This window comes from Anaerosalibacter massiliensis, assembly GCF_024623155.1.
GTDB classification, from domain to species: Bacteria; Bacillota; Clostridia; order Tissierellales; family Sporanaerobacteraceae; genus Anaerosalibacter; species Anaerosalibacter massiliensis.
This window is the reverse complement of record NZ_JANJZL010000010.1, coordinates 57672-102097: the sequence shown is the minus strand read 5'-3', so window position 1 is coordinate 102097 and position 44426 is coordinate 57672. Positions and strand designations below refer to the sequence as shown.

50 protein-coding genes and 3 tRNA genes (1 of these 53 only partly in view) are annotated in these 44426 nt (G+C 29.5%); 48 read left to right on the top strand and 5 right to left on the bottom strand.

Annotated features, from left to right (window positions below; genetic code table 11):
* Positions 1 to 115: 115 nt before the first annotated feature.
* Positions 116 to 204: transfer RNA gene (locus NSA23_RS13005), tRNA-Leu, on the bottom strand.
* A 137-nt stretch (positions 205 to 341) separates the two neighbouring features.
* Between NSA23_RS13005 and polA the strand changes: the two genes are divergently transcribed.
* From polA to NSA23_RS12815, 38 genes are all read left to right on the top strand, one after another.
* Positions 342 to 3020 carry a DNA polymerase I gene (gene polA, locus NSA23_RS13000; RefSeq protein WP_338080911.1) on the top strand — a complete coding sequence of 893 codons (2679 nt, stop codon included), beginning with the start codon at positions 342 to 344 and terminating at the stop codon, positions 3018 to 3020.
* Positions 3007 to 3624: a dephospho-CoA kinase gene (gene coaE, locus NSA23_RS12995; protein ID WP_257490596.1), complete on the top strand. Its 618-nt coding sequence runs from the start codon at positions 3007 to 3009 to the stop codon at positions 3622 to 3624. The genes polA and coaE overlap by 14 nt, the downstream gene beginning before the upstream one ends.
* Positions 3625 to 3640: 16 nt before the next feature.
* Complete coding sequence (locus NSA23_RS12990; RefSeq protein WP_075052116.1) at positions 3641 to 4297, top strand: lytic transglycosylase domain-containing protein; 657 nt, start codon at positions 3641 to 3643, stop codon at positions 4295 to 4297.
* 220 nt (positions 4298 to 4517) lie between these two features.
* A tRNA-Leu gene (locus NSA23_RS12985) sits at positions 4518 to 4604 on the top strand.
* A gap of 70 nt (positions 4605 to 4674) precedes the next feature.
* Positions 4675 to 5733, top strand: a complete 1059-nt coding sequence (gene dinB / locus NSA23_RS12980) for a DNA polymerase IV (RefSeq protein WP_042681092.1) — start codon at positions 4675 to 4677, stop codon at positions 5731 to 5733.
* A 350-nt stretch (positions 5734 to 6083) separates the two neighbouring features.
* A complete protein-coding gene (rsxC, locus tag NSA23_RS12975) occupies positions 6084 to 7412 on the top strand; it encodes an electron transport complex subunit RsxC (protein WP_042681094.1) in 1329 nt (442 codons plus the stop codon).
* A 23-nt stretch (positions 7413 to 7435) separates the two neighbouring features.
* Entirely contained in the window at positions 7436 to 8407 is a 972-nt protein-coding gene (locus NSA23_RS12970; protein ID WP_042681096.1) for an RnfABCDGE type electron transport complex subunit D, read from the top strand.
* Positions 8408 to 8989, top strand: coding sequence for an RnfABCDGE type electron transport complex subunit G (locus tag NSA23_RS12965; RefSeq protein WP_042681098.1), 582 nt, complete (start codon positions 8408 to 8410; stop codon positions 8987 to 8989).
* Positions 8990 to 9016: 27 nt separating this feature from the next.
* Positions 9017 to 9652, top strand: coding sequence for an electron transport complex subunit RsxE (gene rsxE, locus NSA23_RS12960; protein WP_042681100.1), 636 nt, complete (start codon positions 9017 to 9019; stop codon positions 9650 to 9652).
* Between the two features lie 18 nt (positions 9653 to 9670).
* The gene (rsxA, locus tag NSA23_RS12955; protein WP_042681102.1) at positions 9671 to 10243 is read left to right on the top strand and encodes an electron transport complex subunit RsxA; all 573 of its coding nucleotides are present in this window, start codon (positions 9671 to 9673) and stop codon (positions 10241 to 10243) included.
* An 11-nt stretch (positions 10244 to 10254) separates the two neighbouring features.
* Positions 10255 to 11094, top strand: a complete 840-nt coding sequence (gene rnfB / locus NSA23_RS12950; protein ID WP_042681104.1) for an RnfABCDGE type electron transport complex subunit B — start codon at positions 10255 to 10257, stop codon at positions 11092 to 11094.
* A gap of 120 nt (positions 11095 to 11214) precedes the next feature.
* Positions 11215 to 11601, top strand: a complete 387-nt coding sequence (locus tag NSA23_RS12945; RefSeq protein ID WP_042681105.1) for a NusG domain II-containing protein — start codon at positions 11215 to 11217, stop codon at positions 11599 to 11601.
* Between the two features lie 15 nt (positions 11602 to 11616).
* Entirely contained in the window at positions 11617 to 12144 is a 528-nt protein-coding gene (locus tag NSA23_RS12940; protein ID WP_042681107.1) for a Gx transporter family protein, read from the top strand.
* Positions 12145 to 12152: 8 nt separating this feature from the next.
* A complete protein-coding gene (locus NSA23_RS12935; protein WP_042681109.1) occupies positions 12153 to 12734 on the top strand; it encodes a nucleoside triphosphate pyrophosphatase in 582 nt (193 codons plus the stop codon).
* A gap of 31 nt (positions 12735 to 12765) precedes the next feature.
* A complete protein-coding gene (radC, locus tag NSA23_RS12930) occupies positions 12766 to 13473 on the top strand; it encodes a RadC family protein (RefSeq protein WP_246119194.1) in 708 nt (235 codons plus the stop codon).
* Between the two features lie 28 nt (positions 13474 to 13501).
* Positions 13502 to 14533: a rod shape-determining protein gene (locus NSA23_RS12925; protein ID WP_042681111.1), complete on the top strand. Its 1032-nt coding sequence runs from the start codon at positions 13502 to 13504 to the stop codon at positions 14531 to 14533.
* 12 nt (positions 14534 to 14545) lie between these two features.
* A complete protein-coding gene (mreC, locus tag NSA23_RS12920) occupies positions 14546 to 15382 on the top strand; it encodes a rod shape-determining protein MreC (RefSeq protein WP_042681113.1) in 837 nt (278 codons plus the stop codon).
* A 19-nt stretch (positions 15383 to 15401) separates the two neighbouring features.
* Positions 15402 to 15902 carry a rod shape-determining protein MreD gene (gene mreD / locus NSA23_RS12915; protein WP_042681114.1) on the top strand — a complete coding sequence of 167 codons (501 nt, stop codon included), beginning with the start codon at positions 15402 to 15404 and terminating at the stop codon, positions 15900 to 15902.
* Positions 15903 to 15913: 11 nt separating this feature from the next.
* Positions 15914 to 19249 carry a penicillin-binding transpeptidase domain-containing protein gene (locus NSA23_RS12910; protein ID WP_042681116.1) on the top strand — a complete coding sequence of 1112 codons (3336 nt, stop codon included), beginning with the start codon at positions 15914 to 15916 and terminating at the stop codon, positions 19247 to 19249.
* Between the two features lie 87 nt (positions 19250 to 19336).
* Positions 19337 to 19948 (top strand): septum site-determining protein MinC, encoded by a 612-nt coding sequence (gene minC / locus NSA23_RS12905; protein ID WP_042681118.1) that lies wholly within the window; start codon positions 19337 to 19339, stop codon positions 19946 to 19948.
* 21 nt (positions 19949 to 19969) lie between these two features.
* On the top strand, positions 19970 to 20764 hold the full coding sequence (gene minD / locus NSA23_RS12900; RefSeq protein WP_042681120.1) for a septum site-determining protein MinD: 795 nt from the start codon (positions 19970 to 19972) through the stop codon (positions 20762 to 20764).
* A 13-nt stretch (positions 20765 to 20777) separates the two neighbouring features.
* The gene (gene minE, locus NSA23_RS12895) at positions 20778 to 21053 is read left to right on the top strand and encodes a cell division topological specificity factor MinE (protein ID WP_042681121.1); all 276 of its coding nucleotides are present in this window, start codon (positions 20778 to 20780) and stop codon (positions 21051 to 21053) included.
* 124 nt (positions 21054 to 21177) lie between these two features.
* Positions 21178 to 22062 carry a hypothetical protein gene (locus tag NSA23_RS12890; RefSeq protein WP_042681123.1) on the top strand — a complete coding sequence of 295 codons (885 nt, stop codon included), beginning with the start codon at positions 21178 to 21180 and terminating at the stop codon, positions 22060 to 22062.
* Between the two features lie 76 nt (positions 22063 to 22138).
* Positions 22139 to 23200 (top strand): FAD:protein FMN transferase, encoded by a 1062-nt coding sequence (locus NSA23_RS12885; RefSeq protein WP_042681125.1) that lies wholly within the window; start codon positions 22139 to 22141, stop codon positions 23198 to 23200.
* A 53-nt stretch (positions 23201 to 23253) separates the two neighbouring features.
* On the top strand, positions 23254 to 23901 hold the full coding sequence (locus NSA23_RS12880) for a M23 family metallopeptidase (RefSeq protein WP_042680977.1): 648 nt from the start codon (positions 23254 to 23256) through the stop codon (positions 23899 to 23901).
* Positions 23902 to 23947: 46 nt separating this feature from the next.
* Positions 23948 to 25183, top strand: coding sequence for an Rne/Rng family ribonuclease (locus tag NSA23_RS12875; RefSeq protein WP_042680979.1), 1236 nt, complete (start codon positions 23948 to 23950; stop codon positions 25181 to 25183).
* Positions 25184 to 25287: 104 nt separating this feature from the next.
* Positions 25288 to 25599: a 50S ribosomal protein L21 gene (gene rplU, locus NSA23_RS12870; protein ID WP_042680981.1), complete on the top strand. Its 312-nt coding sequence runs from the start codon at positions 25288 to 25290 to the stop codon at positions 25597 to 25599.
* Positions 25600 to 25604: 5 nt separating this feature from the next.
* A complete protein-coding gene (locus tag NSA23_RS12865; protein WP_042680983.1) occupies positions 25605 to 25955 on the top strand; it encodes a ribosomal-processing cysteine protease Prp in 351 nt (116 codons plus the stop codon).
* A gap of 1 nt (position 25956) precedes the next feature.
* On the top strand, positions 25957 to 26253 hold the full coding sequence (rpmA, locus tag NSA23_RS12860; protein ID WP_042680984.1) for a 50S ribosomal protein L27: 297 nt from the start codon (positions 25957 to 25959) through the stop codon (positions 26251 to 26253).
* A gap of 67 nt (positions 26254 to 26320) precedes the next feature.
* Positions 26321 to 26875, top strand: coding sequence for a Spo0B domain-containing protein (locus tag NSA23_RS12855; RefSeq protein ID WP_042680986.1), 555 nt, complete (start codon positions 26321 to 26323; stop codon positions 26873 to 26875).
* A 92-nt stretch (positions 26876 to 26967) separates the two neighbouring features.
* Positions 26968 to 28239 carry a GTPase ObgE gene (gene obgE / locus NSA23_RS12850; protein ID WP_042680988.1) on the top strand — a complete coding sequence of 424 codons (1272 nt, stop codon included), beginning with the start codon at positions 26968 to 26970 and terminating at the stop codon, positions 28237 to 28239.
* Between the two features lie 28 nt (positions 28240 to 28267).
* Entirely contained in the window at positions 28268 to 28450 is a 183-nt protein-coding gene (locus tag NSA23_RS12845) for a hypothetical protein (RefSeq protein WP_042680990.1), read from the top strand.
* A 25-nt stretch (positions 28451 to 28475) separates the two neighbouring features.
* On the top strand, positions 28476 to 28766 hold the full coding sequence (gene yhbY / locus NSA23_RS12840) for a ribosome assembly RNA-binding protein YhbY (RefSeq protein ID WP_042680992.1): 291 nt from the start codon (positions 28476 to 28478) through the stop codon (positions 28764 to 28766).
* Positions 28767 to 28842: 76 nt separating this feature from the next.
* On the top strand, positions 28843 to 29454 hold the full coding sequence (gene nadD / locus NSA23_RS12835; protein ID WP_042680994.1) for a nicotinate-nucleotide adenylyltransferase: 612 nt from the start codon (positions 28843 to 28845) through the stop codon (positions 29452 to 29454).
* A gap of 16 nt (positions 29455 to 29470) precedes the next feature.
* Positions 29471 to 30043 carry a bis(5'-nucleosyl)-tetraphosphatase (symmetrical) YqeK gene (gene yqeK / locus NSA23_RS12830; protein ID WP_042680996.1) on the top strand — a complete coding sequence of 191 codons (573 nt, stop codon included), beginning with the start codon at positions 29471 to 29473 and terminating at the stop codon, positions 30041 to 30043.
* Between the two features lie 6 nt (positions 30044 to 30049).
* The gene (locus tag NSA23_RS12825; RefSeq protein ID WP_042680998.1) at positions 30050 to 31012 is read left to right on the top strand and encodes an LCP family protein; all 963 of its coding nucleotides are present in this window, start codon (positions 30050 to 30052) and stop codon (positions 31010 to 31012) included.
* Positions 31013 to 31033: 21 nt separating this feature from the next.
* Positions 31034 to 31375 (top strand): ribosome silencing factor, encoded by a 342-nt coding sequence (rsfS, locus tag NSA23_RS12820; RefSeq protein WP_042681000.1) that lies wholly within the window; start codon positions 31034 to 31036, stop codon positions 31373 to 31375.
* A gap of 67 nt (positions 31376 to 31442) precedes the next feature.
* Positions 31443 to 31823 carry a RidA family protein gene (locus NSA23_RS12815; protein WP_042681002.1) on the top strand — a complete coding sequence of 127 codons (381 nt, stop codon included), beginning with the start codon at positions 31443 to 31445 and terminating at the stop codon, positions 31821 to 31823.
* Positions 31824 to 31849: 26 nt separating this feature from the next.
* Here the strand turns inward: NSA23_RS12815 and NSA23_RS12810 are convergent, their stop codons facing one another.
* Positions 31850 to 33124: a D-alanyl-D-alanine carboxypeptidase family protein gene (locus NSA23_RS12810; RefSeq protein ID WP_257490595.1), complete on the bottom strand. Its 1275-nt coding sequence runs from the start codon at positions 33122 to 33124 to the stop codon at positions 31850 to 31852.
* Positions 33125 to 33268: 144 nt separating this feature from the next.
* Here NSA23_RS12810 and NSA23_RS12805 point away from each other — a divergent pair, with 144 nt between their 5' ends.
* The 8 genes from NSA23_RS12805 to NSA23_RS12770 all read left to right on the top strand — a co-directional run bounded on the left by NSA23_RS12805 (position 33269) and on the right by NSA23_RS12770 (position 41630).
* Complete coding sequence (locus NSA23_RS12805; RefSeq protein WP_050069767.1) at positions 33269 to 33907, top strand: helix-hairpin-helix domain-containing protein; 639 nt, start codon at positions 33269 to 33271, stop codon at positions 33905 to 33907.
* Between the two features lie 15 nt (positions 33908 to 33922).
* Entirely contained in the window at positions 33923 to 34957 is a 1035-nt protein-coding gene (gene selD / locus NSA23_RS12800) for a selenide, water dikinase SelD (RefSeq protein ID WP_081915208.1), read from the top strand.
* Between the two features lie 20 nt (positions 34958 to 34977).
* Positions 34978 to 36402: an L-seryl-tRNA(Sec) selenium transferase gene (selA, locus tag NSA23_RS12795; RefSeq protein ID WP_042681008.1), complete on the top strand. Its 1425-nt coding sequence runs from the start codon at positions 34978 to 34980 to the stop codon at positions 36400 to 36402.
* On the top strand, positions 36403 to 38331 hold the full coding sequence (gene selB / locus NSA23_RS12790) for a selenocysteine-specific translation elongation factor (RefSeq protein WP_042681010.1): 1929 nt from the start codon (positions 36403 to 36405) through the stop codon (positions 38329 to 38331). It abuts the gene before it with no gap.
* Between the two features lie 61 nt (positions 38332 to 38392).
* On the top strand, positions 38393 to 39088 hold the full coding sequence (locus NSA23_RS12785; protein ID WP_042681012.1) for a response regulator transcription factor: 696 nt from the start codon (positions 38393 to 38395) through the stop codon (positions 39086 to 39088).
* Entirely contained in the window at positions 39057 to 40493 is a 1437-nt protein-coding gene (locus NSA23_RS12780) for an ATP-binding protein (RefSeq protein ID WP_222704769.1), read from the top strand. The genes NSA23_RS12785 and NSA23_RS12780 overlap by 32 nt, the downstream gene beginning before the upstream one ends.
* 16 nt (positions 40494 to 40509) lie before the next feature.
* A complete protein-coding gene (locus tag NSA23_RS12775) occupies positions 40510 to 41370 on the top strand; it encodes a GerMN domain-containing protein (RefSeq protein ID WP_050069768.1) in 861 nt (286 codons plus the stop codon).
* Between the two features lie 163 nt (positions 41371 to 41533).
* Positions 41534 to 41630 (top strand) — tRNA-Sec (locus NSA23_RS12770).
* A gap of 212 nt (positions 41631 to 41842) precedes the next feature.
* On the opposite strand, the gene NSA23_RS12765 is transcribed toward NSA23_RS12770, so the two are convergent.
* Together NSA23_RS12765 and NSA23_RS12760 are read right to left on the bottom strand one after the other, a co-directional pair.
* Positions 41843 to 41968, bottom strand: coding sequence for a hypothetical protein (locus NSA23_RS12765; RefSeq protein ID WP_257490594.1), 126 nt, complete (start codon positions 41966 to 41968; stop codon positions 41843 to 41845).
* A gap of 67 nt (positions 41969 to 42035) precedes the next feature.
* Complete coding sequence (locus NSA23_RS12760) at positions 42036 to 42158, bottom strand: hypothetical protein (protein ID WP_257490593.1); 123 nt, start codon at positions 42156 to 42158, stop codon at positions 42036 to 42038.
* Between the two features lie 610 nt (positions 42159 to 42768).
* On the opposite strand from NSA23_RS12760, the gene NSA23_RS12755 reads away from it, so the two are divergent.
* Positions 42769 to 43158, top strand: coding sequence for a universal stress protein (locus NSA23_RS12755; RefSeq protein WP_042681014.1), 390 nt, complete (start codon positions 42769 to 42771; stop codon positions 43156 to 43158).
* A 72-nt stretch (positions 43159 to 43230) separates the two neighbouring features.
* On the top strand, positions 43231 to 44274 hold the full coding sequence (locus NSA23_RS12750) for a hypothetical protein (RefSeq protein ID WP_042681015.1): 1044 nt from the start codon (positions 43231 to 43233) through the stop codon (positions 44272 to 44274).
* A gap of 15 nt (positions 44275 to 44289) precedes the next feature.
* On the opposite strand, the gene NSA23_RS12745 is transcribed toward NSA23_RS12750, so the two are convergent.
* On the bottom strand, positions 44290 to 44426 hold the 3' end of the coding sequence (locus NSA23_RS12745; RefSeq protein ID WP_050069769.1) for an alanyl-tRNA editing protein. Its footprint extends 1084 nt past the window's final position; the window shows 137 of its 1221 coding nt (coding positions 1085-1221); its start codon lies off the right edge, out of view; the stop codon is at positions 44290 to 44292.

Genomic DNA, 44426 nt, shown 5'->3' with positions numbered 1-44426 from the left:
AATAGTGGAAGAAGAAAATATAAAGAATTGATTATAACTAATTATTAAAAAAAGACTAGCTAATGTAATGCTAGTCTTTTAATCTCTTAAAAATATAAGTTTGTGCGAATAGTAATGGTGCCGAAGGCGGGAGTCGAACCCGCACGAGGATTAAGCCTCACAGGATTTTGAGTCCAGCGCGTCTGCCAATTCCACCACTTCGGCTGAATTTGTTACAAAAGATATAATATCATAGAATATAATAAAAAGCAAGTATTTTATTTAATTTATTTACTCTAATAAACTTTTCATATATACTAAGTATATATGAGATGATAGAAATACATAAGGAGTGGATATTTTTGAAAAAAAATCGTTTAATGATTATAGATGGAAGCAGTCTGTTGTATAGAGGATTTTATGCTCTTCCCTTATTGTCAACAAAAGAGGGAATCTATACAAATGGGGTTTATGGTTTTTTAACTATGTTTTATAGAATTACAGAAGAGTATGAACCAGATTATTTATGTGTAGCTTTTGATAAGGCTACTCCTACCTTTAGGCATTTAGAGTTTGATTCATATAAAGCTAATAGAGAAAAAGCTCCTAATGAACTTTCATTGCAATTTCCAATTTTAAAAGAAATACTATCAGCTATGAAGATAAAGCAAATAGAAATAGAAGGCTATGAAGCCGATGATATTGCTGGCACAATAGCTAAATTTGGAGAAGAAAAAGAAATGGAAGTAATATTAGTAACAGGGGATAAAGACTATTTGCAATTAGCTTCTGAAAATTCTAAAGTTTTGGTTACAAGAAAAGGGATTACTGAATTAGAAATTTTTGATGATAAAGCTATAATGGACAAATACGGTATTACTCCTAAACAGTTTGTAGATTTAAAAGGACTTATGGGAGATCAATCAGATAATATACCAGGAGTTCCAGGTATAGGAGAGAAAACTGGACTAAAGCTTTTAAAAGAATTTGGCTCAATGGAAAATATTTATGAAAATATAGAAGATGTTAGTGGCAAGAAAAGAAAAGAATCCCTCATGGAATATAAGCAGCAAGCTTTTATGAGTAGAAAATTAGCAGAAATAGTCATAAATGTTCCTATAGAAATCAACGTTGAAGAATTTAAAGTTGAAGAACCTCATTGGGAAGGTTTAAAAGACCTGTATGAGAAACTAGAATTTAAATCCTTACTAGAAAAGATACCTAAAGGCAAAATTCAAGATACTAGGGAAGAATTTGAGTCTAATTTTATTATTGTTAATGATGAAAAAGATTTTGATCAAATTAAAAAAGAAGTAGAGGAAAGTAAAAAAATTGGATTTAAGTTTATATATTCTGGTTCAAATCCAATTAAAGATGAAATATTAGGTATTTGTATAAAACCAAAAGGCTTTAATTCATATTATATTAACTGCGAAAATAACAATATATTAATTAGTTTTAAAGATAAATTTAAAGATACTTTTGAATTAGAGGATATAAAGAAAATAGGACATAGTTTGAAAAATGACATTATAGGTTTACTTAGATTAGATATAAATATTTCAGGTCTAACTTTTGACAGTATGATAGGTCAGTATTTAATAAACCCATCTCAAACAGATTATAGTATGCATGTATTAGGTAGGGAATATTTTGATATTGTAATAGAAAGTGAAGAGGAACTTTTAGGAAAGGGGAAAAACAAAAAGACTTTTAAATCTTTAGAGTTAGAAAAAAGAGGAGAATATTTTTCAAAACTTTTGGATTTAACATTTATGTTAGAGGATAAAATAAAAGGTATGATTAAAAGTCAAGGTATGGAGAAACTTTATTATGAAATAGAATTACCTTTGATAGAAGTTTTGGCAAGTATGGAATATTTAGGATTTAAAATAGACATAGATGTACTAGAAGAATTGGGAGGGGAATTTGATACTGAGATAAATAATCTCACTAATGAGATATATGATTTGGCAGGAAGAGAATTCAATGTTAATTCACCTAAACAATTAGGAGAAATACTTTTTGATGACTTAGATTTGCCAGTTATTAAAAAAACTAAAACAGGATATTCTACAAATGCAGAAGTTTTAGATAAATTAAAAGATAAGCATCCTATTATAGAAAAAATATTAAAGTATAGACAAATTGTAAAGCTTAAATCCACCTATATTGATGGACTCATGACTCTAGTAGATAATGAGACAAATAGAATACATTCAAGTTTTAATCAAACTGTAACACATACTGGCAGAATAAGTAGTACTGAACCAAATCTTCAAAATATACCTGTAAAAACTGAAGAGGGAAGAAAGATAAGAAAGGCATTTGTTCCTGAAGATGATAATTATACTTTAATAGATGGAGACTATTCTCAAATTGAACTAAGAGTTCTAGCCCATATTTCTGATGATCCTAAATTAAAAGATGCCTTTTATCATAATGAAGATATCCATACTAAAACCGCAAGTGAAGTATTTGAGGTAGCTAAAGAAGAAGTAACTCCTATTATGAGGAGTAGGGCAAAAGCAGTAAATTTTGGAATAGTATATGGAATTAGTGATTATGGTTTATCTAGGGATCTAGGTATAACTAGGAAAGAGGCTAAGAAATATATAGATAATTATTTAAAGAATTATAAAAATGTAAAAATATATATGGATGAAATAGTAGAACTAGGTAAAGAGAATGGCTATATAGAAACTATATTAAATAGAAGACGATACCTTCCAGAGTTAAAATCAAAAAATTATGCAGTAAGGTCTTTTGGGGAAAGAATAGCTATGAATACTCCTATTCAAGGTAGTGCTGCAGATATTATAAAGATTGCCATGGTTAGAGTTTATAATGAGCTTAAAAAACGTAATATGAAATCTAAGCTTATACTTCAAGTACACGATGAGCTAATAGTAGAGACCTATAAAGATGAAAAAGAAGAAGTAAAAAGGATATTGAAAGAGGTAATGGAAAGCTCTGCAGAGTTGAGTATACCATTGAAAGTAGATATACAAGTGGGGGAAAGCTGGTATGATGCAAAATAGTTGTAAAATCATAGGGCTAACTGGTGGTATTGCTACAGGTAAGAGTACAGTAACAAACTTTTTGGTTGAAAATGGTTTCAAAGTAATAGATGCAGATAAAATAGCGAGAGAGGTGGTTGAAGTAAATTGTCCCGCCTATAAGAATATTGTAGAAGAATTTGGAACAAAAGTATTAAATGAAGATTTTACTATTGATAGAAAAAAGCTAGGAGATATTATTTTCAATGACAAAGAAAAAAGAGAGAAACTAAATTCTATTGTTCATCCAAGAGTTTTTTATGAGATGAAAAATCGAATATCAAGTTATTGTGCAGATGAACAAGTTGTTTTTTTAGACATTCCTCTTTTAATTGAAGGATTAAATTTATTTAAAAAAAATGATATAAATATAGATGAAATATGGTTAGTTTATACAGATGAAGAAATACAAATAAAAAGGCTTATGCAAAGGGATAAGCTTAGCTATGAAGATGCTAAAAAGAGAATAGATTCTCAGTTGCCTATGGGAACTAAAATGAAATATGCAACTAGAATTATAAACAATAATAAAGATATAAAAGAACTAAAAAACACATTAGAAAATATGATAATTAGATTTAAATGAATTCGGAGGGATAATTTTGGTAAATATATTTGGTAGGATCATTAAAAAAGTTCTTTTGCTCCTTTTAATTGGAATAATTCTTTTTATAGGATTTAAATTAGTAATGAAAATGATGTATCCCATAGACTATAAAAATCATATATATTTATATTCTAAAAAGTATAATACCGATCCCTATTTAATAGCAGCTATAATTAATGTAGAGAGCAATTTTGATAAGGATGCCTGTTCTAAAAAGGAAGCTAGAGGTCTTATGCAAATAGCTCCTACTACAGGGAAATGGGCAGCTGAGAAATTAAATTTGAAAAATTTCACTTTAGACTCCCTTTATGAACCAGAGACTAATATAATGATTGGTTCTTGGTATTTAAATGTACTAAATGAAGAATTTGATGGTAATTTACCAATTATTTTAGCTGCATATAATGGAGGAAGTGGAAATGTAAATAAGTGGCTCTTAGATAGCAGATATAGTGATGATGGAAAAAGCTTAAAACATATTCCTTTTAAGGAGACTAGGGATTATGTAGATAAAGTTCTAGAGAACTATGAGAAATATAAAAAAATATATAGAGGAACTTTTGAAGAAGATAAATATTTAAAAGATGGATTCTTAGATAAAAATATTAATAGATTTAAGAGAACAATAAAAGAATATCTAAAGAATGCATAAAAATACATTGATGAATGGTATATAGAGGAAGAAAAGGTCTAAATAGTAGTTGATATATTTAAATAAATATGTATAATATAATATAGAAAACATATCATAAATGCAGGAGTGGTGGAATTGGCATACACGCTATCTTGTGATGATGATACTTTATGGATAAAAACATTTATTAAATTAGTAAATAACGTAATAATCATAAAATAATGTGCTTATTACCCTTGCAGAGGTGGTGGAACAGGCAGACACGTACGTTTGAGGGGCGTATGCTTATCCAAGCATGAGGGTTCGAATCCCTTCCTCTGCACCAAAATCATATACAATGTATATGATTTTTATTTTTTAAATGGAATATATTTTATTTACTAAGGTGTGAGCTTATGATTGTCAGTAGAAGTGTCATACATGTAGATATGGATGCTTTCTATGCATCTGTAGAAGAAAAATACAATCCTAGCCTTAAGGGAAAACCTATAATAGTAGGAGGAAGTGTTAAAAATAGAGGGGTAGTTACTACAGCTTCTTATGAAGCAAGAAAATATGGGGTTCATTCTGCTATGTCTGTATTTAAGGCAAAAAAATTATGCCCGAAAGGTATATTTCTCCCAGTAAATATGGCACGCTACAAAGAAGTTTCTAAAGAGGTCCATAATATATTTAAAAGATATAGCAAATTAATAGAGCCTATATCTATAGATGAGGCATTTATAGATACAACTGGAAGAGATCCCTTATTTATTGCTAAAAAAATAAAAGAAGATATAAAAAGAGAATTAAATCTTACTGCATCTATAGGAATATCTACAAATAAATTTTTAGCTAAGTTAGCTTCTGATATTGAAAAACCAAATGGATTGACTATTATAAGGGAAGAGGAAGCCATAGAATTTTTAAAACCTCTCCCAATAAGAAAGCTATGGGGAGTAGGGCCAAAGACTGAAAGACAATTACATAAGATTGGAATATATACTATAGGTGATTTGCAAGATTATGATATAAAAGTATTGGTAGATAGATTTGGTAAAAAGGGAAGGGAAATGTCTTACTTTTCTAAGGGAATAGATAATAGGCCAGTAGAAATAGATATAACTACTCAATCCATTGGAGAAGAAGAAACTTTTAGAGAAGATATATCTAGCGTAGAAATACTTATTCAAAAGTTGCAAGAGTATTCTTTGAATCTTTCACATAAGTTAGAAGCTAAAGGGTACATAGCTAGGACTATAACTGTAAAAATAAAGTATGAAGATTTTTCAGTAGAAACAAGAAGTAGCACATTATATATACCAACAAATGATTATTTAACTATTTATAGTACTAGTATCAATATATTAAATAATAAATTTAATTCATGTAAAAAAGTTAGATTATTAGGTCTAGCAGTATCTAATTTTATTTATCCTAATGACCCTGTACAATTGAGTTTCCCCACTAAATAAAAGTTATAGTATTTTAGTCTCATTTCAAATATAATCTAAATATTATCTAAGAAAAGTTTATATCTTAATAGACTTTTTTTAGTGTGATGTGTATAATAGTAGTGGATTTATCCATAATAAAAAATTCAGTTTGCAATTATGTGTTATTTTATGAACAAAGAACGACTTTTTAAGACATTTTATATGACAATTCATATACAACCTATAAGATAAATGTTATAATAATATTAATAAATTGTATTATGAAGTCAATTAAATATTTAGGACCCATATTAATTGGGTCTATTTATTTGACAAATAAGCAGGCTAAAAAATAAGTTTTAAACAATAAAGATAAAGAGGTGGAAAAGATGAATCTAGAGAATTTGACCTTTAAGGGAGGAGTTCATGTTCCTCATCACAAAGAATTGACAGAAAGAATTCCTATTAAAAGAGCAAAAGAGCCTGAAATCGCAATTATACCTTTACAACAACATATAGGTGCACCTTGTAAACCTTTAGTAAAGGTTGGTGAAACTGTAAAAGTAGGGCAAAAAATTGGACAGGCAGAAGCTTTTGTATCTGCACCGGTACATTCAAGTGTATCAGGAGTTGTTAAAAAAATAAGTCCAATGGCATCACCTACAGGAATGACTGTAGACTGTATTCATATTGAATCAGATGGGAAGAATGAATTGCATGAAAGTGTAAAACCTAACAAAGATTTAGAATCATTGAGCCAAAAAGAAGTTCTAGAAATCATAAAAGAAGCAGGTATTACTGGAATGGGAGGAGCTGGTTTTCCAACTCATGTTAAGCTTTCACCACCACCAGAGAAAAAAATAGATACAATAATACTCAATGGGGCAGAATGTGAACCTTATTTAACTGCAGATCATAGGCTTATGGTAGAAGAACCAGAAAAAGTAGTTCTAGGTCTTAAAGTTATAATGAAGGCTGTAGGAGTAGATAGAGGATTCATTGCAGTAGAAAACAATAAACCTGATGCGATTAAAGCATTAAAAGAAGTTGTAAAAAAAGAAGCTAATATAGAATTAGTTTCATTGAAAGCTAAATTTCCTCAAGGAGATGAAAAACGTATAATAAATGCAGTAACGGGAAGAGAAGTTCCTTCAGGTGGACTTCCAATGGATGTAGGAGTAGTTGTTGACAATGTAGGTACTGCTACTGCTATTGGGCAGGCGGTAGAGAAGGGAAAACCTTTATTTGAAAGGATAGTTACTGTTACTGGTAAAGGAGTTAAAGAACCTCAAAATTTAGTTGTGAAAATAGGTACTCCTTTTAAAGATGTCATAGAACAATGTGGAGGATTCAATGGCAAACCAGGAAAGATCATTATGGGTGGTCCTATGATGGGACTTGCTCAATATAGTATAGATGTTCCAGTGATTAAAGGTACTTCAGGAATTTTAGTTTTATCTGAAGAAGAGGCAAGACCAGAACCAGTACAACCTTGTATTAAATGTGGAAAATGTTTAGAAGTATGTCCAGTAAATCTTCAACCATTATATTTAAGTAAATTTGCATTAAATAGAAAATATGATAGAGCAGAAGAGTTTCACATTTTAGACTGTATTGAATGTGGTTCTTGTTCATTTATATGTCCTTCTAAAAGACCATTAGTAGAGTCTATTAGAGTTGCAAAAAGGGAAGTTATTGCAAAGAAGAAAAAAGCCTAGTAAAAGATAGGAGGAATTAGAAAATGGATAATATTTTGATTGGGTCTTCTTCTCCTCATATAAGGTCAGAAGAGACTGTCAAAAGAATAATGTTAGATGTAATTATTGCTTTAACACCTGCAATGATTGGTAGTATATATTTTTTTGGATTTAATGCCTTTAAACTTATTTTGATTTCAGTTATATCATCAGTAGTATTTGAAGCTTTAATTCAAAAGGCATTTAAAAAGGAAGTTACTGTATATGATCTTAGTGCAGTAGTTACAGGAATTTTATTAGCTTTTAATTTACCAGCAACTGCACCTTGGTGGTTACCAGTAATAGGTTCTGCTTTTGCTATTATAGTAGTAAAGCAGTTCTTTGGTGGCTTAGGTCAAAACTTTATGAATCCAGCACTAGCTGCAAGGGCTATGCTTTTATCTTCATGGCCAACACTTATGTCAGCTTTTGTGGCACCAGGAGCAGTAGATGGACAATCTTCAGCTACTCCATTATCCATAATGAAATATGGGGCTTCAGATGCAGCAGCATCAGCAACTGTAGCAGAAGCAGGGGATGCATTGCCTGCTCTTAAGGAAATGTTTTTGGGAAATATTGGTGGTGCTATAGGAGAAACATCTGCATTATTACTATTAATTGGTGCTGTGTATTTATTGATTAGAGGGGTTATAAACTGGAGAATACCTTTCACTTATATAGGAACAACAGTTATTGTATTATTACTTTTAGGTACTGAAATGGAACAAATACCATATCATATATTTGCAGGAGGACTTATATTAGGAGCATTCTATATGGCAACAGATTATGCTTCATCGCCAGTAACACCATTAGGGCAGATAATATTTGGTATAGGAGCAGGACTTTTAACGGCAATCATCAGAGTAAAAGGTGGATATCCAGAAGGAGTATCTTATTCTATATTACTTATGAATGTAGCTACACCACTTATTGAAAGATTTACTAGTCCTAAAGTATTTGGGGAGGTGAAGTAGATGAATGAAACATTGAAATTAGGATTGATTTTACTTTTAATTACTGCAGTATCTGCATTTATTTTAGCTGCTTCAAACAATGCAACATCAGCTAAGATTGAGGAGGCTGATAAAATAGCTAATGATGAAGCTAGAAAAGAAACTTTACCTGATGCTAAGGATTTTGAACCAATAGATAAAGAAAAACTAGATAGTATACAAAGCTCTAATGAAGGAGTTTTAGAAATTTTTGAAGGAAAAGATGAAAGTGGAGAAATAGTAGGCTATACTTTAAAAAATTTAGTAGGCGGATTTGGTGGAGATATTCAAGTTATGACAGGTATATCTGTTGAGGGAAAAATAACTGGAATGAAAATATTATCTCATTCAGAGACTCCAGGACTTGGAGCTAAGGCTGAAGAACCAGAATTTCAAGAGAGATTTAAAGGCATACCTACAGAAAATGATCTAGTAATAGTAAAGGAATCTCCATCTAATAACAATGAAGTTGAGGCTATAACTAGTGCAACAATTACTTCAAATGCTGTTGCAGATGGAGTTAATTTAGCAAGAGAAATTTACAATTCACAGCTTTCTAAATAATATTCTATTCTTTTGGAGGTGTAAAAATTGAAGTTGTCTGAAACCTTTAATAATGGTTTAATTAAAGAAAATCCAATATTTGTACAGTTAGTAGGAATGTGTTCTACTTTAGCTGTTACCACTTCTGCAAAGAATGGTTTAGCTATGGGATTAGCTGTAACAGGAGTATTGGTAGGTTCAAATTTAGTTATATCACTTATTAGAAATGTAATACCAGATAAAATTCGTATTCCATCCTTTATAGTTGTAATTGCAACATTTGTAACTATGATTGAAATGTTTATGAAGGCCTATGCTCCAGCATTATATAGTGCTCTAGGATTATTTATTCCATTAATTGTTGTTAACTGTATTATATTTGCAAGAGCAGAATCATTTGCCTCTAAAAACAAACCTATACCTGCAATAGTTGATGGTTTAGGAATGGGATTAGGATATACTGTTGCTTTAATTATTTTAGCTAGTATTAGAGAACTATTAGGTGCTGGTACATTATTTGAACATCAAATAATGGGAGCAGGATATCAACCAGTCTTAATTGCTATAATGCCGCCTGGAGCATTTATTATATTAGGAATTCTTATAGGTATTTTTAATAAAGTTAGAATGAATAATGAAGAGAAAAAAGCTGCACAAGAAGAAAAAGCTACTGTCGAAGCGTAATGTAAGGGAGGGAATCAAATGTCACTATTTACCATATTGATTAGCACTATATTTGTTAATAATTATGTTTTTGCTAGATTTTTAGGAATATGTCCTTTTCTAGGAGTTTCTAAAAAAACTGATACAGCTTTTGGTATGGGAGTTGCAGTAACTTTTGTTATTACTTTATCGTCTATCATCACTTATTTTATTCAAAAAGGAATTTTAGACACATTAAAATTAGGATATCTTCAAACAATCGTATTTATTTTAGTTATTGCTACATTAGTTCAATTTGTTGAAATGGTTATGAAAAAGACAAGTCCTACTCTTTATAATGCATTAGGAGTATATTTGCCACTTATAACTACAAATTGTGTTGTACTTGGTGTTGCAATACTCAATATTCAGGAAGAATATACATTGATTCAAACAATCGTAAATTCTATTGGAGCTTCTATAGGTTTTACATTGGCATTGGTATTGATGGCAGGAGTGAGAGAACAATTAGATTTGGCAGATGTTCCAGAAGCATTAGATGGTTTTCCAATTGCATTAATTGCTTCAGGTCTTATGTCAATAGCTTTCTTAGGATTTAATGGACTTGTATAGGAGGTATAAAAATGAGTACAATAATATATCCATTATTAGTTTTAGGTGGTTTAGGATTATTATTTGGTATAGCATTATCCCTTGCATCTAAAGCCTTTGCAGTAGAAGTAGATCCAAAAGTAGAAAAAATAATAAAAGTATTACCAGGAGCAAATTGTGGAGCTTGTGGTTATCCTGGATGTGAAGGATTTGCAAATGCAGCAGTTCAAGGGAAAGCACCTGTAAACGGATGTAAAGTTGGTGGAAGTCCTGTAGCTGAAAAAGTTGGAGATATTATGGGAGTAGGTGCAGGAGAAACTGAGAAGCAAGTAGCTAAAGTACTTTGTCAAGGAAAAGATTGTAATGCTATTAAAAAATATCAATATGAAGGTATTAAAGATTGTAAAGCTGCAAATGTAATTGCAGGTGGAGATAAAGGTTGTCAATATGGATGTTTAGGCTATGGAAGTTGTAAGGAAGTATGTCAATTTGGAGCAATAGAAATAGTAGATGGAATTGCTGAAATTGATCCAGAAAAATGTACATCATGTGGACAATGTATAAAGGTATGTCCAAAAGGTATAATTGAAATGGTTCCATATACACAGAAAGTAGTAGTAAAATGTAAAAGCCATGATTTTGGAAAGCCTGTTAAAGATAATTGTAGTGTAGGATGTATTGGATGTCAAATGTGTGTTAAATCTTGTCCTACTGATCCAAAGGCTATGCAATTTGATAATAAATTGGCTTATATTGATTATGAAAAGTGTATAAATTGTGGACTATGTGCTCGAAAATGTCCAACGGGAGCCATAGGGTCATTATTGAAAAAACCTGAGAAGGATAAAAAAGTAGTAGAAAAGGGTCTCTAGTAAAGACCCTTTTTTAATGGGAAAATTTTTATTAAAATGTAACTTGTAAATAAAAAATATAAGTGGTAAACTTAATATGTGTATTTATTACTAAAAATCAATAAAAAAAGGGTGTTTATATTGACAAAAGGGGATAAATGTTTAATAATCACTATTATAATAATAAGTTTATTCTCTTTATGGCATGTAAAGAAAGAGGCTACAAGTTATAATGAAAAATATATTGAAATTCAGGTTGATGGTAAGGAATATAAAAAAATAACATTTGGACCAGAAGTTATAGGGAAAAAGATTCCTATCAATACTGAATTTGGTTATAACTTAGTAGAAATAGGAGATGGCAAAGTAAGAGTAGTTGAAGCTGATTGTCCTGATCAGCTAGATGTTAAACAAGGCTATATTGAAAAACCAGGAGAAGTTATAGTTTGTTTACCAAATAAATTAGTTATTGAGATAAAAGGAAAAACTGATAGTAAAGATAAGGATATTGACTATATTAGTCATTAAAGAGAGTGTGGTAAAATGAAAAAATTAAAAAAAATGATATTTTTATCTTTGTTAGTCTCATTAGGTCTTGCTCTTAGTATTATTGAATCTTTTATGCCAGTACCATTTATAGCTCCTGGGGCAAAATTAGGATTATCAAATATGGTAGTACTAATTACGTTAGTAGTATTTGGATTTAAAGAAGCTTTAGTTGTAGGTATTTTGAAAAGTTTATTATTTACTTTAGTAACAGGTAGTATATCAAGCTTATTTTACAGTTTATCAGGTACAATTTTTAGTTCTATAGTTATGTTTGTAGTATATTTATATTTTTCAAAAGTATTCAGTTTGATTGGAGTAAGTATTTTTGGAGCTGTAGCGCATAATACTGCACAGGTTTTTGTTGCAAGTTTAATAATGAACAATTTTAAAATATTTTCTTATTTGCCAATATTACTTTTAACAAGTCTTTTTACTGGATACTTCATAGGATTAGCTTCTATTTTCATAAGCAAAAATCTAAAAAAAACATTTCAACTAAAATATGAAGTGAATAAAATATAGGTGATATTATGGGAAAAATAATTTTAGCTTCTTCTTCTCCTAGGAGAAAAGAGCTATTATTTAAGTATAATGTTCAGCCTCTAATAGTGTCTAGCAATATTTCAGAGAATATAAATATAAATGAAAAACCAGAAGAAGTAGCAATGTCATTAGCATATGAGAAAGCTTATAATGTATCAAAACAATTTAACAATAATGAAATAGTTATAGGAGCAGATACTTTAGTTTGCTTGAACAACAAAATATTGGGGAAACCCAAAGATGAGCAGGAAGCTTTTTCTATGCTCAAAATGTTAAATAGCAGAAGGCATTTTGTTATTACAGGGCTAGCTATCATAAAGGCAGGTACAAATTTGAAGATAATTGAATATGAGAAAACTGCTGTTACTTTTAGATATTTGACAGATAAAAAAATCAAGAAATATATAAACACTGGAGAATATAGTGATAAAGCTGGTGCATACGCAATTCAAGGTTTTGGAGAATTATTTGTAGAAAAAATTGAAGGATGTTATTCTAATGTAGTGGGACTTCCAGTTACAAAATTAGATATGATTTTAGAAAAATATTTCAATGTTAGCCTACTGTAATTTTAGAAAATTAATAGGTAGGTGAAATTTTGTGGGGAATGATTTAAAGGAGAACAGAGATTATACTATTAAAGATATGCCATTAAGTGAAAGACCTAGGGAAAAACTATATAAATATGGTGTTAAATCTTTATCAAATGCAGAGCTTGTTGCAGTCATAATTAGAACAGGAAGTAGAAGTGATACAGCTATAGATTTAGCTCAAAGATTGATTAGTATGGATAAAAGAGGTATAGGATATTTATCTGATGCTTCCTTTGAAGAACTAATTTCCGTAAAAGGTATAGGGAAATGTAAGGCGGCTCAAATAATTGCTGCTATTGAACTTGGCAAAAGAATTGGGGCTCAAAGTGGAGAAGATAAAGTAAAGGTAACTTCTCCCGTAGATATTGTAGATCTAATAATGGAAGAAATGAGGTATTTTAAGAAAGAACATTTTAGAATAGCTATATTAGATACTAAAAATCATATTATAACTGTGGAAGATATATCAATAGGAAACTTAAACTCTTCCATAGTTCATCCAAGAGAAGTATATAATATTGCTATAAAAAGAAGTGCCAATTCCATTATACTTATTCACAATCATCCTAGTGGTGATCCTACTCCAAGTAGGGAAGATATACAAATAACTAATAGATTAATTGAGACTGGAAACATAGTTGGAATTAAAGTATTAGATCACATTATCATCGGGGATAACAGATATTTGAGCTTTAGAGAAAGAAATATAATATAAGATATGAATGAGGAAGGAGCAAAAATATATGGGATTATTTAGTGCTTTTACCAAGGATATGGGTATTGACTTAGGAACTGCAAACACTTTAGTGTATATTAAAGGGAAGGGAATAATAATTCGAGAACCTTCTGTGGTAGCTATTCATACTAATACAAGAGAGGTCCTTGCAGTAGGTGAAGAAGCAAAGAAAATGATTGGAAGAACACCTGGGCATATAGTAGCTATTAGGCCATTAAAAGATGGAGTTATTGCTGATTTTGATGTAACTCAAAGTATGCTAAAATATTTTATAAAAAAGGCAAATCAAAGACGTTCTATTTTCCAACCTAGAGTAGTTGTATGTGTTCCTTCTGGAGTTACAGAAGTGGAAAAAAGAGCAGTTGAAGAAGCTACAATTCATGCAGGTGCTAGAGATGCTTATCTTATAGAAGAGCCTATGGCAGCAGCTATTGGTGCTGGTCTTCCAGTTCAAGAAGCTACAGGTAGCATGATTGTAGATATTGGAGGAGGAACTACAGAAGTTGCTATAATATCTTTAGGTGGAATTGTTACAAGCAAGTCCATAAGAATTGGTGGAGATGAATTAGACGAGTCTATAGTATACTATATTAAGAAAGAATATAGTTTAATGATAGGTGAAAGAACAGCAGAAGAGATAAAAATAGTTATAGGTTCAGCAGATGAAAAAAATAAAGAAACTAAAATGCAAATAAGAGGAAGAGATTTAATAAGTGGACTTCCTAAAACTTTAGAAATTACTTCTTCAGAAATTCATAAAGCTATGAAAGAGCCTATAGCAAATATAATAGATGCGATTAAATTTACATTAGAGAAAACACCGCCAGAGCTAGCTTCAGACATTATGGAGCAAGGTATTATGCTTACAGGTGGAGGGGCACTTCTAAGTGGCATTGACAAACTTATAAAAAGTGAAACAGGTATGCCTGTCCATACAGCAGAAGATCCTCTTGATTGTGTAGCTATAGGTACAGGAAGAGCATTGGAAAGTATAGAAGTATTAAAAAAAACTTTAAGTAGTAATAATAGACCAGATTAGTGGTGATAAAATATGTCTAGATTTAAAAAATATAAAGATAGGATGGTAGTAACTATAGTTGCTATCATTCTAATTATTATGATAGGTATGACGAGTAGTGAAAGGGCAAATATAACAGGCGTTGAAAAAGCTATTGGAAATATAATTTCTCCAATACAAAAAGTGTTTTTCAATATTGGAAGGCATGTTTCTGATTTTTTTGGTACAATAGGGAATTTTGGTAAGATTAAAGGAGAAAATAAAGAATTAAAAAAGAAAATAGCAGTACTGGAAGAAAAAAATAGAGAGTATGAAGATATAATTGGGAAAACTGATTTTTTAAGAAAAGAGGCATTGCTTAAAGAAAAGACTAAATACAACATAATAGATGCACAAGTAATAGGAAAAGAGCCAGGGAATTGGTTTGATAGATTTTTAATTGATAAAGGTTCAAAAGATGGTGTAAAAAAAGGCGATACAGTAATTCAAGGCGTAGAAGTAAATAATAAATTAGTTCAAGAAGGCGTAGTAGGAAGAATAGTTGATGTAGGAGACAATTGGTCTAAGGTAGTATCTATTGTAGATGAAAGTAGCAATATTTCATTTAAAATTCTTCGAACTCAAGAAGGTGGTATTTTGTCTGGTAATGTAGATAATAAAATAAGTGGATACTTATTTGATAATAAAGCTGATGTAACTAAAGGAGACAAGCTATTTACATCAGGATTGGGAGAAGCATATGTAGAGGATTTATATATTGGCAAAGTAAAGGAAGTAGTTAAGAAAGAGGAAGATTTAATGAAAAGAGTGGTAGTGACTCCTGCTGTTAATTTTAAGAAAATCTATAGAGTCCATGTAATTTCTAATTAAAGAAAAGGAGTATTTTAAATTGCAGAGTTTAATTATGTTTATAATAATTGTTGTTAATTTCATATTGCAAAGTACCATTCTTCAAAGTATAAATATATTGGGCATAGTTCCTAATACTACATTAGTTATCGTAGTTTCTATAGCACTTTTAAAGGGAAAGAGGACTGGAGGTATTGTGGGACTTTTAGCAGGATTATTACAAGATATTATTTTTAGTCCTACTATAGGACCGAATGCTTTTGTTTATTTTTTCATCGGTTATCTCATAGGTTTAAGTGAACAAAAAGTTTTTAAAGACAGTTTATTTATACCATTTATTTTCACTATTATAACTAGTTTAGCATATCATGGAGTTTATTGTGTTTTTATGTATTTTCTTGGAACTAATATAAGATTTCATTTTTTCCTAAGAGATTCTGTTCTTTTAGAAACTCTATATAATAGTATACTAATTATGCCTATATACAAATGGTTTTCTAACATCTTTACTGTTCCTTCCATTAAATTTGGTAGGAGATAGGAGTGAGATAATTGAAGTTTTTAGAGAAATTGAAAGATAGATACAATATAATCATAATACTCATATCCATCATGTTTTTAGTCCTTTCATTTAGACTAGCTACATTGACTATAGTAGACGGAGATCATTATAGACAGCTTTCCGATACAAAACGAGTCAAAGAAATTGCTATGACAGCTCCCCGTGGCGAGATAAGGGACAGGAATGGAAAACTAATTGCTGGAAATAAACCAAGCTTTACAGTTCAGATACTTAAAGATGAATTGAAAAACATAAAAGATATAGAAAAAAAGAATGAAATAGTACTAAATCTTATAAAGCTATTAGAAGAAGATGGAGTAGACTATGTTGATGATTTTCCAATAGAGTTAAATACATTTAAATTTATTGATGAAAATATGAATTATAGCGAAGATGCTAGTGCTATGGATAAAGTCATAGATATAATAGTTGAAAAAAATTTGCTTCCACAAATGCTTGATACTTATTATACAGGAGATAAGGCAGAACATTTTCAGTTCTTAACTGTAAATAAAGCTATACATGCATTACAAAATAAAGGTATGGATATTCCTATAGATGCAAGTTTAAATGGAAATAATGTAAGTTTAGAGTTTGATGATGGCGAAGGTGTTAGTAAATGGAAAGAAGAACAGAAACTGTCTTCTAATATAGGAGCAAAAGAAGCAATTTTAAAATTGATTGATAATGATAAGAATGTTATAAGAAGTATATTAGACCATCCTATCTCTAGAGAGCTAACTTATGAACTATTGGAAAGCAAAGGTCTTGTTAATGATATAAAGATGATTCCATATACTATTGTATTTGATGAAGAATATGCTGAGCAGAAATCAATTCTTATGAGAAATTTCAATAGTATAAATAAAAATTCTAAAGCTAAAGATGATTTTGTAAACATAGTCCTTGAAACAGGTGTAAGAGAACTATTAGAAAATGTTATAGAAGAGAAGGATGACAAAGATAATGTAATTGGTAGGGTAGTTCCAGGAGAAATTTTAATTAAAGAAATTGAAAAAAAAGGAAAAGACTGTCCGGTAACTTTTGAAATAAGTAAAGACAATAAAAAGGTTATCTATAAATTTAAGAAAAAAAGTAAAATAACTAAACTTAATCCCCTAGCCTATCTTATCGAACAAGGGAAAAGCACTAAAGCCATAAATGAAATGATCACTAATGACAAAGTTAAAAATGCAGCTCAAGAACTAATATTAAGTAATGGAGTGAATCCTAAAATATCTATAACTGAGTGGGAGTATGTAGCTATAAATAATAAAAATAATTGGTATTCTAGTTCTAAAACTCCCAAAAATAGTAGTCCAGAAGAAGCTTTTAATCATTTAAGGAAGAAATATGGAATAGATGAAAATTTAAGTAAGTATGAAGCAAGATCCATGCTTTTAATATATGATCAATTAAATAAGCAAGGGTTTAGAGCTTATCAACCTATAAATATTGCTTATGGAATTAAAAATTCTACAGTAGCTAAAATAGAGGAAGACACAGTAAATATGCCAGGCATTGATGTATCCATAGAACCTGTTAGATATTATCCTATGGGAAATTCAGCTTCACATATACTTGGGTATTTAGGGAAAATATCCCAACCTCAAGAGATTAAAAAATATGTTGAAGAAAAGAAATATTCTCCAAATGATATAATTGGTAAGACTGGAGTGGAAGAAAAATTTGAGGATAAATTAAAAGGTAAGGACGGAATTAAAAAAGTTGAAGTAGATGTTATGGGGAATACTATCAAAACTGTGGATCAGAAGAAGCCTATACCTGGGAACAATTTATATCTTACAATAGATGCAGAACTTCAAAAAGTGGCAGAAGAGTCCTTAAAGAAAACTCTAGAAGCTATACAAAAAGGTGGAACTTATGAAAGTGAATGGGGAAATTATAAATTTGGAACTAGTAAAAAAGGGAGACCTTATATAAATGCTACATCAGGAGCTGTTGTAGCTTTAAATGTTAAAACTGGTGAAGTATTGGCATTAGCAAATTATCCTGACTATGATCCAAATTTATTTGCTACTGGTATATCTAGTGCAGATTGGGAAAGTCTATTTCCAGAAAATGAAAAAGACTTATTAGCACCAAGACCGCTATATAATATAGCACTTCAAACAGCAATACAGCCTGGTTCTACTTATAAAATGATAACAGCATTGGCTGCATTGGAGAAAGGCTTGTCTCCAACAAAAACTATAACAGATATGGGATATGTTGATATTGGAGGTGAACCATTTGGTTGTTGGATTTGGAATAGTCGTAGAGGTACTCATGGGCCTGAAAATCTTTATGATGCACTTAGAGATTCTTGTAACTATTATTTTTACTCAGTTACTTTAGGGAAGAATCCTAGGACTGGAGAAGGACTAGGTATGAAAGTGGATATTGAAGATATAGTTAAGATATCAAAAGAATTTGGATTAAATGACAAGACTGGCATTGAAATAGATATACCTAATGAATCATCAGGAGGAGTTCCAGATCCTGAAAGAAAAATAACTATAACTAAAAATATATTGAAAAACTTTCTAGAACAGAATTTAAAAAAATATACAAAAGAAGATGAAAAACTTTCAAATGCTGATATTAAGAAAAATATTGAAGAAATAATTAGCTGGACAGATTTAGAAATACCTTTATCAAGAGGGGAAGTATATAGAAGGTTAGAAAAAATGGGAATAGATCCAGATAAAAAAATTAATAATGATACAGAAAGTTTGACAGACAAAATAAAATATACTTATTTAAGTCAAGCAGGGTGGACTGCGGCAGATACATTAAATGTTTCTATTGGACAAGGTGAAAATTCATATACTCCTATTCAAATGGCTAATTATGTAGCTACTATTGCAAATGGAGGATATAGAAATAAAGTAACTGTTGTAGATAAAATTAAAAACTATGATAATTCAAAGGTTATTCATAATCAAAAAGTTGAAAGAGAGAGAGTTAAACTAAATAACTATAAACATATAGAAGATGTAAAACTTGGTATGGAGAAGGTAGTAAGTGAAGGTACAGCAAGAAGTATATTTGCTAATTTTCCAGTATCAGTAGCAGCAAAAACAGGAACTGCTGAAAAAAGTGGAATAAATCCTGCGACTGGAGATACCTATGATGACTTTGCTTGGTTCGTAGCTTTTGGACCTTATGAAGATCCTGAAATAGCAGTCGCTGTAGTTTTATTCCAAGGAGGTAGTGGTGGCTATGCAGGACCACTAACAAGGGATATAATTGCTCAATATTTAGGATTAAATGATAAAGCAGATAAGAAAAATTTGTCATCTACAACTGAAATGGAGAGATAATTTCTCTCCTATTTTTTTTATAAATTAAGAAGGAATTACAAATTTTTTGAAGAAGTATTATTAATGGAGGGCTTTGGAGGTAATACTATGACACAAGATTTAGTAGTGTTTAAAGGAACCCAAGATGGAGTGTATATCTACATACGGGAGGGAAGTTTTGATTCTATAAAAGAAGAGTTGGATATTAAATTAAGAAAATCTGGTGCTTTTTTTAAAGGTGGAAAGATTGTGGACTTTAAAGGAAAAAGACTTAGCAGTAATGAATTAGAAGAGTTGAAAGATATTGTTAAAGATAAACATCATTTAAAAATAGTAGAAAGAAAAAAAGTAAAAGAGAAAGATTTTTTTACTGGAATTAAAGAAGGAATGACTAAATTTGTTAAAACCACATTGAGATCAGGACAATCAATTGAATATAAAGGGAATGTTGTAATTTTTGGAGACGTAAATCCAGGCTCTATAGTTATATCAGGTGGAAATATAGTAGTACTTGGAAGTCTTAGAGGGGTGGCTCATGCAGGTTGTAGTGGCAATAAAAATGCTATAGTTGCTGCTTTTTCTCTTCAACCAAGCCAGCTTAGAATAGCAGATTTGATAGCTAGACGTCCAGATGAAGATATAGAAGAGCCTAAATGGCCTGAAATAGCAAGGATAGAAGGAAATGAAGTAATTATTGAAAGGTATCTACCGAAAAAATAAATTAAAAAGGGAGGCATATGTATGGGGAAAGTAATTGTTATAACATCAGGAAAAGGTGGAGTTGGAAAAACTACTACTGTAGCAAATATAGGAACAGGACTAGCAATGCTAGGTAATAAAGTTGTTGTGGCAGATGCTGATATAGGTTTAAGAAATTTAGATGTGGTTATGGGATTAGAAAATAGAATTGTATATGATATTGTAGATGTAGTGGAAAAAGTTTGTAGACTTAAGCAAGGGCTTATCAGGGACAAGCGTTATGAAGGACTTTACCTTTTACCAGCAGCACAAACGAAAGATAAATCTGCAGTGAACCCAGAACAAATGCTTGAACTCTGTAATGAGTTAAAAGAAGAATTTGATTATGTTTTGATAGATTCACCGGCTGGAATTGAATTAGGATTTCAAAATGCAATTGCTGGAGCTGATGAATCTATAGTAGTTACCACACCTGAAATATCTGCAGTAAGAGATGCTGATAGGGTTATTGGATTATTAGAAGCAAAAGGATTAAATAGTCCAAAGCTTATAATAAATAGAATTAGGCCAGATATGGTTAAAAAAGGAGATATGATGAATATTGAAGATATGATTGATATTCTAGCTATAGACTTGTTGGGAGTAGTGCCAGATGATGAGGCTATAGTTGTAGCAACAAATAGGGGAGAGCCTGTAGTTGTAAATGAGTCTGCTTTAGCAGGTAAAGCTTATAACAATATTTCACGAAGGATTATTGGAGAGGAAGTTGAATTATTGAATTTTAAACAAGAGGAAGGCAAGTTCAGTAAAATAATGAAAATATTGTTTAGCAAATAAAGGGGGAGATTTCTTGGACTTTTTCAAGATGTTTTCAAAGGAAAATAAGGAGAGCAAAAATATAGCTAAAGAAAGGTTAAAGCTAGTACTTATCCATGATAGGGCTGATATTTCACCTAAATTTCTTCAAATGATAGAAAGCGATATAATAAGAGTTATGTCTGAATATGTGGAAATAGATGAAGAAGGACTAGATGTAAAAATGACTAGAACCAAAAATGGAAATGATGGTAGTTCTGTTCCTGCACTTATTGCAAATATACCAATTATAAAAGTAAAAGATATGTAAATATAATAATTAGAAAAATAACAAAATAATGTTGATTTTTTTAGTAAAGTTTTATATAATCAATTGTAGACTTTAATCATCCAAATTTGTTCAAAAATAATATAAAAATGCAGGAGGGACACAAATGAGGAAAAAAGTATTATCTCTTATTTTAATTGCTATATTAGCAATGGGTGTTTTTGCTGGCTGTGCAAAGGATGAAACATCAAAGACTGATGAGCCAAAAGAAGGTGGAGAAAAAACTTCTGAAAGTGCAGGAAAAGGTGATTTAAAGGATGGAAAATATCTAGTTAAATTGCCAGTAAGTGATCATATGAATTATCCTATGGCAACTATGGAAGTTAAGGATGGAGAAATTACTTCATTTGATTACAATGAGTATTTTGCTGAATCTGGAGAAGCAAAAAACGCAGAAAACTATGATTATGAAGAAGGCCTAGAAGTAATTAAGAATTTAAATAAACAATTTATGGACAAGAAAGATGCAGACTCAATTGATTATGATGCTGTATCAGGAGCGACTCATACTAAAGAAAGCTTTAAAGAAATAGTTCCTGCTCTTATAGAAAAGGCAGAAAAAGGTGAAGTTCATGAACCAGTTTACAAAGATGGTGAATATGAAGCTAAAGCAGACAAGGATAATCATGGATGGTTGCCAGAAATTAAAATTGTAGTTAAAGAAGGAACTATTATTGGGGTAGATTTTAAAGATGTTGCAGTAGAAGACATGGAAGGAGAAAAGGTTGTATTAGACGAAAAAACTAAGGAACCAGTTATGGAAGATGACGAAACTCCAAAAACAGAGCCAACTAAAGTCAAAAAAGGCGATATAAAGTCTTTAGAAAACTATTCATATCTACCTTCTTTCGATACAATAAAAGAACTGACAAAACAAATAATTGACAATGACAATGTGGAAAACTTAAAACTTGATGGAATATCAGGTGCAACAAATACTAAGGATACTTTGTTAGAACTAGCTACTAAAGCCTTAGAAAGTGCAAAATAAAAGTACTTAAGAGACAAACCCTAACATAAAGTTAGGGTTTGTTAACTTTAATAATCAATTTAAGAGGAGAGAAAAAATGAGATATAGGAATAAAATAATATCTTTGATAGCTTTTATTTTAGCTTTCTCCATATTTTTAGGAGGATGTGGAAAAAAAGAAGATAAAGAGCCTCTCTCAAAGACTGAGTTTATGATGGATACAGTCATGACTATTAAATTATATGACAAAAAAGATGAAGAAGTGCTGAAGAAAGCTTTTAACAGAATAAAAGAAATTGAAGATAAAATGAGTAATACTATAGAAAATAGTTATATAGATAAAATAAATAAGAATGCAGGCAAGGCACCAATAGAAGTAGATGAAGAAGTATATAATTTACTTGTCAAAGCTAAAAAATTTGCTGAATTGACAGATGGAGCTTATGAACCTACTATAGGTCCTTTAGTAGAACTCTGGAATATTAAAGGTGAAGGTAAAAATGATAAGCATACTATTCCTAAAGAAGAGGATATAAAGAAAGCACTTGATAAAGTAGACTATAAAAAATTAGAACTATTAGATAATAATAAAGTGCTTTTAAAAGACAAGGGTATGAAACTAGACTTAGGAGGAATAGCAAAGGGATATGCTGGTGATGAAGTTAAAAAGGTATTAGAGGAAAATGGAGTTAAACATGCTATAATAGATTTAGGCGGAAATATATATGCTTTAGGTTCTAAAGAAGGAGATAAATCTTGGAAAATTGGAATACAAAACCCAAAAGAAGAAAGAGGTAGTTATGTAGGCATTGTTGAAGTAAAAGAAAATGCAGTAGTTACTTCAGGAGATTATGAAAGATATTTTGAAGTAGACGGAAAAAGATATCATCATATAATAGATTCTAAGACTGGATATCCATCAGACAATGAACTATCTGCAATAAGTATTATATCTAAAAGCTCTACAGATTCAGATGCATTATCTACTGCTTTATTTGTATTGGGAAGAGAAAAGGGAGCGAAAGTTTTAAGTAAATTAGAAGATACAGAGGTACTTTATATAACTAAATCGGGAAAAGTTTATATTTCTAATGGTATGAAAGATAAATTTACTTTGAAAAATCCTAATTTTGATTTGAAGATTAATGAATATAAATGAGAATAAAACCCGCCAATAATAAATACTATATTATTAAATAGGCGGGTGATATTATGATTAATAATAGATATAAAAGTAGTACTAAAAGGTATAAAAGAAGTTCTAAAGGTAAAAGCTTTTATAAAAAACAATTAAGTAAAATATTGATTGCTTTAGTTATATTAATAATTATTTTAATAATAAAAAAAATCAATATTAAATTTACAAATAAGGTGATACGTATAATAGATAAAGGTATTAAACATGAATTTAATGTAAAAGTTGAGGGAAAGAAAGCATTGGATTTTTCAAAAAAAATTTTAAAGGTACCAGAAAAAGCAGTTTCTGTATTTAACCCTGATTCTAAAAATAAGGATTATATTTCTCCACTAGAGGGAAAAATACATAGTTCTTCTGAAAAAACAAAAGGTATCAATATTCAACCTTACGAAGAAACGGATGTTCTATCTATAGGAAAAGGCACTGTTACTAGAATAGAGGAAAGGAAGAATTCAAACTATTATATAACAGTTAATTATGAGGATTTTGAAGCAATATATGGGAAATTGGAAAAAGTAAATGTATCTATGGGAGATATAGTTTTTAAAGGAGAAAAAATTGGTACTTTAGGAGATATAAATGGGAAAGAAAAACTATTATATTTTGAAATTTGGAAAGATGGCCATACTATAAATCCAATGGATATTGTGACAATTAATTAAAATATTATAGAGGAATAATTCCTCTTTCATTTTTAGGAGAGATAAAATGAATCTTATACTTATAGATATTAAAAAAGATAAAAATAGTATAGCTATAATAGAGGAAGATAGGCTAGTAGAATTTTATATAGAAGAAGAAAATGAAAAGATACTAGGTAATATATATAGAGGTAAAGTCGTAAATGTACTTCCAGGTATGGAAGCTGCTTTTGTAGATATAGGAGAGAAAAAGAATGCTTATCTTTATATAAAGGATGCTCTTCCAAAGCTTGTAGATTATAAAGAAGATGTTTCAATAAAGGATATAGTTAAAGTTGGGGATGATTTAATAGTACAAGTTATAAAAGAGGCCATAGGAACAAAAGGACCTAAAATTACCACTCATATTACTATACCAAGCAGATATATAGTTCTTACTCCTTATTCTAATAAAATATCGATTTCAAGGAAAATTGAAGATGAAAATGAAATAAAGAGGCTATTAAATATAGGTGGAAATATAAAAAAAGATGATATAGGAATGATTTTTAGAACAGCTTCCCAAGGTGTGGAGTCTATTAAGTTAGAAGAGGAACTAAAATTTTTATTAGATTTATACAGTAAAATAGAAAGAGAAAAAAATTTTTCTCCTTCTCCAAAATTAATTTACAAAGAAATAGATATTTTAAATAGAATAATTAGAGATATTTTTATAAACTTTAAAGGAAAACTAATAATAAATAATAAGGAAAAATATAAAGACATACTAAATTTAGTACAGTACATAAATCCAGAATCTCATAAAAATATTGAGTTAAAAGATGGGAAGGATATTTTTAAATCCCATAATATTTATGATGAAATAGAAAAAGCTTTAAATAGAAAAGTACCTCTTAAAAGTGGAGGATATTTAATCATAGATGAAACAGAAGCTTTAACTGCAGTTGATATAAATACTGGGAAATATATAGGAAGTTTAGATTTAGAAAGTACTGCTTTAGAGACTAATTTAGAAGCCGTAGAAGAGTTGACAAGACAACTACGTCTTAGAAATATAGGAGGAATAATCATAATAGATTTCATAGCAATGAATAATCAAGACGATGAAGAATTAATAATGGAAAAATTAGAAGAAGAACTTAAAAAAGATAGAACAAAAACCAGTGTAGTAGGTATGACTAAATTAGGACTAGTTGAAATGACTAGAAAAAAGGTGAGGAACCGCCTTTCTTGGGGCTATTTTAAAACATGTCCACATTGTAACGGTAGCGGAAAAATATTATTGAATAATATTGACAAATAGGAAACTATTTGATAAAATTAAGTTCTGTAAGTAGCCGCACAGTGTAGGTTTTAAAGCCTAGTCACCTAACATTGGCGAGACTGGATAGGGGAGGTGCAATACAAATGTATGCTGTGATTGAAACTGGAGGAAAACAATATAGAGTTGAAGAAGGAGACACTATTTTTGTTGAAAAACTAAATGCAGATAATGGAGAACAAATTAGTTTTGATAAAGTTTTAGTTCTTTCAAAAGATAATGATTTAGTTGTTGGTAAGCCTTATATTGAAGATGCTAAAGTAGAAGGCACAGTTTTAGATCAAGGAAAAGGTAAGAAAATTGTAGTTTTCAAATATAAAGCAAAGAAAAACTATAGAAAAAAACAAGGACATCGTCAACCATATACAAAAGTAAAAGTTGAAAAGATTTTAGGATAATTAAAATGATAAAAATAGAAATATGTAAAAATGCATTAGGCAATATTTTCAAATATCTAGTAGAAGGTCATGCAGGATATGCAGAAAGAGGTAATGACATAGTTTGTGCAGCAGTTTCTATGCTTACTCAAACTACTCTTATTGCATTAAATGAAGTAGCTGAAATAGATGAAAAATATATTGAATATAAGATAGATGAAGAAAAGGGAATTCTGGAAGTATCTATTCCTAAAGATCTTCCAAATGAAAAATTAAATATTGCCAATACAATATTGAAAACTATGGAAGTAGGAGTTAAAGCTTTAATAGATAGCTATCCGAAATATATAACTCTCAAATATAGGGAGGTGGAATAATATGATAAAGTTAAATTTACAATTGTTTGCTACTAAAAAAGGAGTAGGTTCTTCAAGAAACGGTCGTGACAGTGAAGCTAAAAGATTAGGAGTTAAAAGAGGAGACGGTCAACTTGTATTAGCAGGTAATATTTTAGTTCGTCAAAGAGGAACAAAAATTCACCCTGGAACAAATGTAGGTAGAGGTGGGGATGATACATTATTTGCAAAAGTTGATGGTTTTGTTAAATTCGAGAAAAAAGGTAGAAATAGAAAACAAGTTAGTGTATATCCAGTAGAAGTAGAAGAATTAGCATAAATAAAAAATTGGCTTACCTAAAAAGGTAAGCTTTTTTATTATTAAAAAATATAAGGAGATGAATGTCTTGAAGAAAAATTCTGAATATCTAGAGAGAAACACTAGATATATATCATATATGAAAGATGTATTTAGAAAGCAGCGTCATGATTATATGAATTATTTTCAAATTATATATGGTTATCTACAGCTTGGAAAAACAGAAGAGGCAATAGGGCAAATTAAAAAAATTATCCAGCTTAACTCTAATATAAGCCAGATATATAAATTGTCTTTATTCCATATAAGTATATTTTTAGACAATGTCATTAAGGAAATGGAAGACTTAGAATATATAGTAGATATTGATGTTATAAATAACACAAAAAATACCATATCTTTTTTTGATAATGAAGAAAAAATAATTGAAAATTTAGGCTTGATTTTTACCTATTTTTTAGAGAAAGATATTGAGTCTAAAAAGAATATAGGCATAAAAATTGAAGAGTTTGAAGATAGAATATCTTTCATATTTTTTGGAGAAAATAAAATATCTACATTAATTAAAATTAATGAAAATGTAAAGATAATTGAGGATAACGGAAGAATTAATGTAGTTTTTAAATTAAAAAATTACATATAGCCTTAAAACAGAATAGTATTGACAGGACTAGTAGAATTGGTATAATTAAGTTACAAATTATTGTATAAGAATAAGTATAGAAGGATGGTATTATGTTTGTAGATATCGCAAAGATACGCTTAAAAGCAGGTAAAGGTGGAGATGGAGCAGTAGCTTTCAGAAGAGAAAAGTTTGAACCTTCTGGTGGCCCTTATGGAGGAGATGGAGGAGATGGAGGAAGTATTATAGTTGAAGTAGATGAAGGGCTTAAAACTTTAATGGATTTTAAATATAAAAGAATTTATAAAGCAGATAACGGAGAAAATGGTAGGACTAAAAAACAATATGGCAAAGCTGGAAAGGATTTAGTACTTAAGGTACCACCAGGAACTATAATAAAAGATTCAGAAACTGGTGGAGTTATTATAGATTTTAAAGATAAGGATGAAAAGTTTGTTATTGCAAAAGGAGGGCGAGGGGGCAAAGGAAATGCCAAATTTGCGACTTCCACTAGGCAGGCACCAAAATTTGCAGAATCTGGAGAAAGAGGAGAAGAAAAAGAAGTTATTTTTGAATTGAAATTATTAGCAGATGTTGGATTAGTTGGGTTTCCTAATGTAGGAAAATCTACATTGCTTTCAATAATGTCTGCTGCCAAGCCTAAAATAGCCAATTATCATTTTACAACTTTAAAGCCCAATTTAGGAGTTGTGAGAGTAGGAGAAGGCAAAAGTTTTGTAATGGCAGATATTCCAGGACTAATTGAAGGAGCTCATGAAGGTGCAGGTCTAGGGCATGAATTTCTTAGACATATAGAGAGAACAAGGCTTATAGTTCATGTAATAGATGCTTCTGGAATAGAGGGCAGAAATCCTTTAAAGGACTTTTACAAAATAAATGAAGAATTGAAAAATTATAATCCTAAATTAGCTGAAAAGCCTCAAATAATAGTAGCCAATAAAAAAGATATTGAAAGTTGGAGTGAAGGTTATAAAATATTAGAAGAAGGTTTAGCTAAAAAAGGTTATAAAATATTTCCTATTTCTGCTGCTACTAAAGATGGTATAGACATGCTTAAATATGGAATATGGGAAGAACTTTCAAAACTCGAAGCTGATTATGAAACTTTTGATGATCCAGTTGAGTTTAAGAGAATAGAAGAAAAAGAAGATATAGTAGTAAAATTAGAGGATGGCAAATTTATTGTAGAGGGAGATCTTATTGAAAAATTAGTGTATTCAACTAATTTTGACGATTTAGATTCATTGAGATATTTTCAAAATGTCCTTGTGAAGAAGGGAGTAGTGGAAGAATTAAAGAACTTAGGCATAGAAGAAGAGGATACAGTATATATTTGTGGATTTGAATTTGAATTTTTTGAATAGAAGACTATATGGAGGTTAAAAGAAAGAAATGGCATGTTATAATTGTGGAAATTGTAAAGAAAATAATCCCACATATTATTGTATAGCAAGAGATGAAGTAATTATAAACGAGAATTATATTCCAGAAGAAAAGAAAAGAGATGGATGGAAAGAAGGAAATAAGAGTTATGAATTTCATAGAAGGAATACAAGAAAAGAAATGGAAGATTAAAGAAGATACAAAAGGAGTGTATTAATTGTTAACGGGGAAACAAAGAAGCTATTTAAAAGGTATTGCAAATGCTATAGAACCTATATTTCAAATAGGAAAAAATGGTATTAATGAAAATTTTATAAAACAAATAGATGAAGCGTTGGAAGCGAGAGAAATTATAAAGGTAAATGTATTAAATAATAGTTTTTTAGAAACAAAATCTGCAGCTAATAAGGTAGCTGAGTTGACAGATGCAGAATTTGTTCAAAGTATAGGAAATAAATTTGTGATATATAGAGAGTCTGAAGAAAATAAAAAAATAGTTTTACCATAAAAAGATTGGCGAAGCCAATCTTCTTTATATTTTTAAATAAATAATAAATACAGTATGAAATATTGGAGGAATAATAATGATAAAATATAAGATGGGTATAATGGGTGGTACTTTTGATCCTATTCATATAGGTCATTTAATATTGGCAGAAGAGGCAAAAAATCATTTTGGACTTGACAAAATTATTTTCATACCTACAGGGAAACCACCTCACAAACATTGGGACAATGTTGCAGATTCTGTACATAGATATGAAATGACATTGATAGCTACTATAGACAATCCAGATTTCATTGTATCATCTATAGAGATTGATAGAGAAGGTACTACTTATACTATTGATACCATAAAATATTTAATAAATCAATATAATAATACTGAATTTTATTTTATAACAGGTGCTGATTCAATAGTAGAGATTTTCAAATGGAAAGATACTGAAAAACTCTTATCTCTTTGTAATTTTATCACAGCAAAAAGAGCTATTGTTTCGGATAATAAATTAGAAAAAACTATTTTAGATATAGAAAAAAGATTAGGAACTACTATAGATATTTTACCTATACCATATATAGATATATCTTCTACAAACATAAGGCAGAGGATAAAAAGAGGTAAATCTATAAAATACTATGTACAGGATGGTGTTAGAGAATATATATTAAAAAACAAATTATATATTGATTAGATATGGGGGAATAAATATGTTTGAAAAGTGGATACATGAAAAACTTGAAGATGAAATAGGAACTGTAAGATACAATCATTCTTTAGATGTAATGAAAGTAAGTATGGAACTTGCAAAACTATATGGGGAAAATGAGAAAAAAGCAGCATTGGCTGGCCTTCTCCATGACTGTGCTAAAATCAGAGAAAAAAGAAAATTATTGAAAATGGCTGGTGAGTTTGGTATAATTCTAGATAATGTCATGAAAAATAATGTAGAATTAATCCATGGGCCATTGGGAGCTGAAGTAGCTAGAAAAGAATATAATGTATTAGATATAGAAATATTGTCTGCAATAAAATATCATACAGTTGGAAAAGAAGATATGAGTTTATTAGAAAAAATTATTTTTATAGCAGATTATATTGAGCCTAACAGGAAATTTAAAGGTGTAGAGGAAGTTAGAAAATTAGCTTTTGAAGATTTAAATGCTAGCTTAATACTTGCAATGGACAATACTATTAAATTTGTTATTTACGGTGGGGGACTAATACATTTAAACACAGTAAAGGCAAGAAATTATTTGAAATTAGAAAAGAGTCTGGAGTGAAGTCTAGTGAAAAAGAAATTTATTAAATCATTTTTTACATCTTTTTTAGTTTTTGCTCTTCTTTATAGTGGGGGAGCCTATTATTACATAAATGTTAGAAATCAAGAAGCTGAAAGTAGCGATAATATATTTGATAGATTTATGAATGATGATGGCAAGGATGAATTAACTTTTCTTTTTTTGGGAGTAGATACTAAGGATCTATCAAATGATGATAAAGAAAGATCTGATACAATGATGTTGTGCAATGTAAATAAAGCTACAGGAAGTGTATCAATCCTATCAATACCGAGGGATACAAGGGTAAATATTAGAGGTAGGAAAAATGAAGAAAAGATAAATCATGCCCATGTCTATGGAGGACCAGAACTGTCAATAGCCACAGTTAAGGATTTGTTAGGAATAGAATTAGATTACTATGTTAGGGCTGATTATAAAATAGTAGAAGAGTTTGTAAATTTGATAGGCGGTGTGGAAATAGATGTGCCTATGGATATGAGTTATAGTGATTTAGCAGCTGATCCACCTTTGAGAATAGACTTAAAAAAGGGAAAACAAGTATTAGATGGGGACAAGGCTTTGCAATTTTTAAGATTTAGAAAAGGGTATGAAGATCAAGATTTGGGTAGGATAAATGCACAACAGGAATTTATTCAAGCTTCTATTTCTCAAACACTAAGGCCAGAAAATATAGTTAAGGTTCCCAAAATGGTAGAAGCTTATTATAAATATATAGATACTAATATACCTTTTGATACAATAATGAGATTTGCATTAAAGGCAAAAGGTATAAATACTGAAAATTTGGATATGGCTACATTGCCTGGAGAACCAGAGATGATAGATAAAGTATCATATTTTATACCTTATGAAGATGAAATGTATGAATTAGTAAAAAATATGTTTACTGACCATAAAACAGTAGAGAATAAATATACAGATGAAGATGAGGAAGAAGAAACAAATTGATTTTTACAGGAGGTATATTTAGTGAAAGAAATAGATAAAAGACTTTCCATTATATCAAAGGCTTGTGAAGATAAGAAAGCATTTGATATCAAAATATTAGGAATATCAGAACTAAGTAGTATAGGAGACTATTTTGTCATTGCTAGTGGAAATTCTACAACTCAAGTTGCTGCTATTGCAGATGAAGTTGAAGAGAAAATGGAAGAGTCAGGATTTGAAATATTACAAAAGGAAGGTCAAAATTCTGCTAGATGGATTTTATTAGACTATGGAGACATTATAATACATATATTCCATAGAGATGATAGAAAATTTTATGATTTAGAAAGACTTTGGGCAGATAGTGAAAAGATTGAACTATAAGTATATTATAAAAAATCTTCTTACTTAAGTGAGAAGATTTCTTTATATTAAAAAGGGAGGAATTTATATGGAAAAAGAATTAATATCAACTAATAAAGCACCTGCAGCTATTGGTCCATATTCTCAAGCCATGAAAACAGGAAATATGATTTTTACATCTGGACAATTAGGTATAAATCCTGAAACAGGGGAATTTGTTAATGATAATATACAAGAGGAAACAAGACAAAGTTTAAAAAATCTTATGGCTATAATGGAAGAAGCAGGTGGAACTTTTAAGGATATAGTTAAAGTAACAATATTTATCAAAGATATGGAAAATTTCTCGAAAATAAATGAAGTATATGAAGAATATTTTAGTACTCATAAACCTGCAAGATCCTGTGTAGAAATATCTAGACTACCTAAGAATGGAAATGTAGAGGTTGAAGCTATAGCCATTATATAAAATAAACACCTATATAGGTGTTTATTTTATATAAAAGAACTTCTTTTCTTTTTTCTTGCTGCTCTTTTAATATGTATAATTATTCTCCATAAAACAAATAAAACAATCAAAGAAAGCCACCATTTACCATTTAAATAATTTTTTACTATAGATTTATAGAAAGGTATCTTATCTATAGATTTATTAGAAATGATATTTACATATCCTAAGGAATCCCCATCAAGAAAATATTCAATCTTTCCTATAGTTTGTCCCTTAGAAATTGGTGCTTCTAATGAAGATGGAAGGGAAATTTTCTTTTTAATTTTATTCTTATAATTTTTAGGAAGACATGCATTAAAATTCTTTTCAGACACGCAAGCTATGGAATTACTTGTACCCTTTTTAATATTTACATTGTCAATAAATTCATTTTTTGTTAAAAGAGAAGTTTTTTCAAAGTTATCAAATCCATAATTTAATAACTTGTGTGTATCTGTATAGATATTTTTTCCCTCAGATTTCAGCACAACAGATATAAGTCTAGTTTTTCCCCTACTTGCGGAGGTAATTAAACATTGTCTAGCTGCATTTGTATATCCACTTTTAATTCCATCTACTCCATCATATTTAATAGGTATTATTTCTCCATTTAAATCTATTTTTCTAGTGCTATAAAGTAACCTATTAGAAGACCATAAATTTCTTGATTCCTCCTTTTTATTAGTATTAGGAATAGTATAGTGGTAGTTTTTTACTATTTCTCTAAATGTACTATTTTTCATAGCATATCTTGCTATAGTAGCTAAATCATGGGCTGTACTCACATGATTCTCATCAGGAAGTCCATTTGGATTTACAAAATGGGTGTCTAAAGCACCAACTTCTTTTGCTTTTTCATTCATTAAATTTACAAACTTTTCAACACTTCCTGAAATATGGATTGCAATAGCTACAGCTGCATCATTAGCAGAACCTATCAATAGTGCATTTATCAAATCATTTAATGTCAGTTCCTCCCCAGGATCTAAAGCAATATGTGTCCCGTCAATTCCCTCAATTATCTCATCAGTTATGGTGACTGTGTCATTTAAATCGCCTAATTCAATGGCTAATATTCCAGTCATTATTTTAGTGGTACTAGCTGGATAAAGTTGTTTATTAGGGTTTTTCTCATATAATACTTGTCCTGTTTCTTCTTCAATGAGAATAGCCCCTTCACCAGAAATATCTGGTTTATTGTTAAAAAGAGCATCTGCATAAGAAAAACTACAAAAATTTACTAGAATAGTTATCACAAGTATAAAGTATAGTTTTTTCAAAGTACCCACACCTTCCTTAACTGTATTTATATCATTATATCAAAAAATAAAGCTTTTTTATTATAAAAGTAAAAAAAGAAGGAAAAAAACTAGGGATAATAGAATTAATTAGTAGAGAATGGCAAAGAAACAGGGGGTGTGAAAGTGAAAATCTTTACAAAAAGAGAGCAAATATGTATACTAGTACTAGTTATAATAGTTATTTGTATTACATTTTATGGATTTTACAGAAATAATACAAAAGTTAATAATATGGATTTAGAAGATAAAAAAATAGAAGATGAAGAAATTCCTGAAGAGGAAGATAAGAATGAAGAAGTGAAAAATGAACCTGAATATATTATGGTTCATATTAGTGGACAAGTATTTAAACCAGGACTAATTGAGTTGAAAAATGGCTCTAGAGTGACAGATGCAGTAAATAAAGCAGGAGGTTTAAAGGATGAGGCAGATTTAGATAGAATTAATTTGGCAAAGAAATTAATTGATGAAGAAAAAATATATATTCCTAAAATAGGGGAAGAAAATGATATGGTAGAAGATATTAATAGTTCTAATGAAGATACTCAGGAAAATTCTCAAAATGGAAATGATAAAATAGATATAAATAAAGCAACTAAAGAAGAGTTAATGGGGTTACCTGGTATTGGAGAAGTACTAGCAGGAAGGATTATAGAATATAGAGAATCGAATAAATTTAAAACTATAGAAGATATTAAAAATGTATCAGGAATAGGAGATAAAAAATTTGAAAGTATAGAAAATATGATTATTGTAAATTGAAAGGGTGATATGAAAATGGATGAGAAAAGGCTTACTCAACTAACTAAGAGTTCTGGATGAGCTGCAAAATTAGGTCCAGATACCTTGGCACAAGTTTTGTGTCAAATACCAAAAAAATATGATGAGAACTTAATTGTAGGTCTTGATACTTCTGATGATGCAGCAGTTTACAAAATTGATAATGACTTAGCTATTATTCAAACTTTAGATTTCTTTACTCCTGTAGTTGATGATCCATATATTTTTGGTCAAATAGCAGCTGCCAATTCTTTAAGTGATGTTTATGCTATGGGTGGAGAGCCTAGGTTAGCTATGAATATAGTTTGTTTTCCAGACTGCTTATCTCCAGATATTTTAACTGAAATACTAAAAGGCGGTCATGATAAAGTAGAAGAAGCTGGTGCTGTATTAGTTGGTGGACATACTGTAAAAGATAATGAACCTAAATATGGTCTTTCTGTTACTGGTTTTGTTCATCCTAATAAAGTTCTTACCAATGGGGATGCTAAAGTTAATGATTTTTTAGTACTTACAAAACCTATAGGAACAGGTATTATAAATACAACTATAAAAGGTGGATTAGCAGATAAAAAAGACTATGATGAAGCAGTGAAAGTCATGACTACTTTAAATAAATTTGCAATAGAGGCAGCTAATAAAGTAGGTGTAAATGGATGTACAGATATAACAGGCTTTGGACTTTTAGGTCATAGTTTAGAATTGGCAGAGGCAAGCTCTGTAACTTTAAAAATAAAATATAAAGATATACCTTTAATTGAAGGTGCATTACAATATGCTCAGATGGGATTAGTACCAGCAGGAGCCTATTCAAATGAGGCATATATAGGGGACAAGATTCAATTTAATACAGAGTTACCAAGAGAGATAATTGATATATTATATGATCCACAAACCTCAGGTGGACTTCTTATATCTGTACCAGAAGATAAGGTTTGTGAATTGTTAAAAGAATTAAAATATACTCCTACTGATTTTGGAGTTATTGGTCAGGTAGTAGAAAAGGAAGATAAATATTTAATAATAGAATAAAGACAAAGGAAGGGTTGAATATGTCGGGAAAGAACTTATTTAGTTTGATACCAAAAGTTGATGATCTTTTAAACAATACTTTAATAATGAATATACTAAATGATTTTCCAAGAGTGACAGTAGTGAACTCTATAAGGGAAGAGATTAATTTATTGAGAGAAGATATAAAAAATAAAAATATAACTGAGGAAAATATAAATGAAAGACTTGAAAAATTACCTCATTTAATAAATGAAAGAATTAAAGAAAAAAATAGTTTTAAGCTTAAAAGAGTTATAAATGGAACAGGGGTAGTTATCCATACTAATTTAGGAAGATCATCAATAGATAAGGATATAATGGAAAATGTTGTAAATATTTCTTCTAATTATTCTAATCTTGAATTTGATTTAGAAAAAGGTAAAAGGGGCTCTAGATATAGTCATTTAGAAGATATAATTTCTGAAATAACTGGTGGAGAAGCAGCTATGGTAGTTAATAATAATGCTGCAGCAGTAATGTTAGTATTAAGTACCTTAGCTAAAGACAAAGAGGTTATAGCTTCTAGAGGAGAATTAATAGAAATAGGAGGTTCTTTTAGAGTTCCAGATGTAATGGAACAAAGTGGTGCAATTTTAGTAGATGTAGGTACAACTAATAAAACCCATATATGGGATTATGAAAGAGCTATCAATGAGTATACCAGTGCATTTTTAAAAGTTCATACTAGTAATTATAGAATATTAGGATTTACATCATCAGTATCTATAGAAGAGCTTTGTGAATTGAAAATGAAATATAATATTCCTTTAATAGAAGATTTGGGTAGTGGAGTTTTAATAGATTTATCAAAATATGGTTTAGAATATGAACCTACAGTACAAGAGTCTATTAGAAAGGGAGTAGATATAGTTACTTTTAGCGGCGACAAGCTTTTAGGAGGGCCTCAGGCTGGAATTATAGTAGGTAAAAGAAAATATATAGATGAAATGAAAAAAAATCCTCTAACAAGAGCTATTAGAGTAGATAAATTTACAATTTCTGCCTTGGAAGCTACATTAAAATTATATTTAGATGAAGAAACAATGTTAAAGAAGGTTCCCACAATAAATATGCTCACATTATCTCTGGAGGAACTAGAGAAAAGAGCTAATACTTTATATAAAAAGTTAAAACAAGAAATAGACGACCAAAGTATGGATATAAATATAGTAGACGAGTATTCAGAAGTAGGAGGTGGATCTTTACCTTTAGAAAAATTATCTACAAAATGTATATGTATTTCTCTTTCAGATTTAAGTGTAGCTAGATTTGAAAAATATCTAAGAAGTTTTGAAATACCTATTATTACTAGAGTATATAGAGATAAGGTATATATAGACATGAGGACTATAAAAGAATCCGAATTTGATACAATAGTAGAGGGAGTACAAGAAGCTTTAAGTAAAGTTAAAGGGGTGCTTTAGATGAAGCATTTTATAATTGGAACTGCAGGACACATTGATCATGGCAAAACCACTTTAATAAAAGCGTTAACAGGAAGAAGTACTGACAGACTAAAAGAGGAAGAAAAAAGGGGTATATCTATTGAATTAGGATTTACTTATTTTGATTTGCCAAGTGGGAAAAGAGCAGGAATTATAGATGTACCTGGTCATGAAAAATTTATAAAGAATATGTTAGCAGGGGTTATAGGAATAGATATAATTATATTAGTTGTGGCTGCTGATGAAGGAGTAATGCCTCAAACTAAAGAGCATTTAGCTATATTACAACTTTTAGGAATTAAGAAAGGGTTCATAGTGCTAACTAAGATTGATTTAGTGGATGAAGAGTGGAAAGAGTTAGTAATAGAAGATATAAAAGAAAATGTAGAAAATACTTTCTTGGAAAATACTCCTATAATACCTGTTTCTTCAACTGAAAAAACTGGACTAGATCAAGTGACTAAAAATATAGATCAACTAACTGAAGAAATAAAAGAAAGAGATATTAAAGACATGCCTAGACTACCAATAGATAGGGTATTTACTATATCTGGATTTGGAACTATAGTCACTGGAACTCTGATCTCAGGTACTTTTAAAGTAGGAGATGAGATAGAAGTTTTTCCAGGAAATAAAAAGGGGAGAATTAGGTCACTGCAAGTTCATGACGAAGATGCTAATATAGTTGAAGCAGGTCAAAGAGTAGCTATAAATATAGCAGGTTTGAAAAAAACAGATATAGAGAGAGGAAATGTAGTTTCTCCTATAAATTCTATGCAAGATACTATGATGTTAGATGTAAAGATTAGATTATTAAAAGATATACCTAAGATTATAGAAAACAGATCAAGGGTTAGACTGTATATAGGTACTCAAGAAATTTTATGTAGAATTGTTTTGCTAGATAGAGAACAGCTATCTCCTGGAGAAAGTGCTTATGCCCAGTTAAGACTTGAAGAATCTACTGTAGCTAAAAGAGGAGATAAATTCATACTAAGATTTTATTCTCCTATGTTTACAATAGGAGGAGGAGAAATTTTAGAGCCTAATCCAGAAAAGAAGAAAAGATTTGACACTAAAGCAATAGAAGAACTAAAGATAAAGGATAAAGGTAGAACAGAAGATATTATAGAAAAAATCATAGAAGATAAAAGCAGGGAATTTCCTACTGTAAAGGCTCTTTCTATATATACAGCTATGACAGAGGAAAAAATATATAGTGAAGTAAAAAAGCTAGAACAGCAAAATAAAGTTATAGATTTTTCATTATTAAAAGATATATATGTAATTCATATAAATTATTTTAATTATTTAAAAAGAGAAATTGAAAAAGAATTAGAAAGATATCATAGTGAAAATTCTTTAAAATTAGGAATGGGTAAAGAGGAAATTAGGAGTAAATATTTTAAAAATATAAAGCCTAAAGTATCAGATGAATTTATAAATTTACTTATAAATAAAGAAGTGATAGAACAAAATGAAAAGTATATTCTTTTAAAAGGATTTCAAGTTAAATATACTAAGGTGCAAAATGAAATAAAGGGAAAAATCAAAACTATATTTAATGAAAGACGTTTTTCACCACCTAAATATGAAGAGATAGTTAAGGAAATGCAGACTAATGATAGTGAAGTTAAAGAAGTATTTGAATCTTTGTTGGATAGGGGAGAGATATTGAAGCTAAAAGAAGATGCCTATATTTTAAGAGAAACTTGTGAAAAAGCAAAGAGTATTTTGAAAGAGTATTTGGAAGGAAGCGAATTTATAACGGTTTCTCAATATAGGGATTTGTTAAATACTAATAGGAAAGTCTCCATTGCACTATTAGAATACTTTGATGAGCAGAAAATTACTAAAAGAATAGGAGATAAGAGAATCTTTATTGGAAATATAGAGGAAAATGAATAGAAATGTAGAATTATAATTAATATAGATTTGAACTTATCGTAATATATATGAGGTGATAATAATGGACACCAAAATATTAATAGTTGATGATGAAAAGCTGTTTGTTAAGGGCTTAAAATATAGCCTTGAACAAGATGGATATTTAATAGATACATCTTTCGATGGTAACGAAGCCCTCGAAAAAGTAAAAAAAAAGAGCTATGATTTAATTATTTTAGATTTAATGCTGCCTGGTATGGATGGTTTAGAAGTATGTCAAAAAATCAGGCAGAATTATCAAGTTCCTATTATAATGCTTACAGCAAGGGGAGAGGATATAAACAAAATATTAGGATTAGAGTATGGTGCTGATGATTATCTAACTAAACCTTTCAATATCTTAGAATTAAAGGCAAGAATTAAGGCAATACTTAGAAGGGTAAATATGAAAAGTACAAATATTACAGAACAGATAATTCAAATAGATGATTTTAAAATAAATACTTTAGGTAGAAGATTAACTGTATTTGGTCATGAAGTAAATTTAACTGCAAAGGAATTTGATCTATTACTTTTATTAGCTTCTAATCCAGGGAAAGTTTTTACAAGAGAAGAATTGTTGGAAACTATCTGGGGATATGAATATTTCGGAGATCTTAGAACTGTAGATGTTCATATTAGAAGGCTTAGGGAAAAGATTGAGAAAGACTCAGGACAACCAGAGTACATACTTACAAAATGGGGAGTTGGTTACTATTTTAGAAGTAGACCAAAATAAAAAGAAATTTGTAAGTGTTAGGTGGAAATTAATTTCCACCTATTTATTGTTAATACTTATAACTTTAATTGTAATCAATCTAGTAATATGTAAAACTGTTTTTAATATATATATTGAGCAAGAAAAAAATAATAGTTTTTCCAAAGCAAATATAATATCAAATAGAGTAAGACATCAGTTATCAAATGATAGAATGGATGAAAAATGGGTTCAAGTTTCCATAGATGATTATAGCAAGGAAATAAATTCAAGAATAATAATTGTAGACAACTCAAATATAGTTCAATTGGATTCCCATAATTCATTTCTAGGAGAAAAGTTTTATCATGATGAGATAAAAGCTGCCTTAAGAGGTGAAAATAGCAGTGGTATCTATAATTTTAAGCAATCTGGAAGAGTAATGTATATAGCTGTCCCAGTGATATTAAATGATGAAGTAGTTGGGGCAACTTTTTTATCAAGATCTATTGATCATATTTATTATGAAGTAAGGCATATTTGGAGAAAATTAGAGCTGATTTCAGTTGTAAGTATGGCTATTACAGCCATAGTAGTTTTTTTTCTTGCAGGAGTGATCTTTAGACCTCTAAATGATTTAAAATACACTATAAACAAAGTAACCCAAGGTAATTTTAAAGAAAAAGTTCATGTTTATAGTAATGATGAATTTAAAGAAGTTGCAGAAGCTTTTAATATGATGATTTCTAAATTAGAGGAAGTTGATAATCAAAGGAAGGACTTTGTTGCCAATGTGTCTCATGAACTTAGAACACCTCTTACATCTATAAAAATTCTTTCTGAATCTCTTATAAATCAAGATACTTTTGATCAAGATATTTATAAAGAATTTTTAATAGATATTGATTCTGAGGTAGATAGATTAAATAATATTATTAGTGATTTACTTGTATTAGTAAATTTGGATAAAGAAAAATTAGTTTTAGATAAAAAAATTACTTATATAAATTATTTACTTGAAAAAATAATATTTAGAATGAAAGTTATTGCTAAACAAAAAGATATAGATTTGAATTTAAAATTAAATGAGAAAATACAGATAAAAATAGATGAGGATAAAATACAACAAGCTATTATAAATATAATTGATAATGCTATTAAATATACCGATATAAAGGGTACTATAGAAGTGGAATTATATAAAAAGGATAAATATGCTATTATAAAAATATCAGATAATGGATCTGGAATACCTGAGGAAAGTTTAGAGCACATATTTGAAAGATTTTACAGAGTAGATAAAGCTAGAAGCAGAAATACAGGAGGAACAGGGTTAGGATTATCAATTGCATGGGAAATAATTGCTTATCATGGAGGTATTATAGATGTGGAAAGTCAGTTAGGCATAGGTACTGATTTCTATATAAAGCTACCTCTTAAAAATTAAAGGATTGGAGAATTCTATGGGTAAAAAATATATCTTAATTATTTTAATAGTTTTTTTATGTATCTTTATGGCTTCATGCCAAAGCTATGACATTATATTAGAAGATAGCAATAATTATCCTCCAATTAATCCTATTTCAGAAAATAGTTTAGAAGTTATTCTCTATTATCCAAATAAAGAAATGGAGCATTTAGTTCCAGAAATTAGAGTCGTTTCACTTTCTAATGAAAAAACTGAGGAAATTGCTGTAAATGAATTGCTAAAAGGTACTGAGGAAAAAGGATTGAAAAGTATAATTCCAAAGGATACGGAGATATTATCATTAGATATAGTTGAGGATATAGCTTATATAAGTTTCTCTAGCGAATTATTGGATAAAGATTATGAGGAAGAGGAAGAAGCTTTTATCATATATTCTATAGTAAATACTTTAACAAATATACCCACTATAAATAAGGTGCAAATACTTATAGATGGAAAAGCTGTAGATAGATTATCTAAACACTATAGTATTAGAGAGCCTTTAGGGTTTAGCGATGCTATAGTTGATAGAGATTATATAAGTCCAGTATCTGTGTTGAATGAATACTATAATGCTTTACTAGAAAAAAGCTATAGCCGAAGTATAGATATGTTAGATTTAGATGATTTAGGAAATTTAAAGACAAATACTTTAATGGCATATCTAAGAAATGAATTTAAAGGAATAACTCAATTTGATATTAAAAATTATACAATCTATGAATATGGAGACAAAACAAAAATAGATGTAGAAATATTATTTACCTATGAAAAAAACAATAAGAAATTATCTAGTAAAAAAGTAGAGTTAATATCAAATAAAGATAAATTTTTAATAAAAGGACTTTTATATTAATATTCCTATTTTAAAATGTTTCTAGTGTATATTTCTATGTATTGAAGGTTAATATTAAAAATATGTTAAATAAAGGTTTATGAGAAAATGTGGAAATTATAATAAGGATTTATGTTGATAAAAATGTTTTTTTGTATTATAATGATGATTGACATATATTTATGGGGGTAGATGGGTTCTGGTGGATCCTCTGGTCTTCAAAACCAGCACGAGGCGTTAGGAGCGTCTTGGGTGAGTTCGATTCTCACATACTCCCGCCATAGTTATTAAGCCACTTTAGTGGCTTTTTTATTTTATCTTTTTTGCAAAGAGAAACTTTAAAAGAGTGGATTTGCAAACATTTTGCAAATATTGGGTTAATTTTCAGTTGAAAATCATATTATCTGACTTATTTGATGTTACTTTTTCGATGCTTCAATGCATGAGAATATAAATATGGAAAGTCGAGATAATTATCTCGACTTTTCATATTTTAGCACCAATTATCACAACTACAGAACAATACTACAAGTAGGAGAAAGAAGAAAAGTAAGGAATCATCAAAACTATCTCTTTCACAATCATCATTTTTGCTATAGTCAAAATTTGTTTCAGCCATAAATACACCTCCTATTAAATAGAAAAGAGCATTATATAGTTATGTCTGTAACTTTATTAAAATCACATTACCAACGGTCACAACTACAGAATAAAACTACTAAAAGTAAGAAGAAAAAAAGTATTGAACTGTCATTACAACTATCTCCTAATATACCGCCTAATAGACCTCCACTTCTATTTTCTGTCATAAGTACACCTCCTAATTTTAATATGAAACTTAACTTCCATTTGTATTTTATGTTTATTTTAGAAATGTGTTACAGAATATATAATTTAAAAAAATAAATATAAAATTAGTCGGGGATTGATCCCCGACTAATTAAATTTTCTTAACATTTATGGTCACAGTTACAGAATAAAATTACAAGTAGTAGAAAGAAGAATAGTAGGGAATCATCAAAACCCCTATTATCTCTACGGCATAGATTATCAACCATTTTAACACCTCCTAATATAATACTAGTGGTTACAACAGTCACAGAACGATATTACAAGTAGCAAGAAAAAGAACAATAGTGAATTGTCGTTACAATTACGATCACTACCAAATAAGTTAGTATTAACTTTTTCATCATTCATAATTACACCTTCTAGGAAAATGGAGACTTTTGTTGTTCATAGCTACTTTTTTAGAAAGGATTTCTTTTAAATCCTAGTACAGTTTATGCAAAGGTAGTAAAAATTGTTAATTTTTATATTAAAGTAACGCAAAAAAAGATAGAAGTATAAAAAAGGCTTCAAAAATTAAATAACATGATATAATAATATAGGTTGAACTCTTTTTAAAGGGGGATTTTTATGAAGAACAAAGATATTAAAAATATTATGGTTTGTGTTACTCAACAAAAAACTTGTGAAAGATTGATAGTAAATGGCTATAGTATGAAAGATGAGGAAGAAGATAAGCTCTATGTAATACATGTGGTAAATGAAAAGGATAAATTCTTAAATAATAATAGTGATGGTGAGGCTTTAGAATATTTATTTGGAGTATCAAAAAAAGCAGGAGCTGATTTAGCAGTTTTAAGGTCCAAAAATGTAGTAAAGACTATAGTAGATTTTGCTAAGGAGAAAGAAATAACTCATATACTAATGGGAGTTTCTCCAGAATCAGGGAAAGAGGAGAGCCAAAATATTACATTTAAATTACAAAATGAATTACCTGGAGTAGAATTTATTATACTTTAGTTATACCAGGGTACAAAATATTCTATTTACATAAACTATAATATATAAATAGAATATTTAAGGAGGAATTTTATGTCAGAGATTAAGAGAGTTTTTCCAGGAGGAAATACATTTGAAGGTTTTTTCTCATATCATAAATATATTATAGATGAAGGTAGGACTTTTATATTAAAGGGAGGTCCAGGTTCTGGAAAATCATCCCTAATGAAAAATATAGCTAACAAAATGCTTAAGTATGGTCTTTCTATTGAATACCATCATTGCTCATCAGATAAAAGTTCAGTAGATGGCATAGTGGTAAAAGAATTGAAAGTAGCTATAATAGACGGTACAGCACCTCATATTATAGATCCTAAGTTTCCAGGATTAGAAGATGAAATAGTAGATTTAGGTAAATATATAGATAGAAAAAAACTATTTAATAAAAAAGAAGAAATATTAGAAGCAAAAGAAAATAATAGGAAAGCTTATAGGAAAACCTACTCTTATTTTAGAGCGGCAAAAGAAATATTAGGAGAAATAGTAGATGAAAATAGCGAGAAAGTAGATTTTATGGCTTTCAATAAGTTAATCTATAATTTGAAAGAAGAGATATACGGTACTAAAAGAATTGATATTATAGGAAGAGAAAGACATTTATTTAATAGATGTTTCACACCTAGCGGCTTGGCAGATTATACAGATACTTTATTAGGAGATAAAAAAGTATATTATATTAAGTCAGAATATGGTGTTGGAAAATCTACCCTTCTTAATATGATTTCTAAAGAAGGAATTTTAAGAGGGTATGATGTGGAAATATATCATGAACCATTAATTCCAGAAAAGATAAACACTATAATTATTCCAGAATTGAAATTAGCCCTTTCGGCAGCTAATTTTGCCAAGGATAATAATTATAAGGAAATAGATTTAAATGAATTTTTAAGGGAAGATATAAAAAAAGAAGAAGATTATAATATATTCAACAGCTTAATAGATAGAGGATTATATAATCTATCACAAGCAAAGAAAAATCATGATATATTAGAAAATGCTTATCATCCAACTATAGATTTTAATGGAATAGAAAAAGAAAAAGAGAGAATAGAAAAGGAAATAATGAAATTAGTTTAAAAAGAAAGTCACTGCCTAGTTATTAGGAGTGACTTTTTCTTTAATAGAACTTTCTATAAGTTTAAAAGAAGAATTTAGTATATATTTTAAATCAGCCTTTTCACATTTGCCCTGTACCCTTTCTGCATTTCCTCCGCCTTTTATATTTTTAC

Excerpts from the sequence above, each read along its gene's own strand:
- coaE (WP_257490596.1), top strand. The coding sequence starts at position 3,007 with ATGATGCAAAATAGTTGTAAAATCATAGGGCTAACTGGTGGTATTGCT.
- dinB (WP_042681092.1), top strand. The coding sequence starts at position 4,675 with ATGATTGTCAGTAGAAGTGTCATACATGTAGATATGGATGCTTTCTAT.
- rsxC (WP_042681094.1), top strand. The coding sequence starts at position 6,084 with ATGAATCTAGAGAATTTGACCTTTAAGGGAGGAGTTCATGTTCCTCAT.
- NSA23_RS12970 (WP_042681096.1), top strand. The coding sequence starts at position 7,436 with ATGGATAATATTTTGATTGGGTCTTCTTCTCCTCATATAAGGTCAGAA.
- NSA23_RS12965 (WP_042681098.1), top strand. The coding sequence starts at position 8,408 with ATGAATGAAACATTGAAATTAGGATTGATTTTACTTTTAATTACTGCA.
- rsxA (WP_042681102.1), top strand. The coding sequence starts at position 9,671 with ATGTCACTATTTACCATATTGATTAGCACTATATTTGTTAATAATTAT.
- rnfB (WP_042681104.1), top strand. The coding sequence starts at position 10,255 with ATGAGTACAATAATATATCCATTATTAGTTTTAGGTGGTTTAGGATTA.
- NSA23_RS12940 (WP_042681107.1), top strand. The coding sequence starts at position 11,617 with ATGAAAAAATTAAAAAAAATGATATTTTTATCTTTGTTAGTCTCATTA.
- NSA23_RS12935 (WP_042681109.1), top strand. The coding sequence starts at position 12,153 with ATGGGAAAAATAATTTTAGCTTCTTCTTCTCCTAGGAGAAAAGAGCTA.
- NSA23_RS12925 (WP_042681111.1), top strand. The coding sequence starts at position 13,502 with ATGGGATTATTTAGTGCTTTTACCAAGGATATGGGTATTGACTTAGGA.
- mreC (WP_042681113.1), top strand. The coding sequence starts at position 14,546 with ATGTCTAGATTTAAAAAATATAAAGATAGGATGGTAGTAACTATAGTT.
- minC (WP_042681118.1), top strand. The coding sequence starts at position 19,337 with ATGACACAAGATTTAGTAGTGTTTAAAGGAACCCAAGATGGAGTGTAT.
- minD (WP_042681120.1), top strand. The coding sequence starts at position 19,970 with ATGGGGAAAGTAATTGTTATAACATCAGGAAAAGGTGGAGTTGGAAAA.
- NSA23_RS12890 (WP_042681123.1), top strand. The coding sequence starts at position 21,178 with ATGAGGAAAAAAGTATTATCTCTTATTTTAATTGCTATATTAGCAATG.
- NSA23_RS12885 (WP_042681125.1), top strand. The coding sequence starts at position 22,139 with ATGAGATATAGGAATAAAATAATATCTTTGATAGCTTTTATTTTAGCT.
- NSA23_RS12880 (WP_042680977.1), top strand. The coding sequence starts at position 23,254 with ATGATTAATAATAGATATAAAAGTAGTACTAAAAGGTATAAAAGAAGT.
- NSA23_RS12875 (WP_042680979.1), top strand. The coding sequence starts at position 23,948 with ATGAATCTTATACTTATAGATATTAAAAAAGATAAAAATAGTATAGCT.
- rplU (WP_042680981.1), top strand. The coding sequence starts at position 25,288 with ATGTATGCTGTGATTGAAACTGGAGGAAAACAATATAGAGTTGAAGAA.
- NSA23_RS12865 (WP_042680983.1), top strand. The coding sequence starts at position 25,605 with ATGATAAAAATAGAAATATGTAAAAATGCATTAGGCAATATTTTCAAA.
- rpmA (WP_042680984.1), top strand. The coding sequence starts at position 25,957 with ATGATAAAGTTAAATTTACAATTGTTTGCTACTAAAAAAGGAGTAGGT.
- obgE (WP_042680988.1), top strand. The coding sequence starts at position 26,968 with ATGTTTGTAGATATCGCAAAGATACGCTTAAAAGCAGGTAAAGGTGGA.
- NSA23_RS12845 (WP_042680990.1), top strand. The coding sequence starts at position 28,268 with ATGGCATGTTATAATTGTGGAAATTGTAAAGAAAATAATCCCACATAT.
- nadD (WP_042680994.1), top strand. The coding sequence starts at position 28,843 with ATGATAAAATATAAGATGGGTATAATGGGTGGTACTTTTGATCCTATT.
- yqeK (WP_042680996.1), top strand. The coding sequence starts at position 29,471 with ATGTTTGAAAAGTGGATACATGAAAAACTTGAAGATGAAATAGGAACT.
- NSA23_RS12815 (WP_042681002.1), top strand. The coding sequence starts at position 31,443 with ATGGAAAAAGAATTAATATCAACTAATAAAGCACCTGCAGCTATTGGT.
- selA (WP_042681008.1), top strand. The coding sequence starts at position 34,978 with ATGTCGGGAAAGAACTTATTTAGTTTGATACCAAAAGTTGATGATCTT.
- selB (WP_042681010.1), top strand. The coding sequence starts at position 36,403 with ATGAAGCATTTTATAATTGGAACTGCAGGACACATTGATCATGGCAAA.
- NSA23_RS12785 (WP_042681012.1), top strand. The coding sequence starts at position 38,393 with ATGGACACCAAAATATTAATAGTTGATGATGAAAAGCTGTTTGTTAAG.
- NSA23_RS12775 (WP_050069768.1), top strand. The coding sequence starts at position 40,510 with ATGGGTAAAAAATATATCTTAATTATTTTAATAGTTTTTTTATGTATC.
- NSA23_RS12765 (WP_257490594.1), bottom strand. The coding sequence starts at position 41,968 with ATGGCTGAAACAAATTTTGACTATAGCAAAAATGATGATTGTGAAAGA.
- NSA23_RS12760 (WP_257490593.1), bottom strand. The coding sequence starts at position 42,158 with ATGACAGAAAATAGAAGTGGAGGTCTATTAGGCGGTATATTAGGAGAT.
- NSA23_RS12755 (WP_042681014.1), top strand. The coding sequence starts at position 42,769 with ATGAAGAACAAAGATATTAAAAATATTATGGTTTGTGTTACTCAACAA.
- NSA23_RS12750 (WP_042681015.1), top strand. The coding sequence starts at position 43,231 with ATGTCAGAGATTAAGAGAGTTTTTCCAGGAGGAAATACATTTGAAGGT.